We start from the raw sequence: 57671 nt of genomic DNA, 5'->3' as shown, positions 1-57671 counted from the left end.
TACGCCGTTGAAGATTACGATGCCGAATAAGATTACTGATGATAATAGTATATTTTACCAATCATCTTCGGCTATTAGCATTTCTTCAGATGAAATAAAAGTTTATATCCTGAAAAATAATCAGCAGGAACCAGTTGTAAATATACAGGGCATAAGTATTCAAGATATAGGTGATGGAATAAAAGGTAATATAAAAGTTATTAGTCCAATACCTGTGAATTTTTTACCTCGTGTCATAGAGTTTGTGGTCAGAAATAATAATGGGCTATCGGAGAAAGTGAGAATAATACAGTATCCACCATTGTTCTTATCTGCCCGTACTACTAAAGAATCTGTTTCTGGTAGTTTGAATAATAAGTCTATGTACATAGTAAATGTTTTAGTAGCTAATTTGAGTGATATATCTAGTACAATTATAAAAAATGGAAGTGAAACAGATAAAGCTGATTTTAACAAATTGAGTCAACAATACGTGAACTATCTAAAGCAGACAGTTGTGATAGGCTATCCTGCAATCTCAGGAGAAGGGAATACTGTGGATAGTGATGACAATAATCGTTTAATGTCTCCTCGATTTATGTTGGCATCTCATGCCGGTACTACTTCGAAAATGTCTTATACTGACGCTGTCGAACATTGTCGTGGTTATTCGGAGAGAGAGAAATCTGGTACTTCATATGTTACTCATAATGACTGGCGGCTTCCAACTCTTGCTGAGCTCTATATGATTGATTATTTGCAGAATGTACAAGGCTCTGGTTTCGATATGATTTTAACTGGAAGATTTTATTGGAGTTCCAGAAGATCAGAAGCAGTCCAAATGATGGATGCAACTACTAATAACCAATCGTCTACCTCAAAGGCTGCTACGGTACGTTGTGTTAGAGATGTCAAGGATGGTGAGATGTAAAGATTTTTATAGAATATAAAAACATAAGGAAAATGAAAAATTTAATATACATATTCTCAGTAATGTTTCTGGCATTATTCTCTTGTCAAGAGGATATATTGGAGCAATCAATAGAGAATAAAGATAGCGGTGATTTTGCTGTAGTCAATTTCTCATTGACTGTACCGGATTATTCTGTGAAAACAAAAACAGCGGCAGATGGCGTGAGTAGTTTATCTTTAATGACTTTTGATGAGGAGAACGTTTTCCTTGGAAAGGTAGATGTCTCTGCGGATTTGACAAGTGGAACTGCTAGGGTTCCAAAAGCGACTAAGTATATTCACTTTATTTGTAATTATAATTGGAGTGGATTTAACGAAGAAGCAAATAAAGGAAAAAACGAAGGAGAGGTTATAGCCCCTTTGGTAACAGGTGAGCTTGCTTTTTGGGGAAGGGCAGAAGTTTCTGATTTTAACCAAACGGTCAGTGTAAGTTTGTTGCGTAATTACGCAAAGGTAACGGTAGGTGTCGATGCAGGCGTGCAGGGCTTCACTATAGGAGGATATGGTGTGTATCACTATGCATCAAAAGGAACGGTGGCACCCTATAATGAGAACGGTGATAACACTTTTGACCGTAATGATAATGAGGTTTTGACTTTGCCGGTTTCTATGAAATATTCGGAAGGTTCAGACTTTGATACGAATGAAAAATATCTGTTCGAATCCCCTAACACAAGTGATAATACTACCTATGTGATCATTCAAAATGGCTCTAATGGCAGATATTACAAAATACATCTATTAAATTCAGAGAAGAAAGCTTATAAGATTGAACGAAATTTCAACTATAGTATTATAATCAAAGGATTTACAGGCGGAAGCAATAGTGGTGCCGAATCATTGGAGGATGCGAAGAAGAGCGCTCCTTCTAATGACTTGTATGCGGAGATATTGAAAGAATCCCCAATTATTTCAGACGCGAATGGAAATCGTTTGGTAGTGGATAAACTGATTCATCTATTTACATCATCTTCAAATTTAAGTGTACAAGCCAATTACTATCCCAATGGATTGTCTACGGCAAATAATACGGACATGAACGTTTCCATATTGGAAGATCAGGGAAATATCTTATCGAACTTGAATATAACGAACGGGTTAATAACTGCGAAGGTCGCTCATGTGGAAAAGGGAAGTCAAACGGCGAAGATTCGAGTGAGCAAAGGTGTTTTGTCCCGGGAGATAACTGTCATTGCTTCTGAGATGTATACATTTAATCCATATACGCCCCTAATCTATTATGCGGGCAAAGATCAGAAAATCGACTTGTCATTCACTATTCCTTCAGACTATCCGAGTTTCCCGGTAGAGTGTAAGATTCATGCTACGAAACTTTATCCCGTGGGTGATGATCAGAATATGTTGATCGTATATGAGGATAATACGTATTATTATATCTATGAAGCCGTGTCTTCTGGTCCTCAAACCGTGTCGTTTAAAACGAGTGTCGATAATAGTAATGGAATTGTAACTATAGAAAATGAGAATTTTCAGACAGCTAATATAAATGTAAAGAGCACGAAGGATTTCCCGATAAATGGATCTGCATCATATTATCGTAATAATTGGGGGTGGAACTGGGGCTCTGTAGGTAAGAATTCGCAGATTTCATACGCTATCGATGGAGGAAAATCTGGAAATATATCAATCATGGATGATGAGGGTAGTTATTCTATGGCAAGCTCTATTTTGGAGAAAGTTGACGATAATGCGACAATAACGTTCTCTTATAAAAATAGTAAAGATTATACGGTCTCGATGTCTGTAAGTGATTACAAGAAGAATCCGAATATCAATTTATTACCGGCAATGACTGGTTCTATAGAATATGGATATTATTGGGGGTGGAGCTGGGAGAGTGAGGGATATCCTCCTACTGTAAGTTGTTTGAATGGTAGCATGTCTTGTAGCAATGGAAAGTATACTTATACGTATTACGGTAATCCCAGCAAGGGTATGACAGTTAATATTACATATAATAAAAACGGAAATACCTATAGAGCTAATCCTTCCATAGAAGATTTAGCCGAAGGTTCTGATATTCGATTGGCAAGATAATGGGTTCCCATCCATCATGTGAATGACGGATGCGGGGAGCGTGCAGCACACAATGGATTGAATTTGTTTTACACGTAGGCTGCACCTCCTCCCCGGCCCTTTACCTCATATAGCATTCGTGCTTTATCGATGCCATTCATTCCGTAAGGAGATGGGCGGCATCGCTTTCTTCATTTTAACTTACTTGCCCCATGCAGTTAACTTGCTTTGGTCTGATATCAAAGGTTCTTGTGTAAAAAATTGCACAACCCTTTGTTTATTAAAAAAAAGGCTCTATCTTTGCAGCCCGAATAAGTATGCGAATAATAATAAATAATATAGAAAGATGAAAAGAACATTCCAACCTTCCAACAGAAAAAGAAAGAACAAGCATGGCTTCCGTTCAAGAATGGCTACCGCTAATGGCCGTAGAGTATTAGCTTCTCGTCGTGCTAAAGGCAGAGCTAAATTAACGGTATCTGACGAATACAACGGATAATTAGTCACGTTCTAAAGATTTATAAAGAAAGTAGAGGTTTTTTCCTAAAAAGCCTTTACTTTCTTTGTTTTTGTAGTATTGCTCTGGTGGATATTGGTCTATATGCCGTTTTTTTTCTACTTTTGAACCGCCTACAAATACATACGTGAAATGAGTAACTTTTTTGTAAAACTGATAAAGAATCCGTTTGTCATCAATCTCTTGTTGGTGATAGTCGTGTCGTGCGGCGTTGTTTATGGCGTGCTGGCGTGGCTGGATTCTTATACCCGCCATAATCAAGCGGTGGTCGTTCCGGACGTGAAAGGAATGAAGCTAGAGGACGCCGCCGAGTTTTTCGGGAATAATAAGCTACGCTATAACGTGATCGATTCCGTATTCTCGAAAGATGTGGCTCCGGGCTCCATCGTGGAGTTGGTTCCCGGTGTCGGATCGAAGGTGAAAGAGGGGCGGATCGTCTTTGTTACGATTAACGCGTTGACCTCCCAGATGGCCGTGATACCGGAGGTGGAAGACTTATCTTTCCGTCAGGCGTATGCCTTGCTGCGGGCCCGTGGCTTCTCGTCGGTCGAGATAGAGTATGTGCCGGGCGATTATAAAGATTTGGCGATGGGGGTGGAGTTAAACGGGCGTACCTTGCTCAAAGGGGAACATGTACCGTTGACCGCTCATCTGGTATTGAAAGTAAGCAGTGGCGATCCGAATATGCTTCCCGACTCATTGGCTTTGGATAGTATTCCGGTAGAACCATTGGATAGTGATATAGAAAACTGGTTTTAAGGGAATGGACGAGTTTTTGGACGATATGGATGATGAACAGGTAGACGACCTGTTGATGCCGGAAGAAGACGAAACATCGTCGAGCCAGATGTATGAGCATTTCCGTTTCGTAGCGGACAAGGGGCAATCCCTGCTCCGGGTGGATAAGTTCTTGGTAGACCGTATGATGGGCGCTACCCGTAACCGCATCCAATTGGCGGCTGAGGCGGGTTGTATCTTGGTGAACGATAAGCCGGTGAAAAGTAATTACCGGGTGAAACCTTTGGATGTGGTTTCTGTCGTGATGGATCGCCCACGCCGGGAACTGGAGATTATCCCCGAAGATATCCCTTTGAATATAGTATATGAGGACGATGATTTGCTGGTGGTGAATAAGCCGGCAGGCTTGGTCGTACATCCCGGTCACGGTAATTATACCGGTACGTTGGTGAATGCCTTGGCTTATTATTTGAAGGATGATCCCTATTATGATCCTTCCGATCCTCGTTTAGGCTTGGTACACCGTATCGATAAGGATACGTCGGGCTTATTGGTGGTGGCTAAACGCCCGGAGGCCAAGAGTAACCTAAGCCTGCAGTTCTTCAACAAGACAACCAAACGTAAATACCGTGCCTTGGTATGGGGCATCGTTCAAGAGGATGAGGGGCGTATCGAGGGAAATATCGGCCGTGACCCTCGTGACCGTATGCAAATGACCGTCTTCCCGGAAGGCGATCAGGGCAAGACCGCCGTCACCCATTATACCGTATTGGAACGCTTGGGCTACGTGAGCTTGGTGGAGTGCCGTCTGGAGACGGGGCGCACGCACCAGATCCGTGTACATATGAAATATATCGGTCATACGCTTTTCAACGATGAGCGGTATGGCGGACATGAGATCCTGAAAGGAACAACTTTTACTAAATATAAACAGTTCGTGCAAAACTGTTTCGCTATTTGTCCACGTCAGGCCTTGCATGCTAAGACGTTGGGGTTCGTTCATCCTACTACGGGAGAGGAGATGTTTTTCGATTCCGAGATTCCTTCCGATATGCAGCAGCTGATCGACAGATGGCGTGTATACGCGAACACTAAAGAATTATAAAAATGAAAAAGAACATCGCTATCGTAGCAGGGGGAGATTCCTCCGAGATCGTTATTTCATTAAAAAGTGCGGACGGAATCTACTCTTTTATTGATAAAGACAAATATAATTTATATATTGCCATCGTTAAGAGGGATGAGTGGGCGGTTATACTTCCTAGCGGGGAACATACACCAATTGATAAGAATGATTTTAGCTTCAAGGAGAATGGCGTGGCGAGGCATTTTGACTTCGCTTATATAACGATACACGGTACTCCGGGCGAGGACGGACGTCTGCAAGGATATTTCGATATGATCGGTATGCCTTACTCGTCTTGCGGGATGCTGGTGAGCGCTTTGACATTCAATAAATACGTATGCAATCATTACTTGAAAGACTTTGGTGTAAAAATTGCCGCATCCATTCATTTATTCAAGGGAGAGACTATTACGGACGAAGAAGTCGTGACTCGTTTGGGTTTGCCTATTTTCGTGAAACCAAACGATGGGGGTAGTAGTTTTGGCGTGACGAAGGTGAAAGAGGTCTCCGCTATCCAGCCCGCTATCGCTAAGGCGTTTGGGGAAGGACGTGAGGTGATTCTTGAGAGCTTTATCGATGGAACGGAAGTGACATGCGGTTGCTATAAGGTGGAGGGTAAAGAGGTTGTCTTTCCTTTGACCGAAGTGGTTACGGATAACGAATTCTTCGATTTCGACGCAAAGTATAACGGGCAGGTGGACGAGATCACTCCGGCCCGTATCTCCGCCGAGTTGACGGAGTTGATACAGCGCAAGACATCAAGGATCTACGATATATTGGGCGCCAAAGGACTGATTCGTGTGGATTATATTATTCCGGCAGACGGGGAGCCTGTCTTACTGGAAATAAACACGACACCGGGAATGACGGCTACCAGCTTTATCCCACAGCAAGTACGTGCGGCGGGATTGGATATAAAGGATGTCATGACAGACATTATTGAAGACGAACTCAAAAACAGAAAAACAAAATGAATAGATATGGATACAGAAACAGTTTCCCCTAATTTCGACGACATCCGTCCGCTGAACAACAGTGAGGTGAAGGACGCGATTGAAAAATTGGTCGCCAATGAGGATTTCGAGCGGGCTTTACGTTACATAAAGCCGAATTTGAATTGGGAGGAATTCTCAGTTGCCATGCGTGCTTGCAAGACGAAGGAGGAGTTTAAATCTACTCTGGCCTATGACGCTGTAATGACGGTGGCGAAAAATACTACTTTCTCGCTTACTATCTCAGGGCGTAGCCGTCTGCCGAAAGATAAGGCGGCCTGTACGTTTATCTCGAACCATAGGGATATCGTATTGGATGCCTCCTTCTTGAATGTCATGTTATATGATGTGGGGTATGGTATGACGCAGGTCGCTATCGGCGACAATCTTTTAATCCGTCCGTGGATCGAGACATTGGTACGCTTGAACAATAGCTTTATTGTGAAGCGTGGTGTTTCTGTTCGTCAGATGTTGGAGGTCAGCAAGACGCTTTCCGCCTATATCCATCATGCGATCAAGAATGTGAACGAGTCTGTATGGATCGCCCAGCGTGAGGGACGTGCCAAGGACTCGGACGATCGTACGCAGGGTAGCGTATTGAAGATGTTGAGTATCGGCGGCGATAAGGATAATCTGTTGTTGAATTTGATGGACTTGAATATCGTACCGGTCGCTATCTCCTACGAGTTTGATCCTTGCGATTTCTTGAAGGCGAAAGAATTCCAGATGAAGCGGGATGATCCGGATTACGTGAAATGTCAGCGGGATGATTTGTTGAGTATGGAAACGGGTATCCTGAATAATAAGGGTCGTGTCCACTTCACGATCACTTCCCCGATCAATGATTCCTTGGCTAAACTGGACAAGGATATGGAGAAGAATGAGCTGGTAAGCGCTATTGCGTCCGTTATTGACCGGGAGATCTATAAGAACTATCGTTTCTATCCGTGCAATTACGTGGCGTATGACTTACTGAACGGCACTCGTCGTTTCCAAGAACATTATGGTCCGAAGGATAAGAAGCAATTCGAGGAATACTTGCAAGGACAATTGGATAAGATCGTCCTTCCGAACAAGGATGAGGCGTTCTTACGTAAGAAGATCTTAGAGATGTACTCCAATCCGCTGAAAAATTATCTGACAACTTTATAAGCGGCCTTTATCGGCTATGCGTAGCGGTTCGTACTTGATCCGCCCTTGATCCCCTCTTTCCGGCGAGCATGCCACCTTCGGGTGGCAGCCGCCGGAAAGGAGGGATTATCTTTTTTGCAGGAATTCGTCCAAGGATTCCTCTTTCTGCAATCCAAGTTTCTTGCGGATACGGCTGCGTCCGGAGTTGACGCTGGGACGGGAGATGCCCAAGGCCAACGAGATCTCGTCCGTGCTCTGCTTCAGGTAGATCAGCATGCAGAGCAGTTCGTCGGATTTGGTCAGTTCCGGGAAGTCCTTACGCAAGCCGGGCAGGAAGCGAGGGTACAGGGCAGCGAAGGATTGGCGGAACCGCAACTCGTCCTCGCCGCTCAGCAAGGAGGGGTTGAGCTTCTGGCGTACGCTGTCGATCACCTCGTTATGGGCGGCTTGCTCCAGCTCGGCGCTCAGTCGCTCATTGCGGCGGTTCAGTTCTTGTTGGGTAGCGAGGAGATTATCCAGTCGTTGACGCTGGATCTCCCGCTCACGTTGGTGAAGCCGGCGACGTTGGAGTGCGTAGACAATGATCCCGGTCAGCAGGCAAATGGCTAGGATCAGGATGACGCGCGTATAAACGAGCGAACGTTCCTTCAAGGCCACTTCGGCGGATAAGGCCCGATTCTCCTGCTCCTTCCGTCCGGTCTCGTAGCGTACGTTGGCACCAATGGCGTACCGCTGCTTCTCCGCCAGTTGCAACGAGTCGTGTATCTCCTTGTATTGCGGGTAGATCTCGGCCATCTTGTCTCCCTTCTTCTGTTCGGCGTAAAGGTTGAGCAAATGCCGTCCGGTCCAATCCATCATATCGTTCGCCTCATATTTCTTGTAGAGAGCGTAGGCCTCTTCCATCAGGGGGAAGCCTTTTTCCGGCTTTCCGTTGCGTACGAGGCAGGCCCCCAGCATGAATTTGAAAAGATCTTGATACCCCGCGGAGATCGCGTCTTCCTCTTCTATTAATTCCTTGTACCCTTCGAGGGCGGCAGGGATAGAGTCGGGCACATATTCGTAGTAATAATTGTAAAGTATGTTTTTGGCGGCGAGGACATAGGCGTTCTCTTTCAGCTCCTCCCCTCTCTTTAAGGCCTGCCGTGCGTAATATAAGGTAGAGTCGTGCTGTTCCAGCTCCCAGAATATCCCGGCTTTCATCCGGTAGAGGTCGCTGATGGTAAAACTATCCAACTGGAGGGAGTAGTCGATGGAGCGTGAGATGGCCTCCATAGCCTTGTCGTACAATCCGAGGTCGCTATAGGTGGAGGAGAGGTCGGCGAAGGTGTAGACGAAACCCCGGTTGAGCTTCTCGGGGTGGGCTACGCACCAGTCCATGGCTTCCTGTATGACTTCCACCTCTTTTTCCCGCATTCCCTTGCGGCGGTAATAATGGCCGAGGGTAGAGAGCAGGTCGGCCGGATCGTCGGCGGCATCGGGGTGGAGGCGATAGACGGCGACTGCCCTTTCTTGCACACGGATCGCATCCGAAGGGTCGCGGCGGAATTTATAGAGCGTGTTGGCTACCGCTTGGGCGATACGGATCTCTAGCCACGGGTCGTCGGAGGGGGGAAGGGCGGCGAGGCTGTCGGCGAGGTGCAAGGCCTCCTCCCGGTTGTCGCGGTCGTTGAGCTGCCGGAGTATCTCCTTGGTATCGGGCGGAAGCTGCCGGGAGAGGAAGCCGTCCGCGGGAGGCGTGTCGTGCCGGCAAGCGAGGGTGGCTAGCGAGAGGAGGGTGGCTAGCAGGAAATGCGTGATGTCTCTCATCTGCGTAGGATTTTATGGTTTATCGCGAATATACGCCGTTTTTCATGGAAAATAGCGTGTCCCGGGGTATAAATCGATTGAATCATCTATTGGTTTTTTATCCGTCCGAAGGCCCGGCGGCGTACCTTTGACTTGTCCGTACCACCGGTGCCCCGAGCGGCGTGTCAATTAAATTGATGATCGCATTTCGTGCGGATAAGGCCGTTGTTGAGGACTTGTTGAGCGGATTGCTCAAAAAAGAATTCGTCGTATAAGGATAGGAATGGTTTCCTTTGAGAAACAAAAACGAAGTAGTAATGGAAGGGTCATACTTACGGATTTTGATGATGTGCGGGATGCTGGCGCTCCTCCTCTGCGGGGGCTGCTGGGTGTTCGCATGGAAGCATCTGCGCCGGCGGATCGACGAGCGGTTCGACGTACTGTCGGAACACTTGGAGCGTCACGCCGCCGAGTGCCCGATACGGAAGGAGCACCTGCTGGCCTCGTGCCTTCCCGCCGATCCGGAGCGAAAAGGGAACGGATCGTTCCACCGATCGTTCCGGGCATCGTATCCGGGTTTCCTGCCGACGCTTAGGGAGCGGGTGCCGGGGATCACGCCGGCGGAGGAAACGCTTTGCATGCTGATCAAGATGAACCTGAGCAACCGGGAGATCGCCGACAAGATGTCTATCTCCATCGGAAGCTTGCACACCACCCGCTACCGGCTGAAACAGAAGATGCCGCCGGAGGCCGCCAAGGGCATGGACGAATGGGTACGGGCGATCGAATAGGGTCATGGGGAGGCGAACTCCCTACATTATAATATAGAGTATACACCTTTATCTAAGAAGAATCAGTATGAGAAGAGAATCTTTATTTTTCGGTATTTTGACGCTGGTGGTGTCGGCCTTCCTCACGGGATGTTCCGACGACGACACGGAAGTGTACGTCCCCCAGCGTGTGGCGGAGTTCAACCTCTCCGACGAGTCGGACGGCAACCGGCTGTTCATCATCCATCCGTGGGAGGGCGAGATCGCCATCCCGGTGCACGATGATCGTATCCGCGACTTCGAGTTCAGCGGCAAGTATTTCGATTGGGAGATGAGGCAGGGGGCCGAGAGCCGCTTCCTCGTGCTCAACCTCAAGAAGGAGGTGGAGCGTAAGCCTTTCCTCGAGAAGATTGCCCTGCGGGGGATCGCCAGCAAGTCGGGGGAGGCGGCGACGGACACGCTCTTCCTCGTGTCGCAACCCAAGCTGGAAAGCTCAGCGTCGGATAACGCCCCGAGCTATATGCACAACGTGGGCAAGACGGTGAACACGGCGGGCGATATCTTCGCCGCCCCTAGCGAGCCTTTCCTAGATTTCGACCTGATGTACGGCACGGAGGCTTTCGTGAAGACCCCCCACGCCGAGTCGTGGGGACGGGAACGCTCCGGCGTGGACTACGAGGAGATGGTGGACAACATGTGGCAGGAGCTCGGCATCTCGGTGAGCAGCCTCGGCTTCACGAACCAAGGCGCTCCTACGCCTACGAGGTCGAAACTCTTCTCCGGCTCCTTCGACCAGCGGTTCCAGCATAACCAGACCTCGTCCAACCGCTTCGAGTATCACGTGGACGTGCATGTCAAGCCGATGGTGGAGCTGCATATGGCCACCGCCATCTATACCTCCGCCAGCAATCCCGACGTCTTCCTGCCGTTCCTCACCACGACCGCCTCGCGCTTGCTGAACGAAACCAATAGCGACCTCTACAAGCGATACGGCAACACGCAGAAGGGCATCTACGATCTATACGACACCTACGGCACCCACGTGCTGGTGGGCGGTGTCTTCGGCGGGAGCTATACCTATATCTACAGCCGGAAGGAGAACCTCTATTACGACGAGACGGTGTTCGCCGCCGAGGCGGAGCTTTCCGCCAAGTCGTCGTCGCCGGCGGGAGAGAACGAGAACTGGCTCCAGACCTACTACCGCGTGATGGGTACCCACGGCGGCAAGATCGGCGCCGGGGGCGGCTATACGAAGTCGGAGCTGAACGAGCATATGTCCGAGGAGAGCATCATGATCATCACCGGCGGCAACGCCTCCGTGGACTTCGAGAGCTGGGACAAGTCCATCGCCGACGAGAACAGCAACCTCCACCTCGTAAGCTACGGCCCGAGGGGCGATACCACCCGTTGCTTCCTGGTCCCCCTGTATTACCTGACGAAGAACTACGCGCGGCAAGATGCGCTGAAGAAATATCTGGACTCCTACGTGGAGGCGCGTTCGAAGCTGGCCAAGAAACCGCAGCTGATCCTGGCCGACTTCATGATGCGTACCGGGAAGGACAATCACGGGGATCCCGCCGGACAACGTGTCTTCACCGGGCCGGACGGCAAGGAACGCATCTACAGTCCGTTGGTGCTGAATACCAAGGGACCGAACGACTCGCGGATCGGCAAGATGCTCGATACCTCGGCCCACGAGTACCTCGACGTGGGGGATAACGCCGACCAGCTCTGGTGGGTAGCCCTCGACTTCAAGGACGAGTGCCGCCCCATCTACCACATGCGCTTCATGAAGGAGGACGACGCCCGCAAGCACGGCTTCGAACCGCGGGGGCAGGATGCCGAATCGGGAATGATGTGGGACGCGATCGATAACCATTACGTTTGCTTGAAGTTCTCGCCCGACGACAGCCATAAGGAACCGGTCACCGGCGTGGGCATCGCCCGCAAGGGGAAGAGCGATGACCTATACTACGTGATCGCCACCTCGCCCGGTACCGACATGACGCTTCCTTACTCCATCGACGAGCAATTCCCGGCCTATTGGGGAAGCAAGGAGTATAAATTGAAGAGCGAGAACCCGCCGTACCGCTTCGGGGTGGACCAAGAGAACGACCTCAACGAGGGCGACAGCTGGTTCGGCCGGAACAAGGCGACCAACCATAAGCAATGGATCTTCCCGGTCTACACCACCAAGGCATTGGACTGGCCGATCCGGTTTACGAAAGCGACGGACTAGCGAAATGCCTCGGAAACGATCCCTACGACCGTAGCCATCCCTCCCGAGGCCTCCGGAGCGATGCCGACAGCCGTAGCGGTCCCTCCCGAGACCTCCGGAGCGATCCCTACGATCGTAGCGGCCCTTTCCGGGGCCTCGGGAGAGATTTCGACACCCGTAGGCATTGTTTGATAGAAAAATATATGATTATCAAAGGGATTATCCTGCATTTGTAGGAAACCTTACGTCTGTGGACAAGAGGAAAGTATTAACGAAAAAACAACAAACAGTATGAGTTTAGCGAAACAAATCGGATCGGTATCGAAGACCGCATTGACCAACGCCGGCCACATGAACATGAACAACGAGATCTACGCCCGTATCTTGGATACGACCGTGGCCGCCCTCCATCTGGAGGCCCTCGCCCCGGGTTACAAGGAATGCATCGACCGGGAGGCGGAGTGCGTGAACCGCGTCACCAAGAGCGCCTCCACCGCCCAGCTGGAGGCGAAAGACAAGGAGCGTGACAAGACCCTCCAGTTCATCTACTCCATGAACGGCTCCTATAAGGTATGCCCCGACGAGACCCTGCGTACCCCCGCCCTGCTGGTAGACAGCGTGCTGCGGGCCTACGACAAGATCTACGCCAAGGCCTACGCCGAGGAGACCGCCCTGATCGACGGCCTGCTGCTCGACCTCGCCAAGGCTGACGTATCGGAAGCCCTCAAGACCCTCCACCTCGACACCTACGTGGCCCAGTTGAAAACCTTGAACGATGCCTACAAGGCTCTCGACATCACCCGCACCGACGAGTACTCCGCCCGTGTGAAGACCGATACCACCAAGGCCCGCAAGGCGACCGACGAGACCCTCGACCTCATCATCCAGCGTGTCAACGCCTACGCCGTACTTGAGCCTACCGAGGCCATCAACGCCTTCATCGACACCGTGAACCAGATCTTCCGCAAGTATAAGAACCTCATCGCCGCCAAGGGAGGCCCCACCAGCCCCTCCAAGTCCGACGACAAGCCTTATCCCACACCCGACCCTGCGCCCGACCCCGAGAACCCCGGCGGCGATAGCGAGAGCCCGGACGAGATCTGAGCCTAGCAAATTGTCAAACACTTAAAATCGAATCCATATGAACGAATTTTATCTTTCTAGAAAGATATCCGCGCGGCTCTCCCTCCGGGCCGCCGTGCGGATGTTCTGTATCCTGACGCTGGCCCTATGGGGGCCGGCAATGGCAGGAGCGCAAGCGCAGCCACAGCCGCTTGACGTGGCTAGTACTAGTATTACTGATAAACTAACCCTCACCTATAAACCGAAAACCGCCGGCTCGACCGATTACGCTTGGTTTTACAAGATCGGGACTAATGGCACCGACACCGAGTTCTCCGGTACGCTGACGGGCACGAACGCAAACTGGCAGCAGGGCGCGATCAATATCAAAAGCGAGAAAGCGATAGCCGACGCGAATAATCTTGACAGCTACCCGATCCTAAAATTGGATGGGCTAAACCTGACCTCCACTACTGCCGACGGCTCATTATTTTATCTGGAGGGCAGTAAACCGTTCTGTATCCAAGCGACAGGCAACTCTGCCAGTAACCTGAAAGCGAAAAAGGATGTGATTAATAACTACCAAGGATGCATCCTGCTTCTGGATGGTGGCACCGCCGGATTGAATATCGCCGCGGAAGGAACTGGATCATATGGAATATATCTGTACTCTACTAGTTCTGCTATAAATACCACCATCAAAGGCAAGATAACTGTCACGGCGGAAGCTGTTGCTGTGTTTCTAGACAATTGGGGTGCTTTCTCGGCTACCGAAGACGCGAAAGTAACGGTTTCTTCGGAAGATAAAGATGGAGACGCAATTTATGGAAGCTCTAGAGTGAAATCCCCCTTCCTCCAATGGCAGTTCGCCACCGCCCCAACGAGTGGCCAGACGCTCGAGGTGAAAGACGCCAGCGGCCAATCGTTCGATCCCGTTATCCAATTCACCACCGACGGTAAAAAGAAGGGTTTCGCCATCAACGTCACAAAGAACACCGGCTACACCCTTTGGCTGGGCAACGAACAACTGATGGATTCGAAAGGAACAACCGTCTTTACGGCAACGGAAGATAAATTAGTCTCCTTCTCAGGCATGACGACTCTCCCCGCCGACTGGCCCGAGTACGCCAAATTAGCCAATGTCGGCCCGACTGGCACCGATGTCGCCGTCTCCGGCACTACCTACACCGTCAAGACCGCCTGCGGCCTCGCGTGGATCGCTTGGGTGACGAATAACGGGAAGACAATCGCCGATGCCGATAAAACCTATACCGATTCCTATCCCGCCTCCGAGGGCTTCAAGGACTGTACGGTTACGCTTGCGGACGATATCTCGCTGGCGAAACCTGCCCAAGGCGTGGCGAGCGGCTTCGAGGCTAATTGGATACCGATAGGGACTTATAAAGGCTTCGATGCACGTTACTACTTTCAAGGCACCTTCGATGGTGGCGGCCATACGATTACCGGAATGACGATCTCCTCGGCCTCGTTTTACTATATCGGCCTTTTCGGTTATCTGTATGGAGCGACCGTGCGGAATCTGACGATGGCAGGATCTGACAATATTAATTTGACAACTATTGCTAATGCTCAAGACACCGCTTACTATCTTGGCTGCGTGGCAGGTTATGTAAAGAATGGAAAAATCATCAATTGCCATAATCAATGCAAGGTTAGTTTTTCTGTGACCGGCAATTCTGGGTCTCTCGGTGGAATTGCCGGTTACTCTGAAGGTTCGGTGATTAGCGCTTGTTCAAACAGGGGAGCTGTCACTATGACCGGAAAGATGGGTCGTGGTGGTGGAATCGTAGCGACTAATAATGGCTCTTCTATCGTTTCCTGCTTCAATACGGAGGATATCCGTGTTACTGCTACCGGTTCTGGTTCTAGCGATGCCGCGTATGCGGGCGGTATCGGAGCCTATAGTAGCGGTAATTGTAGCATATCGCACTGCTATTCGACAGGGTGGATAATCGCTAAATCTTCCGCTGCTAATGCTTATTCCGGCGGCATTGCCGGACTATCTGAGAAAACGACGATTGAATCTTGTTTTGCCACAGGCGCTGTTTCTGCAGGATCAAACAGCGACAGCCGGATAGCTGCCGCAGGTGGTATTGTGGGGCAAGCTTTTGCTGGAAACATTAATATAACGATAAAGAATTGCCTCGCCTTAACTACCGCCGGCGTGAAAGCCTTAGGAAATACGTCGGATAAACAGGCCGGTCGGATTCTCGGATCTGATTCACCTACTAATAAAGTTACCCTTCTCGACAACTACGCCAGCACCATGATCCAACTGACGATAGGAGATAATACGCCAGCCGTCCCTACCGATAACATAGGTAGCGATAAGGCAAACGGTGCCGACACTTACCTCGATGATGTCGCCGCCGAGATCGCCGCTTGGGCAGGCCCCGAAAATACACAAGCCTTCACCGCCATCGGTACCGCCGAGAACGGCCTGCTCCCGCAACTGAAAGCTATTGCCGGCTATGGCGCTGACGGTCTGCCTACAGCTTACGCGAGTACTATTATCCCCGGCCAGTCCGGCTTGTCGTCTGCCTCCTATCTGAGGTCCTTGTTGTCACTGCCCTTGTCTTCTAGCGATACGATGACCTTCATGCTCTTCTACTCCAACAACAAATGGAGTTATAAAAAGGGAGCCGGAACGGAGACCCGTTTCAACGGCAAAATATCGTCACCCCCAGGCCCTTCCGCCAACAAGCTCATCGTCGCCACCGCTACCGGCAACCCGACGCTGACGTTGAATTACGTAACGATACGCCCGACCGACGGTGCTGCCTTGACCGTCAACGAAGGTTGCGATCTGACAATTGCGCAGACCGGTTCGATCCTCGGCTCGTCCGGTGCCTCTACCTTGATCAATAAAGGCACCTTGAGGCTGTCGGGCAGCAGCTTCCGCATTGAAAACAGCAGCTCGTCCGATATGCATTACTGCCTCGATAACTCTGGCACCTTCAGCGTGCTTGATCCGGTAAATGGCTATACCACTTTCCATTGTGCCCACACCGCTATCCATAACACCGGTACCCTTACCAATGCTTGGATGGAATGTCTGTTCACGGATGAGGCGGGAGATGCTGGCGCTACGATAAGGTTTCTGCCTCGCTCATCCCAGCCCATCGAAGTAAAACGCTACAACAAGACCTTAGCCACTACCGTTACGGCGGGCGAGGAGTATAAGCTCTGGGAGATGAAAGCTAGTACGTTTATCCCGCAGAAAGGCCTCGATAGCGAAGGCACGGCAATCGATCGCTTCCCTGCTCCCGAGGCGGATGGTAGGGTAACGACCTTTACGGAGGTGAGTGATTGGAAAGAGGTCGAGATCTCCGGCAATCAGAATCTCTCCGAGGCCGGCCTGTCACAGAGTGTCATCGTTAAATCCGATGGCGTGCTTACCGTCGATAGCGAGAATGCGTCCGTCTTTGAGTTGACATTGGAGGAGGGTGCGCAGGTCGTGACAACGAATGCGCTGAAGGTGTCCAAGACTTTCAAAACCAACCGTTCGCTGAATAACAAATGGACGACCTTCGGTAGCCCTATCGAATTGACAGCCTCTGCGGAATATGGTAGTGGGCTAATCCTTTATGCCGCCACCGGCTACACCGCTAAGGAGGCCGTTGCCCAAGGTTGGGAAGAGGTCTCTGTCCTTTACGGGAAAAGGGTCGATCTCACCGCCGGTAGCCCCTATCTGTTGGCCGCCGACGCAGCCTTGACTCGGGTAACCTTTAGCCAAACAGCCTCCGACGCGCCGATCGAGATACCGGCTACGGCTACGGTCGCTTCCGGCGATGCCCTCGAGAACGGCGTGTTCCTCTTCCGGACGAACCCGAATCTCGCCAACCTTACGCTCCGTGGTATCTACGTGCTCAATGCCGAGGGTACCCGCTTCGACCTTCAGGAGGCGGATTATGTGCTGAAGCCTTTCGAGGCATACATCACCGCCAATGCCGTCACCCGCTCGCTGGTTCGTAGCGTGGGTGTGTGCGATGGCTCCGTGGTGACCGCCAACGAGATCGCTACCGCTACCGCCGCTGTCCGTATCTGGGCCGCCGACGGTGCGCTGCATGTCTATTCCGGGGAGGCCGCCGCGCTTACCGTGGTACGCTCCGACGGACGTACCGTCTACGCCGCCTCTATCGTCCCCGGCGATACCCGCTTGGCTTTGCCTTCCGGTATTTACATGGTTCGAATCAATAACATCACTTATAAAATAGCGCTTTGATATGAAACAATATACTAGTTTATGGCTCGTATGCCTGCTGGCGGTCTTCTCGATGACCGCCCGGGCGCAGGAAGGGATCGAGACGAAGGCCCGTCCCGACTACCCCGCTCTTCCTTTCATGTTGACTTTCGAGGCTCCCGCGGAAGGATCTGCCTCCTTATCGATCTCGGCGGACGGTGAGACCCTCACATCCCCTACGACCTTGCATTCCGGCACCGAGGTGACGATTACCGTCACCCCCGCCGACGGCTACCGAATGGCTTCCGGTTACCCGAAGGTTTACCGCACGGGTACGCCCTCCGAAACGGTACCGGCTACGTTTAAGCCCGATGCCAGTAGCGGTATCGCCTACCTCTACACCTTCACCATGCCGGACTTCCCGGTCACGGTAGAGGTGGAGTACGAGAAGATCCAGTCCACCGTCACCTTCGCCAACCCGGCGAACGGTACGCTTACCTTGAGTACCGCCGATGCTCCGGGTAGTTCGATTGTTTCCGGCGGCGAGGTCGCCTCCGGTACGAAGGTGACGATTGCCGCCACCCCCAACAAAGGCTACCAAATGGTGTTCGGCTCCTTGAAGGTATCCGGGAAGGTCGGGGATAAAACCAATACTGTTCCGTTGCAGAAAGAGAAAGATGGTACGACCTACTTCTTGATGCCGGCCTATACGGTGGAGGCTGAGGTGAAATTTGAGCCTATCCTCGTGGCTCTGTCCTCGGAAGCCCGTTTGAGTTCCCTATCGTATAAGGAAGGAAGTGGGGAGGTTACCCCGCTTCCCGGTTTTCTTGCCTCTACGATGAAATATGAGGTGCTGCTCCCAAATTCCACCCAGAAATCGGCTACCCTCACCTTATCCGGCCAGCTGGTCGATGCGAAGGCTGAGCTGCTCGTGAATGGATCGCCTGTTTCCGTAGAACCGACAGGATCGTTCACGGCTACCGTATCGCTCGAGAGTGGATCGGCCAAGGCTACCTTGGTCGTTACCGCCGAGGATGGACAGACCAAGCGTACGTATGAGGTAAACTTCACGGTACTTCCCGAGTCGGAATATTACGTCAAGATCCTGCAGCCGGAAGGCGGTACGATCTCCGTTTCTTATACAAAAGAGGGTAAGGAAGTGAGCGTGAAATCCGGTGATGCCGTACCCGTTGGTACTGAGTTGAGCTTGGCACATACGGCCTTGCCAAAGTACGAATTCGTGAGTTACAAAGTGAATGATGACCCGCTAGCATCTGGGAATATTACCGTCTCCGGTACCGACGACTTGACGATAACCGCTACCTTTAAGCTGCAATCTCCCGTAATCCCGGAAGAGATCGGTACGCCAGCCGTTCCCAAGGAAAAGGAAGGGCAGGAGGGAACGAATGTTCCAACGGATGATAACCCGATCGTGATCATCCCCGATGCCGTATCCCTGCCATCGGATACGGAACTCTCCAGCCTCCGCTTGGTGAAGGAAGATATAGAAGACCCAGCGAAAAAGGCTGAGATTGAAGAGAAAGCGGAAGCTGCCGCCCAAGATGCGGGTATCGCTCCTGATGCCCCGAAGATCGTGATGGAAGTGACCTTGGTTAAGGTGACGACCACGATTTCCGCTACCGACGCATCCACCACTACCGCCGTAACTCCCGTGCAGCCCTCCGATATCGTGACGGTACGTATCCCGTATCCGGAAGGCGTAAATAAAACCCAACATGATATCGTGATTATCCACCTCCGCTCGGACGGCGTGGTAGACGTGTATTCCGAGGGTAATAACAATTTGACATTAGAGGATGATTATATGGAGATCTCCGTTGCCAGCTTCAGCCCGTTCGTGGTAAGCTATACGCCCAAATCTGGGCCGGTGGATCCCGATTATCCTGACACACCCGACACCCCGGATACCCCGGATGTCCCGACATCGAATGCCTCGGTAGAGGGAGGCATAGCGGTTTGGACCTCTGCCAACGCCCTCCATATCCGTGCGGATCGTCCGGCTGAGGCATGGGTTGTCGGCCTGTCGGGTGCTAGTCGTGCCCGGTTCGCGGTCGTTCCCGGCGAGACAAGACACGCTCTTCCCGCGGGAGTCTATCTTGTCCGGATAGCCGACCAGACCTATAAGGTACGGATACGGAACTAAGCGTTGTTTGTTTGACGTGAGAGGGATGCCCTTGTTTCTCCTTGGGGAGAGCGGGGCATCCCTTCTTTTTTGTGGATATGTTTCTTAACATACATATCCGTAATCAATTGGTTAGCCGCAAATGTTTATCTTTGAGCTATCCCGATGTAAACGCTTACAATATGACAGTCATTTAAACTCAATTATAGTATGAAACCGGAAGATTACATTACCAGAGAGGAGAAGTATGGTGCCCACAACTATCATCCCCTGCCGGTCGTTCTCAGAAGAGGCGAAGGCGTGTTCGTGTGGGACGTGGAAGGAAAACGTTATTTTGATTTCTTGTCTGGCTATTCTGCCTTGAGCCAAGGACATTGCCATCCTAAGATCGTGAAGGCCCTGATGGAGCAGGCGGAGAAGCTTACGCTCGTATCCCGTGCCTTTCATGCGGATATACTGGGTGAGTACATGGAATTTACCTGTAAGTTCTTCGGATATGATAAGCTCTTGCCGATGAATACGGGGGCCGAAGCGGTAGAGACGGCCTTGAAGCTTTGCCGCCGTTGGGGATACCGTCGGAAAGGGGTCGCCCCGGAGCGTGCGAAGATCGTGGTTTGTAGCGAGAATTTCCACGGACGTACGATCACGATTATCTCCATGAGCACCGATCCTAGTTCCTACGCCGATTTCGGCCCTTATACGCCCGGATTTATAAAGATACCCTATAATAATGTGGATGCGTTGGCCGAGGCCCTGAAAGATCCTGATGTAGTAGGCTTCTTGGTGGAACCGATCCAAGGTGAGGCTGGGGTAGTGGTGCCCGACGATGGTTATCTGCGGGCTTGCTATGATCTTTGTCATCAAAAGAATGTGTTGTTTATCGCGGACGAGATACAGACGGGTATCGGCCGTACCGGTAAGTTATTGGCTTGCGATTACGAGGGGATTCGTCCGGATATCTTGATCTTGGGAAAGGCGTTGTCCGGTGGGGTCAGTCCGGTCTCGGCGGTATTGGCGGACGATGAGATCATGCTTACGATCGCTCCGGGAGAGCACGGTTCTACGTATGGTGGAAATCCGTTGGCGGCGAAAGTCGCTATCGCAGCCTTGGAGGTGGTACGTGACGAGCATTTGTCGGAGAATGCGTTTAAGATGGGTGAATTGTTCCGTAGCGAGATCGAGAAGATCGATAATCCGATGATTAAGAAAGTACGGGGTAAGGGCTTGCTGAACGCTGTCGTGACGGAACCTAAAGATGGGAAGACGGCATGGGACATCTGTTTGGCGTTGAAGGAAAACGGTTTGATAGCCAAGCCTACCCACGATCATATCATCCGCTTCACGCCTCCTTTGGTGATTACGGAGGAGCAAATGATGGAAGCGATTGGCATTATACGAGATACGTTCGCTAAATTCTAGTGTATGAAGATAAATGTAATAGGTGTTCCCTTGAATCTGGGATGTGACCGGGCTGGCGTAGAGCGTGCCCCGAACCACCTTCGGGAACGGGGATTGATGGGGGTGATCCGGAAGAACGGGCATAAAGCCTTTGACTTGGGTAATTTGTATGTACCCCCTGTTAGCGAGGCGGATAAGTTCGTACGGGGTAACAGCATGAAATATCTGGATGCGATCGTGGAGGTGAATACAAATCTGGCGGAGTTGGTTTATGATACATTGCGTGGAGGAGCGTTCCCCTTGGTGATTGGCGGGGATCATTCGCTGGGTTTAGGTAGCGCCTCGGGCGTGGGTAAATGTTATGATGATTTCGGCATTATCTGGCTGGACGCTCATGGGGATATCAATACCAGCGAGACTTCTCCCAGTGGTAATATCCACGGGATGCCTTTGAGTGCGTTGATGGGGATGGGAAGCGAGGAACTGGTGAATATCTACGCTCCCGGGAATAAGGTGAATCCGCAGAACGTATTCTTGGTCGGGACCCGCAGTCTGGATGAGGGCGAGTGGGATTTGATCGAGCGGGAGAAGCTGAGTGTCTATACGATGGAGACGATCCATCTGAAAGGCATCGGCTTCGTAGCTGAGGATATCAAGCGGAAATTGAAGGAACGGAAGATCCGCAACGTGCATTTCAGCATAGACGTGGATAGCATAGACCCCCGTTTCGCTCCGGGCACGGGAACCCGTGTGTGTGAGGGACTGATGCCGGATGAGTTTAATAACTTCGTGGATCATATGTTGTCTACGAATCTGGTTAAGTCGATGGATTTGGTAGAGCTGAATCCGGAACTGGACGTGAACGAGCAGACCACAAACCTTTGTCTGCAGATCATTGATTATATTACCGCCCGTCTATAAGGAATCTAAATTCCATGGTTTATGATAAGAGTGTGAAAAGGAAGTCCCCTTGTTCCGGTTAAGACCGGATACGAGGGGACTTGAAAATACGATATGTCTATTGGTTTATTTCATTCTTCGGATATTGGCGTAATTGAAGCTATCGCTCAAGAAATCGTCCTCGCTGAATTTATAGCCTTGCGGTCCCCAGTTGCCCATAGCGAGCATGGCGATCATCTTCATCGGGTTGAAACCGCTCATATCGCCGCCGGCGGCCGCTAGAGGAACGGACTCCATCAGCTTGCGCATGGAATGTGGATAATTCTCGTTGATCACCATGTTGCGGTATAAGGCAAGGATTCCATCTCCTTGCTCCTTACGGTTCCAAGTCAGTATATATGTACCGTCGTTGGCTTCCGCCTTGGCTTGGAGATCGGGCAGTTTGGCGGAGTTGGCGTCCGCTATGATAAAGGTTACGAAACCTTCCTTGTCCACTTTAGGCATTTCCTCGTCATAAATAGAGGCATACGAGTAGGTCTCGGCTGACCCAAGGCATATGGACCAGTATCGTACATCGGCGGTGGCGTATTCGCTTACGCTTTTAGGAGCCGTAGGAGGGATGAAACGGAAAGTAGCTACCTCCCCTTCGTTCAGTTTGATGCGGGCGAATAGGTATTCTGCCGGGCTGTTCGGGTACATTAGGCTCAGCGGGGCACGCATGAACGGGAGTTGCGGCAGGTCGGCGGAGAAATCCATCGGCGGCAAGTTCAACGATTCGTGGATGTTGCAGACCTCACGCTTCAGGAAATCTACTTCCTCACCTGTAGTCACGTCGAAAGCTTGGATAGCAGGCATGTCCACGCCGCCATACTCATCGCCGCTATATTGTTTCGCCAAGTAAAGACGCATGAAAATGGAGACCATATTGACATCCTCCGGGAACTCACATACGTTCTTCATCGAGGCACGTGCGCTGGCGGGGGTGTTAGCGGGAATGATGTAAATCGTATAGCCATTTGCTCCGTAGTCATCTGTTTCCTTTACATAAGGGTTGATGGAGCTGTCGTCGGGTTGGATATTTACGTCTTCAATGCTGGATACGTCTATTTGGGTCTCGTCGTTATAAACCGTGAAGTTGAAGAAGCGTGACTTCGGGAACTTTCCAGTCAAACGAAGGCCGATGTTTGGATTATCTTTGTAAGAATAGGTGTATTCCCAATAATCGGCATAGATATCAGGAAAGGCCAGTAGGGTTTGATTGTCGCCTCGAAGCGTCTTGCCCCATTGTTCCTTGGGTTCCGGGTTGTTGATTTGAGGGGTATTCTCATCATCGTCGTCGCAAGCGGTGAACATACCCACAGTAAGGGCTACCAACATTAAGTAAAAAATCTTCTTCATGATTCTGTTCGTTAATTAATCTGTTTGTTATTAAAATGAGAGCGCAAAAGTATCTCATTTCCAATTAGGGTTGACCTATTGAAAATGAAATACCTTGGATAAGACCACAGAATCCTAGGAATGGAACAGCTAGAAGGGGTATCCGATAGCGAAATGGTAACCCATGCCGTCCTTGAATTTTGGGATATTGTAATAGCCTTTCTTTCCGGTATCGTAAGGGAGGTGCAGACCGATACCCACGTCGAAACGGATGACGATAAAGGTGAGGTCGTAACGCAGGCCGAAGCCGGTTCCTAAGGCTAGATCCTTGAGGAAGCTACCCCATTTCAGTTGTCCGCCGGGACGATCCGGATCGTTTCGGATCAACCAGATGTTGCCGCTGTCGAGGAAGGTAGCCCCGTGGAGGTCGCCAAGGATCGGGAAGCGGTATTCGAGGTTGGCCTCGAATTTAAGATCACCCGTACGGTCGATGTAAGCGTATTTATTGTTGTCGCTGTTCTGGTAGTAGCGTCCGGGACCGATGCTGCGGATCGTAAAAGCACGGATGCTATTCGCTCCGCCGATGTAGAATTGCTCGTTATAAGGGGAGGTACGGGCGTTGCCGTAGCTATAAATAGCGCCGGCCATTAATCGGCCTACGAGATATTGCTTATGCCCGAGGGCGTAATTATAACGTATCTCGGCGGTTCCCTTGATGAATTGGGCGAAGGGGTTGCCGAGTAATTCCTTATCCTCTTTATTGAATTTCTTCCCGGCTAACGCATAAATCCCATCCAAGACAAGGCCCGCTTGGGTAACGGATGCCTGCCACCAAAGATGGTTCCGGCGACTGGTAATCGGGGAATCATCATAGGTATAGGTATAGTTCATGGCCGGGATGAATTGATTTTGCAAACTCTTTTTTAGGGCCTTATTCACGTTGGTAATGCTGTCGAACTCGTGCGTGGTATGCTGGAGCAAGTTGAACGTCAGCTTGAAAGGGGTGATGGAATGATGAGACGTGGCGGTAGGCTGGAACTCATACGAGGCGTCACCACCGAATGCCAGCAACTTGAAGAAACGGGCCCGGTTCATCTGGTCCGCATAGAGGCGGAAGGTGGTGCTGGCCGGGAAATTCATGTCCCGTTTGCTGAATGTAGGGAACAATACCCGTGGGAAAGTCAGCGTGGTAGTCAAGCCTAACTCATAACTGTTGATCTTGGAGTTGCTACCATCCAGCTTGTTGCCGGTCTGCCATTCGTAAGAGCCGCGGAGTTTCACGCCGAAGGTCTCGCCCCCTCCGAAGACATTCCGTTTGGTCACGCTGAAAATGGCGCCCGGACCCACTTGGTCGTTGCTCTTGGCGGTAACGTTCAACTCGAGCTCGCCGTCCAATGGAAGATCGTAGACCGTATTGATCCGCAGATCCAGCGTATCTTGACGGCGCATGGTATCACGGGGGGAATATTGCAACTCGGCATAACGGAAGATACCCAAGCGGGAGAGGGCCGTTTGCGTCCGTTCCTGCGCCCGCTGGTTATAAAGTTCCCCCGGCTTGAAATATAAACGGTTGTAAATGACCGAGGGGCGAACCCTTAGCTTACCCTCATAATGGATCGTAAGGTCCTTATAGCGGATCGAGTCCGTGGGAGTCTCATTCTGATAGCCGTTTAGCCAGACGGATATATCCCCGAGTTTCCAAGGACGGAGGGCCGAGGGGGGCAGGCTTTCCTTCGGGGCCACCCGTAAGGCCACTTTCCCGGGGTTCAACAAGGTATCCGCTTGATAGGTGATGAAATCGGGACGGAAATAGTAATATCCGTTGTTACGGAGCAAGGACGAGATGCGTTCCCGCTCGGCTTGCAATTGGACGACATTGAAATTCTCTCCTTTGTGGAGGATACGATCGCCGATCGTGGCATCGATCAATGAGTCGGCACGGTGACGGATATGGACGTATTGGATGCTGTCCAGCGTATACGGATCGTTCATGGTGACACTGTATTCCAGCTTCGCCTTCCGGGGATTCTTGGGATCGGGTATGACCTCGAAAGAAGTCTCTCCGTTGAAATAACCGTACTCGTTCAATAGGTTCCGGGCTACCTTGACGCGGACATCCGGGTTCACGGTGGTGATCAGCACCGGTTTCGACGCCAGTTTGTTGAAGATCCACTTGCCGACCTTCCCTTTCTTGTTCACGAAAGCGTTGTAGACCCACAGGCCGAAAGGAAAAGGCACCCGGATCGAGGAGCTTCCCAGCAAGGCGTTGTTGGGGGGATAGGCTAGGGCGGCCTCGACCTCTTCCAAGGCGGCTTCGCCGGGTTTGGTCTTATCCTCGTTCTTCACCTCTATTTTCTTGATACCGGTATATAGGACCGCTCCCTCGGGAAGGTTCTTCGTGGTGGAGCAAGAGGAGAGAAGAAGTACGGATAGGAGGATGCTCCCGGTGGCGACGTGCCATCCCCCGCTCGGGTTAGACGCTCTCCCTCGCCCGAGGGAGACATCCTCCCCTGCCCGAGGGAGACACTCTCCCCTGCCCGAGGGAGACATCCTCCCCCGCCCGAGGGAGTCGTCCCGCCTAAAATATGTTAAAATGTTTTTCATTCCTTTTCATCATTTATGGGTTTCACTTTCGTTTTCTTGAAGTTGAATAACTCCCTGAGGTGCATCATTTTCTTGCGGAGCACGATACCGGCCCCGGTCTCCGTGATCTCGCCTTCCAGCAGGCTTTCGTAGTTCTTGTCGTGGAAGAGCTTGACGTATCGGGAACCGCTGCTGTCCAGCCGGTATTCTACGGATACGTTGTCGATGAACGGCTGCGCCTGCCCGTTGTTAATGTTCTCGCCGGTAGAGATACGGCCGCCTAGAACCACACGGATACGGTCATTATAGAATCGCTTGGCGAAGCGGAAGGAGTAGTCGGTACGAGTACCGCCTCCGGCGTCGCCATTATCGTCGTATGTCTCCATGCCGAAACTGATATCCACGGACTTCAAGGCGCTTCCGGCGATGTTGTTGATCTCGCTTTGCAAGAAGCTGGTCAAGGCGTCTCCCATATTCATGTTCACCTTGCCGCTGCCGCCACCGCCGCCGAGGTACATACCGGTCACGAGCATGCTGACAGCCAGCTTCGCCCGTTCCTCCGGACCTTTCGAGGTTAGTTCCTCTTGCATCGCCATGTCTTCCGGGGCGGTGAGGGTAAATTGCAACCCAAGGTTCTCCAGTTGTTGGGTCAGTTCGATGCCTACGTCGAAATTCACCAAGCGGGGCGATGATTGCCCGGTTAGGGTGACGGACGTACGGACTCGCTCGGTAGCCGTAAGGTTCAAGGTCGGGTCCATGGGGTTGCCCGTCCATTGCACGTAGCTACCCTCCTGTACGTTGAACTCCTTCAGCGGGATCACCGGGATGGAGTACTTGATGGTTCCGCCCGTCAGCGTGTAGCGTCCGTTCAAGAACATATCGCCTTGCGGGGTATACTGGAAGGAAAGGTCGCCGCCACCCTCCAAATTGATATGGTTGGACTGGTCGGGACTTAAATCCACGTTCGCTTGTACGGCGGGATCGATGTGGATCGTCATCAACATGTCCATGCCTCCCATCGGCAACGGGGGCTTACGAGGCATGCGCCGACGTAAGGTATCCGTGAAAGAGGTGAAGGTTACCATATCCGACATACGGTCTTGCACGGTCAGCGGGGAGTCTTTCAGCACGTAGGTGATATTCGTGCCGCCCAATAATTGCAAGTCCCCTCGCATGGTCAAGGCATCCAACGGCCCGCGTACGGTAGAATTCAGGTTGACGAACAGCTTTCCGTAGACAAGGCTTTCCTCGTTTTTCTTAACGTTCAGCAGTTGCAAGTTATTCGCCGTTAGTTTAAGATTGGCGGTCATGCGGGATAAATCGTTGAAATCCACTTCTCCGTTGATGATAAACGGATTCTTGTTGTATGCGTAAATACCATATTGGTTGAACAAGATTCGGTTGTTCTTTATCTCTATCTTCTTATCGTCGAAACGGAAGGTAGAACCTGCGGCGCCTACATAAACGGAGGCGGTATCGAGAATCAGATATCCCTCGGCCATGGGTTTATCGCTTTGTCCGCTGATAGCGAGCGTACCATCGAGGTCTCCGCCCATTTTCGCCATATCATCCGGGATGAACGGGTTGGCGATATCCAAGGGGAAGTGCATGAACTCGATATTACCGCTGATATGGTCTGTCTCGCCCATCTGGTATAAGGCGGTAATGGCACTCACCTCTTTCCGGTCCCGGAAAAGGTGCATATCCACTTGATGGTTCCCCTGCTCTAAAGGTAGATAGACAGCGTTGAACATGAGTTCGCCGACCCGCTCGTTCTCATAATACAGATCATCAATGTTCATATCCGCTACGACCATGAAGGCCGAGTCGGAAGGAGCGTACTGGAAATCGGCGTTCAATATACCTTTCATCGGCGGGATATAACTGAATGCGTTGGAGATAACCCCAAGGTCGATCTGGTTCAACTCGGCGTGGACTTCCTCCATCTCGTCACTTTCCGCTTGGGAGTGTATCCAGAGGGCGGCGTTATTATCTCCGCTGAGTCGTAGGTTCGCCTCGATATCCTTCATGCTGCGTACCACGACGTAATTATCCGGATTCAGCTTGAAAGGGCGGAACGCTATGATCGGGTCATCGGGGAAGAGATGGAACTTGACCCCGTTCTGTATCTTATCGGCCCGGATTCCGAGCAACAAGCCGGTCTCGCCTTTCCCGTCTTTGAAATAAAGGCGGGCGTCGCCGAAGCCATAACGTATTTGCCCGTCCAGCCCGGCGCTGAAAGGTTGTTGCTGCCTGTATTTATTCTTGATCACTTGGGCGCTATAGAGTAATCCGAGCGAATCTTGGTGCATCTCCGCCCGGATGGTATCGATCTGCATCGTATCCCGTGCCAGATCATAAATGGAGGCATCCATGCGTATACCCGTTTCCGGTGAGGTATAGGCGTTCATGGCGATGCTCTTGAAATCTACGTAATAGGTTTGGAGATAGTTGTAGATCGGATTGTCCTGTCCTGCCCGTACCTCGAGGTACATATCGGGGAGGAGCGGGCGAAGGATCTCCAGATTGACTGTCGAGTCCCGTTCCAATTGGAGGGTGATATCGTTCGATACCTTAGTCAACTTATCCGTGATGTGGTGTATACAATCATTACCCGTGAGGATGATCCCTAAATCCCCGGCGTGGAAAGACACACGGGTGGTATCGATATCCGTCCGGGCATGCAAGGTCAGCGTTTTCGGCTTGAAACTTTGTTTCGGGGTGACGACCTCCCAGTTTCCTAACGTAACGTCGATCGTGTTATCTTCATCCAGATTACTTTCTGCCTCGGCGAAGAGCTGAAAAGAGGTGGCGAAGGGATTTGCCATCAGGTGCATGCCGTATAGATCCGCGTTCTCCACGTCCGCTATCAGCATCGCCTTCACCTCGTGCTTGTGGAGGGTCGCGTTTAAGGAGACATCCATTTTCGCCAACGGGTATTTGCTAAGCAGATCCACTTTCAGTAAGTTCTTTTCCAGAGAGCCATCGATGGATATGTCTGATACCGATGAGGCGCCGTAGCGTATATCCGATATCTTACCGTCCAGTTTGGCCCATGTACGTTCAGAGAAAGGGTCTGTGCCCCGGCCTTCTGCTTTAACAGAGGCGGTCAGCCAAAATAGAGAGTCTTTGGGCATGAAATGGGTAGGTTCCAGACTGTCTATCCGTAAATTAGCCTCATAAGCCAGTTGCACCGGATTATAGCGGGCGGTCAGACCTACTTTGCCTTTATCTTGGGTAAGAACAAGCTCGGTGCGGTATTCTTGATTTGCGACTGTAGCTTCCCCCTTCAACTGCATTCCTGCCGGAATGGCAAATTGATCCCGTTGGGAGGCGGGAAGCATCGCCAGCAAAAAGTCCAGATTACCGGATCGAGCCTTTAACTGAATCTCACCGGTTCGCCGGATGCTATCCGTCACGGACTCCATGCTACCCGTGACGTTCATCTGAAACGCTCCCGGCAGCATGATATCGCCTTGTGTGATACGTATACTGGAGAGGTTGCCTTCTACGCCAGCCGTAATAGCGAGAGGCTTGTCCGGATAGGCTTTCTTGAAATCCTCCGGAAGAGAACCTGCCGCTATCAATAAATCCTCTTTCCCCAACGAGGCGTTTAACAGGGCTTTCATGCTACCTTGTGGGTGGTCCTCGAGGGAGCTCCAAGGGATAGTCGCTGTCAATCTCACTTCGGAATTTGGTGTCTGGAGAAGTAGGTCCGGTACGTCTATCTGTTCATGGTCACTCCGGACATTTCCTGCTAATGCCGAAACCTTAAGGCCGGAACGTTCTTCCACGAAGAATTCCTTGATGTGGGCGTTTATTTCTTTTCCTTGATATAAGATGGAATCGATAGAGGTGTTTAGGTTCGTTAAACTAATATGGGAGAAATCGAGTCCTTGCTCGGGTGCCGCGTAATTCCCGTCATAAGAGAATGTAGAATTCGTTATGTCAAAGTTTCTCGCCTTATATTGTTCCGCTCCAAGATCTACGAGGCCGTTATTTAGCCCGGCTTTATTTACGAAAGCCGTAAGGCGTAAGGAATCCGAGGGCATTTGTAGGGCGAAGGCTACCCGGTCCAAACTAATTTTATCCAGCTTGAGTACCCAATTCAGAGGTGTGGAAGTCGTGTCTTCTTTCGAGGTTGAATCATTTAATAGAAGGGTAATGGCGGTATCGGATAAATCTACGGTATTAAATGTAGCTTTCTCCTCGGACAGGTCTATACGATCGGCGTGCAGGTAAAGCTTTCCCAAGAATCCTTTGATTTCCATACCTTCAATCATAGTCCCGGTGTTAACCTTTACGTTCCGGAGGTCGATCGCCTCTACCAATACTTGCTTCCGCAAAAGAGGAAGGGCACGAACCCGTACCGTCAAGCTCTGTAAACTCAACAAGGTATCGGCGGGAGGATTTACGACCTCGACACCCTTAACCGTAAGGTCTAACGGGAAAGATAGCCTAATCTGCTCGATCCCGATCTGCATACCAGTCGCTTTTCCCGCGTATTCGGTCGCTTTCCGTACCGCGAAGTTTTGGAAAGGAGGTATATATAGTAATATAGAGAGTAACAATACCAATGCGATCGGTATTAGGCATATCACTCCTATCCGTTTAATCCATACTCTCATGTTGATACGTTTCTCTTTTTCTTATTTGTTTATTTGCCTGTTTTTATGACGATCGCTCCGTTTGCGCCTCTTACCCCGTATTCACCGGCGTCTTTCAATACTTTTAATTCCGAGACATCTTCGACGGGAATCGTGTTTAGAACAGATAGGTCCATCGGTATACCGTCTACCACTACTAGCGGGTCACTAGGACTGTTTAGGGAAACGCTCGCACGGATACGTACGGAACCATCGGCGAATGTTATGCCACTCATCCTTCGTAGCAAGCAATAGAGATCCCGGCATCCGGTTTTCTGTATCTCTTCTTTATTCATAACGCTTGAGCTTACTATTTTGTTTCGTTCCCTTTCCATAATTTCTTTCAGGGCCTCATCCGGTTCAAAACTACGCTTTGCGTTGAATGTGCTATTCTCTAAAGTAATGGTTATATAATTGTATCCGTTGACCGGGACTTTGACTACATTTCTTGTTTTCTTAATAGTGACGAACAAGGTATCATTCAGGTTAGCCCCCGGGATGGTGAATACGCCATGTTTGTTCGTTTTCACGGTGATCGGATTCTGACTGCCTAGCGTGACCGGATAGCGTTTGATTATTTTATCGCTGATGTCACGCAATACACCGACTAAAGTATCATTCTGTGCCAAAAGTATTTGACTGCTGAATGATAAGATGATGATTGAAAGATAATGTATTGTTTTCATAGCTCAATCTTTTTAGCTGAACATAACACAAAGATAATATAATATTTCTTAAAGGCAGAGTTTTAGGGCAAATTCGTAATAGGTATTATTTTTACGTTTCTATGTGGTCTCATTTGTCGCTAAAATGAGATTACTATAAATGGAAATCATTACATTTGCCAAAATAAAATGAACGGTATGGAATTAGATTTAGCCTATTTGTGTAAGGAGGTTCGAGAAATAGCTCGTGCTTCTGCGACATTCTTAAAAGAAGAACGCCGAAAGTTTGACCGGAACTTAGTGGAGGAAAAAAGTGCTCATAACTATGTATCTTATGTGGATAAAGAATCGGAACGACAGATCATAGAGGCTTTGTCTACTTTGCTACCCGAGGCTGGTTTTATTGCGGAGGAAGGTTCTGGAAGTTTGACCGATGAGGAATATTGTTGGGTAATTGATCCATTGGACGGTACTTCAAACTATATTCATGATATTGCGCCTTATTGCGTGAGTATCGCTTTAAGAAATCGGAAGGAGTTATTGTTAGGAGTAGTCTATGAGGTGTGTAGGGACGAGTGTTTCTATGCCGTGAAAGGCGGTAAGGCTTACTTGGATGGGAATGAGATACATGTATCGGATGTCTCAGTACTGGATAACGCTTTCATTGCGTTGGGTTTCCCTTATAACTCTGATGATTATCGTCCGGTAGCCGCTCATTTGGTTGATAGGTTGTATGGTTTTGCGGGAGGTACCCGTTTGATGGGATCTGCCGCCGCTGAACTGTGTTATGTGGCAGCAGGACGTTTTGATGCCCGTATAGAGGCCTTTTTAGGCCCTTGGGACGTAGCTGTTGGTGCCTTGATTTTATTGCAGGCCGGAGGAAAAATATCGGATTTCAATGGAGGAGAGAACTGGGCTTCGGGTGAACAGGTAGTTGCCAGCAATGGCAAGGTTCATTCTCTTGTGTTGTCTTTGTTGCCCTAATACTAGAGTAATCCTGCGTATTCTAGTGCTTCTGTGTGTATTTAAAAGGTAAAAGAGTTTAAACTTACTTCTTATTTGCGGGGTGTTTGATCCGTTTTGATTTTCAAAACAGATGGAGGAATGCAAATACCCGTAAATCCTCGTGTGTGTCTAATTCAGTAAAAATCAAGACTTTTAGGATTAGAGATTTTACTTACATTTGTGGAAAATAAAAATGTTACAGAGTATGAAAAACAATCTATACGTCTTTTTTCTGTTCTTTATTACTGGACTAATGTCATGTAGCCATCACTCAGGTCTATATGAACATGCGGAAAAGATAATGTCCCAACATCCCGATAGCGTTTTAACATTGCTATCAACAATACAAGATGTAAATGATCTTTCAGAAAAGGATCGTGCTATGTACTACCTACTTTTGACAGAAGCTCAAAATAAAACTTATGTCAAACCTACTTCAGATTCGTTGATCGCTATTTCTACTCAATATTTTGATAAAACCGAAGATTGGGGAAGAAAAGCGAAGGCTTGGTATTATAGAGGGAGAATAAACCAAGACCTAGGTGATGCTCTTCATGCGCAGGATTATTATTTGAAAGCGTTACGAGAGGAAGATAAGATAGATGATTATGCTCTATTAGGGCGCTTGTGCAATAGTATTAGTATGCTATATACTGATCAACAGGTTTACGAGAAATCTTTAGTTTTTCAAAAAAAGGCTTTAAAATATTTTGAAACTCTACGTGATACAGTAGGGCAGTCTTTTGTTTTGAGAGGATTAGGAAGAGTCTTTTCTGTAATACATAAAAAGGATAGTGCAGTTTTTTATTACGAAAAAGCACTAAGCTTTGGGAACGAAGTTACAAAACGTTCTATATATAATGAGTTAGGTGGAGTCTATTTAGATTTAGGTTTATATTCGAAAGCTTTTGATAATATCCAAATGGCCTTGAGCTATCCTGCGAGTCAAGAACAATTATATCCAATTTATTTAACGCTAGGAGAATTGTATTTGAAAACGTCTCATTTAGATTCAGCGGATTGTTATTTGAAAAAAGGTTTAGTTAGTACAAGGCTGTCTACTAGAGCTGGTGCTTATTATCATTTATCTCAATTGTCTAAAGGTTGTAAGCGATGGGAAGAGTATGTGCTAAGACAATCCAAATATGAAGAATTACGTGATTCTTTAATGCTAATAAGACAAACAGAATCATTTAGAAGAGAGCAAGACTTATTCAATTATCATCAAACAGAGTCAAAACTTTTTCAAACTACGATAGCATTTAATAGAGCTAAAATTAATTTCCTAATAGTAAGCATAGTAGCAATAATACTTGCTATTGTTTTTGGATTGTTTGCCATTTTTGTTTATACTAAGTTTAAGAGGAAGAAAATGAGTATATTAGAACAACGTGAGAAGTTAGCAGAATTGTTGAGAAAACAACATGAAGATAAAATTCTTATAGAAAAGAATGAAGGACTCATCGCCGATTTAGAAAAGAGATTGCATGTATCTTCTATTGCTTATGATGAGAAAGAGAAAGAACTCATTACTTTGAGGAAGCAACGGCTAGAAATTGAAAATCAGAATTTATTGTTTGCTAAAACAGAAAATAAACTTTTAGTGGAGCGTTTTGTGGTTTCTGATATTTATTATCGTTTCCATATAAAAGAAGAGTGGAGACCTAGAGATTGTGATTGGGCTGAATTATTTGATGCTCTAGATAAGACCTATAATAATTTTACTCATAGATTGATGGGGCTTGTTTCAAAATTAACCCCTATAGAGCTGAAAGTTAGTTGTTTAGTGAAGTCAAATGTTCCTCCTGCTACTATTGCAATGTTAATAGTAACGACACCTACTAATGTGTCAATGATACGTAAGCGGCTTTATGAAAAAATATATACAACGGATAAAGGTTCTTCTGAGAAATTTGATAAATTTATTCGAGATTTTTAAGGATGTGCATAATTTGTGCAATAAAGTAATGCAGATTTGTGAAAAATGAATCATATGTTTGCTTCACAATTTATAAACATCAGATTATGAAAATTAAGAGACTTACTTTAATTGCATTATTATTTGCATTGTGTTTGATTCATCCTTTATTCGGTGACACTATCCCTACAGAAGGTCGTTGGGATGATGAGTATTATCGTTCCGTTGATACAAATCGTCCTCCAGTAGTATCAATCGAAGGAGACATCCTTTCCTTGAGCTTTGAAGATGCTTTATCAAACTTGACCGTATGTGTTATGAATGATAAAGGAGTGAAAGTCTATGAAGATGTTGTTTCTTCAGAGGCAGGTGGAACTTATTCTTTCTCTTTAGCGGGAGAAGCAAATGGCCAGTATCAGGTTGTGTTGTTACATCGGTTGGGACACTTGACCGGTAGCTTTACCTTGGAATAAAAAATTAAGAGGTTTTGTAAGAAGAAAGAGCTGTTAAGCTTCTCGGTAAAATGGGAAGCACAGCTCTTTTTTATTTGGACAACTGTACCAAATACGAATCTTTACTTGAAAACGTATCTATGTACATGTTTTACCGCTAAACGTATCATTAATCAGCCGGGAGTCATTCTGTTTATTGTATATTTCTTGAAAATAGACTCCATTGTAGGCTGCTTTACTATCCATAGAAATTGCGATTAGTATTAATAGAAATTCAAAATACTATGGATACTAATCGGAGCTTGGATAGATACGATTTTATTGTATGTTGATTATTAGGTGTATAGGTAATAGTTTGGAAATATTAGACTTATTGTGCTTTTTAAGAGATCAAATTTGGTGTGGTTGGGCTATTTTTATTTCCAAATGGTGTTATTTCATGACTATATTATAACTTGAAAAATTCATAGTTATGAAATTCACAACTCATAACTATGTTTTGAAAAAAACATAACTATGAAATTTTATAGGATTTAGCTGTTAAAATCAATATGGATTTCCCCCTTGTCTAAGAAATGACAGGACAATACTATTATATATGCCGTTTATTCTGTATTTTTGCCAGAAAAATTAGCAGACATGGCTGAAAGCAAAGTTGAACACCTATTGGATAGCATTCATTTTCCGGAAGACCTGAGACATTTGTCACAGGATAAGTTGGAGCAGGTATGTGCCGATTTGCGTCAATATATTATCGATGTTTTGTCTGAGAATCCCGGTCACCTAGGTGCAAGCCTTGGTACGGTAGAGCTGACAGTCGCTCTTCATTATGTATTCAATACCCCCTATGACCGTATTGTCTGGGATGTCGGGCATCAAGCTTACGGACATAAAATACTTACAGGAAGGAAAGATATTTTCCATACGCTCCGTAAGTTTAAAGGAATTAGCGGCTTCCCTAATCCTGCGGAAAGCGAGTATGACGCTTTTATCGCCGGACACGCCTCAAATTCAATCTCTGCGGCGATGGGTATGTCGGTAGCCTCGGCCTTGAAGAAGGAGCTGGATCGCCATGTGATCGCCGTGATCGGGGATGGCGCTATGACCGGAGGACTCGCCTTCGAGGGGTTGAATAATGCGTCTGCCAACCCTAATAATTTGTTGATTATCCTGAATGATAACGATATGGCGATAGATCATAGCGTAGGTGGTCTTAGCCAGTATTTAGTGGATATAACGACGAGTCAAGCCTATAATAAAATGAGATACGATGTGTATCGAGGCTTAAAGAAGATCAAGCTCATCAATAACGATCGCCGGGAAAACATCTTACGTTTTAACAATAGCCTTAAAGCATTGCTTACCCAGCAACATAATTTATTTGAAGGCTTCAGCATCCGTTACTTCGGTCCGGTGGATGGGCATGATGTAAATTATCTGGTGAAGGTATTGAATGATATAAAAGATATGCAAGGCCCTAAGCTGTTGCACATCAAAACGAAAAAAGGAAAAGGCTTTAAACCTGCGGAAGAGTCCGCTACGGAATGGCATGCTCCCGGAAAATTCAATAAGGAAACCGGCCAGCGTATAATCGTCCGTAAATTAGATGAACCTCAATTATATCAAGACGTATTCGGTCATACATTGGTAGAGCTTGCGGAGAAAGATGAGCGTATTGTAGGCGTAACTCCGGCTATGCCTTCCGGTTGCTCGATGACTTATATGATGAAAGCCTTCCCGGATCGTGCGTTTGATGTGGGAATTGCGGAAGGACATTCCGTAACTTTCTCTGCCGGATTAGCTAAGGAGGGAATGATACCTTTCTGCAACGTGTATTCTTCGTTTATGCAGCGTGCGTATGATATGGTTATCCATGATGTAGCTTTGCAAAAACTACATATGGTGATCTGTCTGGATCGTGCGGGATTAGTGGGAGAGGATGGAGCTACACATCATGGCGTGTTTGATTTAGCATATCTTCGTCCGATACCGAATTTGGTAATCGCTTCCCCATTGAATGAGTTGGATTTACGGAATTTGATGTATACAGGCTATGCCGCTTTTGATGGCCCGTTTGTAATCCGTTACCCTAGAGGTAAGGGGGAGATGAAAGATTGGCGTAACGAGATGCAAGTATTGCCTATAGGAAAAGGGAAAAAGTTGCGTGACGGGGATGATATCGCCGTACTTTCTATCGGACCGATCGGAAACGAGGTGATCAAAGCCATCGAGATGGTGAAAGAAGAGGGGGTATCGATAGCCCACTACGATATGATCTACTTGAAACCGTTGGATGAGGAGCTGTTGCATGAGATCGGGCAGAAATATAACCGTATTATTACGGTAGAGAATGGAGTGATAAAAGGAGGTTTTGGTAGCGCTGTCCTTGAGTTTATGGCAGACAATGGCTATACGCCTCATGTAAAGCGTATCGGAGTGCCGGATGCGTTTATCGAGCATGGTTCTATACCGGAACTGTATCAATTATGTGGTATGGATGCCGAGAGCATTGCGAAACAGTTGAAAAAGGAGAATTGATTATTGTCAATTAATAAAATATGAAAATTGTCATAGCCGGTGCGGGAGAAGTAGGTACACATTTAGCGAAAATGTTATCTCAAGAGAATCAGGACATCATTTTGATGGATCCGAATGAGGAACGGCTGAATTTCTCAAAATCTAGCATGGAGATTCTCCCTATGGTCGGGAATCCGACCTCGCTTAGAGATTTGGAGGAGGCGGGGATCAAGAAAGCGGACTTGTTCGTAAGTGTTACTCCCGAGGAGACTACCAATGTGACGGCTTGTATGTTGGCTCATAATCTAGGAGCGCATCGTACGTTGGCCCGAATCAATAATTACGAATATTTATTGCCTAAAAATAAAGAGCTGTTCGAGAAACTGGGAATCAACTCGATGATTTACCCTGAGATGTTGGCGGCTAAGGAGATCGTGACAGCTGTACGCCGTCCGTGGACACGCCAATATTGGGAGCTGTTTGGTGGAGCTTTAATTCTGATAGGTGTTAAAGTTCGGGATAATTCCCGTTTGGTGAATCGGGTATTGGCCGAATTGCTAAATGAGCAGAAGCTATATCATATCGTCGCTATTAAGCGAAAGAACGAGACGATAATCCCCCGTGGTACGGACCGGATAGAGTCTGGTGACATCGTGTTCTTTACGACGACCCGATCTCATATAGAGGATGTGCGCTTACTGGCCGGAAAGAAAGATCCGGAAGTAAAGAAGGTTATTATTATGGGAGGAAGCCGTATCGCTATCCGTGCTTGCCAATATTTACCGAATAACATCCGGGTAAAAGTAATTGAGGCTAATAAAGAGAAAAGTCATCGAATCGCTGAGGTCGTGCCAAGTAATGTCTTGATTATAAACGGAGACGGCCGTGATACTGATTTGTTGATGCAAGAAGGCATCAAGGATGCGCAGACTTTTATAGCTTTGACGGAAAACTCCAGCACGAATATATTGGCATGTCTGGCCGCTAAGCGTTTAGGTGTGTTTAAGACAATCGCTAAGATTGAGAATATTGATTATATCCAATTGGCGGAAAGTATGGACATCGGTTCGGTTATCAACAAAAAGCTGATAGCGGCCAGCCATATCTATCAATTTCTTCTGGATGCGGATGTCTCTAACGTGAAATGTTTGACCTTTGCGAATGCGGATGTGGCGGAGTTGGTGGCTCGACCGGATTCAAAGATTACCAAGAAACAAGTCAAGGATCTCCGTCTGCCGAAAGATATGACTCTCGGTGGGTTGATTCGTGACGGTGAACCTATGATGATCAAGGGTGATACTCAGATACAGGCATACGATCATGTTGTCGTATTCTGCTTGGATACGGCTATGCGTAAGCTGGAGGACTACTTTAACTAGTTGATAGTTATGTTGAACGTACGTTTTATAGTGAAGATGCTAGGGGTGATGTTCATCCTTGAGACTTTTTTTATGCTGGCTGCTACTGTCGTAGCCTTCCTTTATCGGGGGAGTGATGTCTATCCGCTTCTTATTTCAAGCGGAATCTTATTCGGGACCGGTTTTTTGTTCTACTCTATGGGCTTTAAGGCGAATGAACACTCGGCCGGCCGGCGGGAAGGAATGTTGATCGTGACATTGACTTGGATTTTATTCTCTTTATTTGGAATGTTACCATTCTATATTGGAGGATATATAGATAATGTGACCGATGCCTTTTTCGAGACCATGTCCGGATTTACGACTACAGGCTCTACTATTTTAACGAATATAGAGGCGTTGCCTAAAGGTATCTTATTCTGGCGGAGTCTTACACAGTGGCAGGGAGGTATCGGTATGGTCGTATTCACCGTGGCTTTGATGCCTATTTTCGGAGGTGGTGCCTCGCAGATGTTTGATGCCGAAACGCCCGGTATAACCCATGAACGTTTTCGTCCTCGTATTACGCAAGTCGCTAAACGCCTGTGGGGGGTGTATGTTTTTCTGACACTTTTTTTAGTCGGCCTTTTATGGGCTGGTCCGATGAATTTGTATGATGCGGTAAATCATGCGTTCACGGCTATATCTACTGGTGGATATTCAACCAAAAACGCAAGTATCGCTTATTGGAATTCCTCTTATATAGAGTATGTAATAACTATTTTCATGTTTATCGGAGCTACCAATATGACATTGGTTTATTTCTGTTTTAATGGAAATGTGAAGAAATTGATTAAAGATGAGGAGTTCCGCTGGTTTTTCTTTTTTGTTTTAAGCGCTATTATCGTTGTCATGGTGTGGATCTTGTACCTTGGATTCGCCTCGGATGTAGAGAATGCGTTCCGTAAGGCGGCTTTCCAAGTGGTGACCTTGGTTTCTACCTGTGGATTCGCTACGGATGACTATATTCCTTGGGGACCGTTTTTCTGGTTTATCGCATTGATCTTGATGTTTATTTGTGGATGCGCCGGATCTACTTGCGGTGGCTTGAAGATGGGACGCTTCGTTATTTTAACGAAGAATCTCTCCAATGAATTTAAGAAACAGACACATCCCCATGCGGTGATTCCAGTACGAATGAACGGGCATGTCGTATCTGGTGATATCGTACACCGTGTGTTAGCTTTTGTGTTCGCTTATATTACGTTAATCGTGGTGAGTTGTTTGGCTTTATCTTTGGATGGGATGGGATTTTCGGAGGCGATTGGTGCCGCTGTTTCTGCTATAAGTAACGTAGGGCCCGGCTTGGGAACGCTTGGTCCGGTAAGTAATTTTGCGGATGTCCCCACGGTGTCGAAATGGTTTCTGTCTTTTTTGATGTTAACAGGGCGTCTGGAGATATTTACGGTATTAACGATATTAGTCCCCGGTTTTTGGAAACAGTAAAATTATTGAAAATGAAAAGTATACAGGTCATTGCTAGTCTGCTGTGTGGTATTCTGTATTGTGGGATTTCTTTAAATGCCCAGAATGTATTGAAAGCAACGGGTTGGATGCCAGAGCACACATTTACTTCCGGAATAGAAGGTCCGGCTGTAGATAGCGAAGGAAATTTATATGCCGTAAATTATAAGAAAGAAGAGACGATCGGTATTGTACGCCCAGATGGTAGCCATGGCTGTTTTCTCGTTTTGCCGGAAGGATCTACCGGGAATAGTATCCGCTTCGGGAAAGACGGAAATATGTACGTGGCGGATTATACAGGGCATAATATCTTAAAAGTGGATATGAAATCTAAGAAGATCAGCGTATTCGCTCATGAGCCAAAGATGAATCAACCAAACGATATTGTATTTGCCCCCAATGGAAATATGTATGCGAGTGACCCGGATTGGCCGAATCAAAAAGGCCAACTTTGGTTGATTACCCCGGATGCGAAAGTCTCCTTATTGGAGACGAATATGGGAACGACTAATGGCATCGCTGTGAGTGAGGATGGTAAACGCTTGTACGTTAATGAATCTGCCCAATTAAAAGTCTGGGTATATGATATATGCCTGGATGGTACTTTAAGGAATAAACGTCTATTTCATACTTTTGAGGGGTACGGTATGGATGGTATGAAGTGTGACGAGAAAGGAAATCTTTATATTTGCCGTTATGATAAGGGTACTATAGCTTTGTTAAATCCGCAAGGAGATTTAGTTGAAGAGATTCAATTGACAGGAAAACAGCCGTCTAACTTAACATTTGGAGGACCTGATCATCGTCAATGTTATGTGACATTGCAGGATCGGGGTTGTTTTGAAACCTTTAAGGTTCCTTATCCGGGAAAAGAATGGTAACCCGATATACGTTTTTGATTAATTTTGCGTTATAATAGGTACGGAATATTAAAAAGATATATAGATGATAGAATATATAAAGGGTGAAATCGTGGAACTTACACCTACACGTATGATTTTGGAGTGTGGTGGTATAGGCTACGAGCTGAATATATCCTTGAATACATATAGTGCGTTTGGGAACAAGACTACCGGAAAAATATATATATATGAGGTAATCCGGGAAGATGCTCATTTACTATTTGGCTTTGCCGAGAAAATCGAAAGGGAGTTGTTCCTTTTGCTTACTTCCGTTTCTGGAGTGGGACCGAATACCGCACGCATGATCCTTTCTTCTCTACCGCCATCCGAATTGGTTCAAGTGATCGGTTCGAAGAATGAGGCCGCATTGACTGCCGTGAAAGGGATTGGTTTGAAGACGGCCCAGCGTATCTTGGTAGATTTGAAAAATAAGGTGAAACCTATGGAGAGTATGGCCGGAAACTTGCCGGAGGCATCAATCTCTAATGGAGCGGTAACCGAGGAGGCCGTAGCCGCATTGGTTATGTTGGGTTTCCAGAAAGCGGCTTCGCAAAAAGCGGTATCCGCTATTTTGAAAGGCTCGCCCACTTTAGCTGTGGAACAAGTAATTAAAACTGCGCTTAGAATGCTTTGATAATTGACAATTGAGGATTAACGATTAACAATTGACAATTAAATGAGAAAATGAGAAAACGAATACTGAAATATTCCATATGGATCGTTGTATTATTGTTTGGTGTCGGCTTGTATTCGCTGAATGCTGATTACCTTGCGTATACATCATCTTTGCCGGAATTGGAGTTGCTGGAAGCTCCGGAGGATACGATTCCTCCCCGTTATCCGGTAGCTAAAACTACACCGGAGGAATATCAAGATATCGTGAAACAATCACCTGCCGATTTGCGTGATCCGGAGAATGTCAAGACTACGATTGAGTATGATTTAAAGACGAATACGTATATTGTCCGTACGAAATTAGGCGATATGGAGATTGGTACGCCGATGAGTTTAACCCCAGCGGAATACCAAGATTATTCTATGCAACAATCACTTCGTTCCTATTTCCGCCAAAAGAACGAGGAAGAATTCCAAAAAGCTACGAATAAACAGTTCAACTTAACCGATATGCAGTTTAATATCGGTGCGGCGGAACGTATTTTCGGCCCCGGTGGAGTACGTGTAAGAACACAAGGTTCGGCCGAGATCACGATGGGATTGAAGACGAATAAGAATAATGATCCTTCTCTTCCGGAGCGTTCCCGTAAACGTACTTTCTTCAATTTTGACGAGAGTGTGCAGTTGAATGTACAAGCCTCGGTGGGTAGCAAGGTGAATTTCGGAATGAATTACAATACCGAGACCTCTTTTGATTTCGATTCCAAAAAATTGAAGTTGGCGTATACAGGCGAGGAGGATGAGATTATCAAGTCGTTAGAAGCCGGTAACGTGAGCATGAATACCAGCAATTCCTTGATTAATGGAGGTGCGGCTTTATTTGGTATGAAAGCGGATTTACAATTTGGTAAGTTGCGAGTGAACGCCTTGTTTGCCCAGCAGGAATCTGAATCCAAGACGGTTAGCTCAAAAGGGGGCGTGCAGACGAAGCCCTTTGAGATCAAGGTGGATGAATACGACGAGAACCGTCACTTCTTCTTGGGCCATTATTTCTATGATAACTACGATAAGTTTATGGAGTCTTTGCCTACCGTCACCTCCGGTATCGAGATCTCTAAGATAGAAGTGTGGGTGACCAATAAACGAGGTAATTATGACCAGTCCCGCAATATCGTAGCTTTCACCGATTTGGGAGAAAATGAATCTCGTAATATCGGTAATACTGCGTTGGTGATGCCTTCCGGAACGGACAGACGTCCGAATAATTCCGCAAACAATTTATATACGACTTTAACCACTCAATTTACGGATGCCCGAAAGATAAGTATGGTTAATGATGCGTTGAAAGGCTCCATGGAGGGAGGACGGGATTTTGAAAAAATCGAGAGTGCCCGTTTGCTAGAGTCATCTGAGTATACATTAAACAAGAAATTGGGTTATATTTCTTTGAGGACTCAGTTACAGGCTGATGAGGTATTGGGTGTCGCTTTTAGTTTTATCTATAATGGCAAGACCTATCAAGTCGGTGAGTTCTCTACGGATAATAAAGAGAATACGAGTGACTGTATTTATGTGAAGTTGCTAAAGGGTATCACGATGTCGCCGGATATGATGTTCTGGGACTTGATGATGAAGAACGTATACTCATTGGGTGCTTATTCGGTGCAGAAAGAGAAGTTTAAGTTGAACGTTACCTACCAGAGCGATTCTACCGGTACGTATGTAAACTATCTTCCGGAAGGTAATTGTGCGAATCAAATCTTGATTCGGGTATTAGGGCTGGATCGCTTGGATACCTATGACAATCCGAATCCGGATGGTTTCTTCGATTTTATTGACGGTTATACGATACAGGCGGAGACCGGTAAGATTATATTCCCTTGTGTACAACCTTTCGGCTCGAAATTACGGGAAAAGGTAGGTAATGCCTATGCCAGTAAATATGTATTCCAAGAGTTGTATGACTCGACATTAACTGTTGCTCGCCAGATCGCCGAGAAAAATAAATTTCTTTTAAGTGGTGAGTATAAAGCCTCGTCGGGTTCGGAGATCGACTTGGGAGCTACTAACGTGGCCCGTGGATCCGTACGTGTCACGGCAGGAGGAGCTACACTGACCGAGAATGTGGATTATACGGTAGATTACAGTTTAGGACGTGTGACGATCTTGAATGAGAGCATCATATCGAGTGGGACACCCGTTAGCGTATCTCTGGAGAACCAGTCTACTTTTAATATGCAGCGAAAGACGATGATCGGGTTAGACTTGAATTACCAGTTCAATAAGGACTTCATGGTCGGTGCCACGGTTATGCATATGTCGGAAATGCCTCTTACGGTAAAAACCACTTTGGGAGATGAGTCTATAAAGAATACTTTATGGGGCTTGAATACCTCTTATAAAGCCGAGAGCCAGTGGTTGACAAATGTATTTGATAAGTTACCCTTGTTGACATTGACCAAACCTAGCCAAATCTCATTCAATGCGGAATTCGCTCATTTAATAGCGGGACATTATGAGAATCAATATACGGGTGGTTACTCTTATTTGGATGACTTCGAGTCTACACAAAGTGGTATGGATCTTTTGAACCCGTATGCTTGGAACTTGGCGAGTACCCCCTATGAAGATTCGAATCCTAAATTTCCGGAAGCGGAGAAGGTGAACGATATCGCTTATGGTAAAAACAGAGCTTTGTTGGCTTGGTATACGGTAGACGGAATCTTCACACGGAAGAGTTCCTCTTCCCGCCCTCGACATCTTACGAATGATGATTTATCGAATCATTACACCCGTGGAGTCAGTTATAAAGAGATCTTCCCGAATAAAGAGTTGGGAACCAATGATAATACGACTTTGCCTGTATTAAACCTCGCTTTTTACCCGAATGAGCGTGGTCCGTATAACCTGGATGCGGAAAATGTAAACTCGGACGGTACGTTGGGTAATCCGGAAAAACGTTGGGGTGGTGTAATGCGCAAGATCGAGCCTAGCGATTTGGAATCTGCCAATTATGAATATATCGAATTCTGGCTTTTAGACCCGTATCTTGAGGACGAGACAGCCGAGGGTGGTGACCTATACTTTAACTTGGGTGAGATTTCCGAGGATATCTTGAAAGATGAGCGGAAATTCTTTGAGAATGGTATGCCCGTGGACGGTGATATGTCGAAAGTTGATACGACTGTTTGGGGTAAGGTGCCTCGCACGCAAAGTACGGGATATGCGTTTGATGCCCAAAATCGTGAGCTGCAAGATGTCGGTTTGAACGGTCTTTCTACGGAGGAAGAGCAAATTTTCCCTACGTATGCGGATTATTTGAATAAATTGAGGGCGAAACTATCCGGTGAGACAATCTCTAAGATGATGGATGATCCGTTTTCTCCTTTTAACGATCCTGCCGGGGATAATTATCACTATTTCCGTGGGGATGATTACGATGCTAAGGAGTTGGATATCTTATCTCGCTATAAACGATATAACGGTACAGAGGGAAACTCACAAGAATCCGATCAAAGATATGCTACAGCCGGAAAGAGTACACCGGATGTGGAAGATATCAATGGCGATAATACGTTGAATGAGACAGAGAAATATTTTGAGTACAAGATCTCTCTCCGTCCAAAAGATTTGCAGGTCGGTGTAAACAACATCGTCGATGAGCGTACTCCGGAAGTAACCTTAATGAATGGTGATAAGGAGAAAGTAAAATGGTATCTATTTAAGATTCCTATTAAAGATTATGAGAAGAGGGTTGGAGCGATCCGGGATTTCAAGACAGTCCGTTTCATGCGTATGTATATGACAGGATTCCGTAAGTCTACGGTTCTGCGTTTCGGTACCTTGGAATTGGTTCGTGGTGATTGGCGTACTTATACGCAGGATTTGTCAAATCCTCTTATTCCGCCAAAGTCTGATGGACAGATCGTCGTATCTTCTGTAAATATAGAGGAGAACGGGCAGCGTCAGCCGGTCAACTATGTGTTGCCTCCGGGTATCAGCCGTATGTTCGATTCCAGCCAGCCTCAGTTGCTTCAACAGAACGAGCAGGCATTGTCTATGAAAATAACGGATTTATCTCCTGCGGATGCACGTGCGGTTTATAAATCTACCGCTTATGACCTTCGCCGGTATAAACGATTACAAATGTTCGCTCATGCGGAAGCGCCGATTGATGAGAGCAAGACTTTGTCGAATGGTGATTTCTCTGTATTTATTCGTTTAGGTTCTGACTATAAGAATAATTATTATGAGTATGAGGTGCCTTTGGATCTGACTCCCCATAGTACTATTCTTTATAATACGAACAATAGTGCGGATCAAGAAAAAGTATGGCCTTTAAATAATACCTTGAATTTTAAACTGGAGACTCTAACCGACTTGAAGTTGGAGCGAAATAAATTGAAACGTCAAGGACAGGGAAATATAAGCTACCAAAAGGTTTATTCGAAAAATGATCCGGATAATACGCGTAATAAAATCAGTATCATCGGTAACCCTAGCTTAGCGGAGGTGAAAGTGATCATGATCGGCGTACGTAATAATACGGGTGATATCAAGAGCGGTGAGGTTTGGGTAAACGAACTTCGTATGACCGATTTCGACGAGAAAGGCGGTTGGGCCGCTAATGCGAATCTGAACGTCGCTTTATCCGATTTGGGTACGGTCAATGTAAGTGGACGAATGGAAACCGCTGGTTTCGGTGCGTTGGATCAGTCGCTGGCCGAACGTCGGATGGATGATTATTCGCAATATAGTGTGGCGACCTCGATTGAGTTGGGTAAGTTGTTCCCTGAGAAAGCAAAGGTTAGCATACCTTTTTACTATGCTTATTCGAAAGAGACTACAACTCCTGAGTATGATCCGTTGAATGAGGATATTAAGCTTTCGGACGCTTTGGATGCGGTAGAGACCCAAGCCGAGAAAGACTCCATCAAGAGTTATTCTTTGAATCAGACCACTATTAAGAGCGTCTCTTTCAATAACGTAAAGGTAGATATCCGTAGCAAGAACCCGATGCCGTATGATCCGGCGAACTTCTCGTTAGGTTACTCTTATAGCCAGAACAGTAAGAAGAACCCGGAGACCGAATATGAGACAACCAAGGATTACCGGGGTAATTTCGCTTATAATTATACGCCTTACGTGAAACCGTTCCGACCCTTCGAGAAGCTGAAGAAGAATAATGGATATACGAAATATATCAAGCAATTCGGACTGAATTACGTTCCGTCGAATATTAGTTTCCAGACGGCGATGATGCGGAATTACTATGAGATTAAGCTAAGGGATTTGACAAGTTCTACGGATGGAGGTAACCAGTTGCTCTCATTCAGTCACAATTTCTTGTGGGACCGTGCCTTCAGTTTGCGTTGGGACTTTACGAATAATCTGAGCATGACGTTTACTTCCGGTACGAATGCCCGTATCGAGGAACCGAATGTTCAAGTGAATAAGAAATTGAATCCGGATGATTATCAGGTATGGAAGGATTCCGTGAAGCAAAGTATCCGTGATTTGGGTACTCCTTTGAAATATGACCAAACGTTTAATGTCACTTGGAATATGCCATTGCAATTCATACCGGCATTAGACTGGGTAAATAGTTCATTGACTTATAATGCCACGTACAACTGGGATCGTGGAGCCAATGTCGCTAGTATTGAGTTGGAACAGGGTAATATAATAAAGAACCAACGTCAATTTGACTGGCAGGGTAGTTTCAATTTGCAGTCATTGTACAATAAGAATAAATATCTGAAGAAGATCAACCAGAAATTTATGGCCTCTTCCCGGGTAAGCGCTCGTCAACCGGAGAAAAAGAAGAAAGAGGTGAAACTAGAGAAAGAGATTCAATTGAGCCCGGATAGTGGAACGATCGTGCAGCATGGAATGTTTACGAAGAAGGTTCGTATCACGGCACGTGGAGCGGATGGGAAGGTCTATTCAATTAAATATAAGCCGATCAATTATGCCCAAGTCATGATCTTGAATAAAGATACGGCTCATTTGAAGCTGACAATTGTGCCTGGTCCTCAGCCTTTGGAGGGAACTTTAACAAAAGTAGCTGAATATAGTAGCCGTTTCTTGATGATGGTACGTCGGGTAAACATACAATATTCGTTGGTAGACGGTATGATGTTGAGTGGTTACGCTCCGGAGGTTGGTGATATGTTCGGGCAACGGCGTACAGGAACTTTGGCTCCGGGACTCGGTTTTGCCTTTGGAGCGGTAAGAAGGAGCTTTATCGACGAGGCGGACGAGCGGGGCTGGCTGGTAAAGAATGAGAATATGACGACTCCCGCCATGATCAATAGCGCGAAGAATCTTACGATTCGTGCGAATCTAGAACCTATAGCCGGCTTGAAGATTGATTTGAACGCAAACCGGGTAGATACCCGTAGTACCGATATCTATTATATGCAAGACGGTATGCCCGAGCAGATGGGAGGTAGCTTTACGATGACGACGATTGCCTTGGGTAGCGCTTTCGGCGGTAGCGGAAACGCTAATAACGGTTATTCCTCGAAAGCGTTCGATAAATTTATCGCTCACCGTAGCGTGATCGCCCAGCGCTTGGCGGATACATATTCCGGTACGGTTTATCCGAGTTCCGGTTTTATGGCGGGGCATGCTTTAGCCGGAAAACCTTATGATCCAGCCGTAGGGGGAGGTGTAAGTCTGAATTCCATGGAGGTATTGGTGCCTGCTTTCTTGGCGGCTTATACAGGCAAGGACCCAAATAAGGTAGGTCTGTCAGCTTTCCCGTCCATTAAGAGTCTGCTACCGAACTGGCGTGTTACGTATGATGGCTTGATCCGTATACCGGTTATCCGCAAATACTTTAAGAGCATGATGTTGAGTCATCAATATCGTTGTTCCTATAGCGTAGGTGCGTTTTCCTCCTTCTTGGATTGGGTAGATGCCGGGCAGGATGGTTTGGGATATATCCGTGATATCCAAACCGGTAATCCTACGCCATCGTCTCCTTATGATATAGCGGCTGTGAGTATCACGGAAGGATTCAGCCCGTTGTTTGGTGTAGACGCTACTTTATTGAATAATATAACCGGTAAGTTTGAGTTGCGCAAGACTCGTAACTTAAGCCTGAATATTTCCTCTTACCAATTGGTGGAAGCGCTTTCCAACGAATTCGTGATAGGAGTAGGATATAAGTTGACTGAGTTTAACAAGGTGTTGAAAATGAAAAAGACACGGGACTTCAGTAATGATCTTACGATCCGCTTAGATTTCTCTTACCGTAAAATGCAATCGTTGATCCGTAAGATAGAGGATCAGTTTACGCAGGCTACCAGCGGGAATATCGCCAAGACCATCCAGTTCTCTGCGGATTACGGGTTAAGTCGTGCCTTGACATTGAGAGCGTTCTATGATTTACAGATCAATGAGCCGATCGTGTCCACATCTTCTTACCCGACATCGAACTCGAACTATGGTATTAGTTTACGGTTCTCCTTAGCGCAATAAAAAGAGTATAGTCTATTTACAGGACTTCTTGGTCTGTTTTTAAATACCTGTCTAGCGGTATGGAATAAACCTTTATATTTGTGCGAAATATAATTTGGATATGAAGAATACTTACAAATTGATATTATTTCTTCTCTTGATAACCCAAGCCTCTTTCGGCCAAGACGTGAAAGGGTATATTAAGGATGCGGAGAGCAAGGAAGCTTTAGCCGGGGTAAACGTTTTTTATAAGGACAAAGGGGGTACGAGAGGAACTGTGTCTGATATAAACGGTTATTATGAGCTGAAAGTGACGGATGGCGACGCTGTATTGACTTTTAGCTATCTGGGATATGAAACGTTGAGCGTTCCCGTGAAAGTAGATCCGGGAGAGTTCTTGACACGTGACGTATCCTTACGAACAAGCTCAAACATGATGGACGAGGTCGTCGTGAGCGTCGGGCGTTATGAGCAAAAGCTAAGCGATATTACCGTCTCTATGGAATTATTGAAAGCGAAAGATATCACTCGTCAGTCTCCGAAAGATTTAACGGATGTACTGAAGAATATCTCCGGAGTGGACGTAACGGACCGGCAACCTTCCGTACGCGGTGGTACGGGATGGACCTATGGCGTGGGTAGCCGTTGCTTGATTCTGGTGGACGGAATGTCGGTGCTAACTCCGGGTTCCGGCGAGATAAACTGGAATATGATCCCGATGGAGAACGTCGATCAAGTAGAGGTACTGAAAGGGGCCTCTTCCGTATTATATGGCTCTTCTGCGTTGAATGGTCTGATCCATGTGAAAACGAAACGCCCCGGATTAGATCCGGTAACACAGGTGAACGTACAAGGAGGATTGTATGGGAAGCCACGCCAAGACGGGACGCCTTTATATGGAGGGTTGGATCTCTCTCATTCCCGTAGGATCAAGAATTTTGATTTGACAGTGGGGGCTAATACATTCTTGGACGACGGGTATCGGCAGGATAATTACAACCGCCGTGTCCGGGTCGGTGGGAATCTTACGTATCACGATCCCCGGGTACAAGGGTTGAACTATGGTGTGAACGTGAATTACTTGTATAACGATTATACAGGTTTCTTTATCTGGCGTTCTCCGGAGGAACCCTATATTCAATCTCCGCTGGCGAATATGGGACGCCGTGAGAATACATTTTATATAGATCCCTTCTTGAATTATACGAATTCGGAAAAAGGGACGACTCATCGTTTCAAGGGGCGTTTCTTCCATCGGGGAAGCCGTATCATCACGCATACCACGGATAAGTCTCTTTTTGACATAACGAATAATATGGGTTTTGATATCTCATCTGTTCCGGAGATTATCAATATGGCGCAAAACTGGCAAACCGAGTTATTGCCGACCTTCTTACCGTATTTGCCGGAGGTGATGAACGGGAAGGTGAGCGGATTGATGGGTGAATTGGGCAAGCTGGGAAATCATTTTTTCCCGACAGCTACCTCGGCGGATTATATGGACTTGATTTCTTGGGTGATGGGACGTACTCCGCTACCCGATAAGAATAACGTAGGGGCTTGGTTGGTAGATGCCATGAAGCCGGTGGAGAAAAAGGCGCCGGAGGCTACGGATCATACTTATTCCTATAATCTGGATTACCAATTCAGCAAGAAGTTCGATCATTCACAACTCACGGTTGGAGGTACTTATGAGCGTATTCATGCGGATTCGAAAGTGACCGGGCAGCATAGTAGCGATAATGTGGCTACCTTCCTGCAATATGATCATAAATTTATCGATCGTTTGAACGTCTCGGTCGGTGTTCGTCTGGAGTATTACCGGGTCGATGATTTCTACAGGGAAGCGGAGACGAAGATTTTCGGGGCGAAGGTTCCGATAAAACCTGTTTTCCGTGGAGGCTTGAATTATGAGTTGGGTGAGTATAGTTTTATCCGGGCATCTTTCGGACAGGGATACCGTTATCCATCCGTTACGGAGAAGTTTATCCTGAAGGATATCGGAGGTGTGGGAGCTTTCCCGAACGCTGAATTGAAAGCGGAGCAAGGTTATAATGCCGAACTTGGTTTCAAGCAAGGTTATAAGTTCGGCAATTTGAAAGGCTTTATCGATGTGGCCGGCTTTTATACCCGTTACAAGGATATGATCGAGTTCCGTTTCGGCCTGTTTAATAATAAGACCTTCGATTATATCGATGGGCTTTCCAAGTTGTTCAATGCGTTCTCTAGCGGCGACGGCTTAGGAATCGGCGCTCAGTTCACGAACGTAGGCCGGGCGGAGATTTATGGGGTAGACTTGTCTACCTCGGGTGTGTATGAGTTTAACCGTGATACTCGTCTGGCATATACTTTGGGGTATGTTTATACGAATCCGATCGATATGGACGTGGATTCACGGAACGCGGAGGAGGAAGCGAATGATGACTTAATGGCGATGCGTTCGAAATCGAATGACAGCAAGTATTTAAAATATCGCCAGAAACATTCCGTAAAGGGGGTATTCGATCTGGAATGGAAACGGTTTAATATCGGAACGAATATGTCATGGAAAAGCAAGACATTGGCGGTCGATTATTTTATGGTCGATGAGCGTATGAAAGCGGAGCCTAACCTGATGGATTATATGCGTTCGATGCTATTCGGAAACTTACATGATTATTGGGCAGAGAACAATAAAGGATATTTCGTCATGGATATGCGTGTCGGGATGAAAGTGACGAAGAATATCCATGTACAAGGACTGGTGAACAACCTCTTAAACAAGCGCTATAGCGCTCGCCCGATGGATGTCGGCGCACCCCGGACTTTCATCCTGCAAGTGGGAGCCAATTTCTGACAATTCACCCAGTTGTAGAGACGGAGCGTGCTCCGTCTCATCCCCTCACAACATATGATAACTTTTCAACTCATTTCGTAAACGAATCGCTTGATTGTCCGTCACCTTATCCATCAGTTTCCAGAACCTTTCGCTATGGTTCATCTCTATCGTATGGCAAAGCTCATGCAATAATACATAATTCACCAAATGCCAAGGAAGAAGCATTAATGATTGCGAGAGATTAATGCTCTTCTTCATTGTACAACTTCCCCAATGCGTTTTGCTATTATTGATTTTCACCCCGGTCAACATAAATCCATGTTGCCTTGCCAATAGCGTGATACGTTCCGGCAACAACCGTTTCGCCTCGTGGCGGAGCGCCTTCTCCAGCATGGATTTCAGTAAGGATTGCACCTCTTCCTCTTCGAAACGAGTCTCATTCGGACAAGCGATATGCAGTACCCCATCCTCCAATCTCATGTAGAAATTACTTCGCTCGGTGCGGAAGATATGCAAGCGGAATGTCGTAGCCTGTAACTCCGATCTTTCGTCGAGCAGGGGCCGGGCCGGATACTTCTGGAGCGCTTTTACCAGCCGGGCCTTGTTCTCCATGATAAAAGCGATCATACGTTTCTCGTCTCCCCCGGGTGGCATCGTGGCGGTTATCTTTCCTTTTGATATCTTGAGCGTGTATCGAGTGGCCCGGGGAGTGGTACGGAGCGTTATGACTCCCAAATCCTTGTCTTGTATATTCTTTTCCATTCCTGCCACAAAAGTAATACATTGAGAGAAACAATAATACGATGGAATTGATTATCTTCGCGATCGTAAAGGTTAAAAACATAATCAATATAATAAATTAGCAATCATGAGCAAAAAAGCACTTTTAATTATCTGTGATGGTTGGGGAATTGGTGACAAAGGTAAAGACGACGTGATCTTTAACACGCCGACTCCATATTGGGACGAGTTATTGAAAACTTATCCAGCCTCACAGTTGCAGGCTTCTGGCGAGAACGTTGGTTTGCCTGACGGACAAATGGGTAACTCTGAGGTGGGCCACTTGAACATCGGTGCTGGCCGTATCGTTTACCAAGATTTGGTGAAGATCAACATCGCTTGCCGCGAGAATACGATCATGGAGAACCCGGAGATCAAACGTGCTTATAGCTACGCGAAAGAGAATAATAAGCAGATCCACTTCATGGGCTTGGTTTCTGATGGTGGCGTGCATAGCTCTTTGGAGCATTTAATGAAACTGACGGATATCGCCAAGGAATACGGAATCAGCAAGGCTTATGTACATTGCTTCATGGATGGCCGTGATACGGACCCTAAGAGTGGTAAAGGCTTTATCGAGACGTTGGAGAATCATCTGAAGACTACCGGCGGTAAGATCGCTTCTATCATCGGACGTTATTACGCTATGGACCGTGACAAACGTTGGGAACGTGTGAAAGAGGCTTACGACTTATTGGTCGAAGGTAAGGGTAAGCAAGCCGAGTGCATGGTAAAAGCGATGGAAGAGTCGTACGCCGAGGGTGTAACGGACGAGTTCATCAAGCCGATCGTTCACGTTGAGAACGGAAAGCCGGTTGCTGTTATCGAGGAAGGCGATGTCGTGATCTTCTTCAACTATCGTAACGACCGTGCGAAAGAGCTTACGGTTGTATTGACTCAGCAAGATATGCCGGAGGCTGGTATGCATACGATCCCGGGCTTGCAATATTTCTGTATGACTCCGTACGACGCTAGCTTCAAGGGTGTTCATATCTTGTTCGACAAAGAGAACGTAAATAATACGCTGGGTGAGTTCTTGGCAAACGTAGGTAAGACTCAGTTGCATATCGCCGAGACAGAGAAATACGCTCACGTGACTTTCTTCTTCAACGGTGGCCGCGAGACTCCGTTCGATAGCGAGGAGCGTATCTTGGTCCCTTCTCCTAAAGTGGCTACTTACGACTTAAAACCGGAAATGAGCGCTTTCGAGGTGAAAGATAAATTGGTGGACGCTATCAATACGAAGAAATTCGATTTCATCGTAGTGAACTACGCCAACGGTGATATGGTAGGCCATACGGGTATCTACAAAGCGATCGAGAAAGCGGTCGTAACGATCGACGCTTGCTTGCACGATACGGTTGAGGCCGCTAAAGCCAACGACTATGAGGTAATCATCATTGCTGACCATGGTAATGCGGATCACGCCTTGAACGAGGATGGCACTCCGAATACGGCTCACTCCTTGAACCCTGTTCCATTCGTTTATGTGACAGCCAACAAGGACGCTAAAGTAGAGGATGGTATCTTGGCCGATGTGGCTCCTTCAATCCTTCACATCTTGGGCTTGAAACAGCCGAAGGAGATGACTGGTAAGTCATTGATTAAATAAGAGCTAGGCGCATCTTATGATCCAGATAGATGACACTTTAGTAAGTCTTGACGTTATCGAGCGTTATTTTTTATGTGATCTTTCCAAATGTAAGGGGGTATGCTGCGTGGAAGGAGATTCCGGCGCTCCATTAGAGGATTCGGAGTTGGCGAAGCTCCAGAAAGTATTGCCCATTATTTGGGATGATTTATCCCCGAAAGCTCAAGAGGTCATTCATAAGCAAGGCGTAGCTTATATCGATGAGGAAGGCGATACGGTTACCTCTATCGTGAACGGCAAAGATTGTGTCTTTACCTGTTACGACGCCGATGGTACTTGTAAATGCGCTATCGAGAAAGCATACCGGGAAGGTAAGACGGATTTCTATAAGCCTGTTTCTTGCCATCTTTACCCGATACGTGTCACTCAGCATCGGGATTTCAAGGCCGTGAACTATCATCGCTGGAGCGTTTGTAAGGCAGCGGAGATCTTAGGAAAGAAAGAGCAATTGCCGGTTTATAAGTTCCTCAAGGAGCCCTTGATCCGTAAGTTCGGCCAGGCTTGGTATAAGGCCTTGGAAGAGTGTGCGGAGGAATGGAAGAAGCAGCGTGAGGAGTAGCTTTTAGATCGTTTATAAATATAAAAAATCCCTTCAGTCTCTCCCTTTGATAACTATACGTTAAAAACGGATGGAGGCTGAAGGGATTTTGTTTTATAGTCGCTCTATTTCCTCAAGGGAAAGGCCGGTGCATTTTTGGATGATAAGAGGGGTTATTCCCTCGGCTTTCATATTACGTGCCGTAGATTCTTTCCCTTTTTGCAGTCCTTCTTGCAATCCTTTTTGCAATCCTTTTTGCAATCCTTTTTCCATGCCTTCTTCCATCCCTTTTTTCATGCCTTTCTCAACGGCGAAGTCCAAGGTGTTATAATAATCATTATACATCTTCCACTCCGCCTCGTACTGCGCCCGTTGTTTGGGGGTGAGGTTCGCCATGGATCCGATGCGTTCCAACCGCTCGAATATGGCCTTGCGTGCCTTGAAAGGCATTCTGTCTAATGTATCCATATGCTTTAGTACATAAATCCAACGTTCAAAATCAGTCTCGCATTCTTCCTCCTCTTTGTTGAATCGAGGAAGCTCAATATAGATCTGGCGGAACTTGGGGTTGAATACCTGTCCGTTCTCCCGATCCGCCAATATGATGTCCCTTCGGAATTTACCCTCCTTCCCGTTTTGGTCTGACCCGTTCTCTTCGTCGAGCGTGAAGTTCAAGAAGAATACTCCGTACACGGCCGCCAGCTCATAGTCCCATGTACCCTTTATACCCTGTTCCACCACCGAGTGCGAGAGGTAGTATAAGGCCCTGTCCTTGAAGTGGGGCTGTTCCCTGTTCTGCATCTCGATTATGATCCGTTCGCCCTTGTCGGTCTCGCAATGGATATCGAAGATGACCTTCCTTCCTTGCTCTGTCTCGGGCAATCGCTCATTGTTCATGATCCTCAGGTCCATGATAGTATGCTCCCCTTCGAGGAGGTCGTTCAGGAACTCGATTAAAATGTCCTTGTCCATTTCCCTGCCGAATATGTGCTTGAAGCCGAAATCGGTGAAGGGGTTGATAAATTTTCCCATAGTGTTTATAGGTTTTAGTGATTAATAGGATATAGATGGCTCTTTTCCATCTTTGGCGATAAAGATACGATTTTTATTATATGGGGCATTCATTTAGGCTTTAAAAAAACACGTACGTGTTTTCAGAGGGGTATGATGCGGTCGTTATAGGAGTGGTCTTGGAAGATCTGTCTGTCATGTGAATGGGTGTTTTGTTGGCTTTTTGCTTGATATATACCGTATATTGTGACGGTTGCTTTTCGTTAGGCTCTCCATCTAGCGGCTAAGGGATGGTAATATGTGCATATACTGCGGCTATCGCATTACGAACCGTGGATGATTATTTCATAATATGTACGTTAGGAATACAAATGGTAATTTTCTCTGTAATGTTTAGATCTTGTGGGAAGTAAACACTACAAGCAAAATTCCCCCGGGCTTTCTGCTCCGGAGGGAATGAAGCCCTTTTGCCTGTGAGGGTGGAGTGGGTTTGTTATTATTAACACTTTAATATGCAAATGTATATTGTTGAATATTCATTTGCATATTATCTTTGTGACGTTATCATGATGACGCTTGAAGGGCTAAAGGCTCGGATGGAAGAACTAATAGGCCAATTAGAATTCCATTCCCGTTTCTACGACATGATCTTGGCCGAAGACATGGCGAATGAAACGGAACTACTTGAAGCGATTGACGAGATGCTTGATGAGTACATTGATTTGAGCGAACAAATCAAGAAGCTTCAAGGTTGAACAGAGGAGGAAGCTCGACTTCGGGTTTCCTCTATCTGATCACTTTATAAAAATAGGAGATATAAATATGAATGCGGAAGAAAAATTAAATAGCTTGATAGCGGAGTATCGTTTATTAAAGACAGAAGAAGAAAAAAAAGGCTTTGATGAAAAAATGCGACATACTTTATCCGAGATATCTCCGGAAGAACGTAAGAAATTTCGTAACGCATTTCTTATCTCAGCCAGACAGACATTAGCCAAAGCAAAGGAACTGAAAGAAGAGGCTGAAATCAAACTCTTATTGAATGGCGTAGATAATTATCTATCTCTCTCTCAAATAGCCCAAGATTATTTTGGTAAAAGCCGTAGCTGGCTTTACCAACGTATCAATGGAGCTATCGTCAACGGCAAACCCGCACAGTTTACGCCAGAGGAACGGCAACAGTTGTCCAATGCCTTATTAGCTATTAGTGAACGCATAAAGGATACAGCCTTAAAGCTAAAGGTGGGTTAATGAGGCTTTCCGCGTCAAATGTAAGCCATAGCTTATTTGAAAATACGGGAAACATGTGCCTGTACAGGCCCTGATAACCAAGAAACGGGTACTTTCATTGGTTGTTGAGTGAATAACTAGCGGCTGTACCTAGCTGCTAACTAACGGCTTGGGAGGTGAATAACTAATCACTTGGAAAGCCTTTTTATACCGGAACCAACAAGGTCTTCTCAGTGGCTTTGGGATGCGGTTCAGTTATCTTGCGGGGCTTTTCTATGTCGATTATTCTGTTGTAGCCCTTGCGGATGGATGGTAAGCGAAGCGGCGATAATCATGACAGTTTGTACGAAACAAGGCTGTTTGTTTGACATACCTCTTCTTTGGTGAAGTCTAACTAGAGAGAAGAAATAGGTGAAAAGGGCCTTTTTGTCTCTTATTTATAGGTAAAAGGTCGCTTTTCCGGTGAGAAAGGTGGTGTTTGCCTACGCAAATATATGCGTTAGCCGACGCAACCGTATGTTTTAGCCGACATAACCGTATGTATTAGGTGATACATACGGTAGTAATCCCTATCGCATACGATAGAAATAGCCTTCACATACGGATGAATTACAGATTTTAGCCTTAAGAATATGAATTAGGATGAATAATTTTCGCCAGAAT

36 protein-coding genes (1 of these 36 only partly in view) are annotated in these 57671 nt (G+C 47.1%); 28 read left to right on the top strand and 8 right to left on the bottom strand.

The window, feature by feature from the left end:
- The 7 genes from DW033_RS12660 to DW033_RS12630 form a co-directional block, all read left to right on the top strand.
- Positions 1-910: the end of a fimbrial protein gene (locus DW033_RS12660; RefSeq protein WP_122382799.1), read on the top strand. Its footprint begins 1019 nt before the window's first position; only the last 910 of its 1929 coding nucleotides appear in the window; the start codon falls outside the window, past its left edge; it ends in the stop codon at positions 908-910.
- Between the two features lie 32 nt (positions 911-942).
- Positions 943-3009: a FimB/Mfa2 family fimbrial subunit gene (locus DW033_RS12655; RefSeq protein ID WP_147423678.1), complete on the top strand. Its 2067-nt coding sequence runs from the start codon at positions 943-945 to the stop codon at positions 3007-3009.
- 325 nt (positions 3010-3334) lie between these two features.
- On the top strand, positions 3335-3487 hold the full coding sequence (rpmH, locus tag DW033_RS12650) for a 50S ribosomal protein L34 (RefSeq protein WP_005633099.1): 153 nt from the start codon (positions 3335-3337) through the stop codon (positions 3485-3487).
- A gap of 150 nt (positions 3488-3637) precedes the next feature.
- Positions 3638-4264 (top strand): PASTA domain-containing protein, encoded by a 627-nt coding sequence (locus tag DW033_RS12645; protein ID WP_005861027.1) that lies wholly within the window; start codon positions 3638-3640, stop codon positions 4262-4264.
- A 4-nt stretch (positions 4265-4268) separates the two neighbouring features.
- Positions 4269-5348: an RluA family pseudouridine synthase gene (locus DW033_RS12640; RefSeq protein ID WP_122382797.1), complete on the top strand. Its 1080-nt coding sequence runs from the start codon at positions 4269-4271 to the stop codon at positions 5346-5348.
- A 2-nt stretch (positions 5349-5350) separates the two neighbouring features.
- A complete protein-coding gene (locus tag DW033_RS12635; protein ID WP_122382796.1) occupies positions 5351-6343 on the top strand; it encodes a D-alanine--D-alanine ligase in 993 nt (330 codons plus the stop codon).
- 6 nt (positions 6344-6349) lie between these two features.
- Positions 6350-7513, top strand: coding sequence for a 1-acyl-sn-glycerol-3-phosphate acyltransferase (locus tag DW033_RS12630; RefSeq protein WP_009018407.1), 1164 nt, complete (start codon positions 6350-6352; stop codon positions 7511-7513).
- A gap of 105 nt (positions 7514-7618) precedes the next feature.
- Here the strand turns inward: DW033_RS12630 and DW033_RS12625 are convergent, their stop codons facing one another.
- Positions 7619-9133: a hypothetical protein gene (locus DW033_RS12625; protein ID WP_233554200.1), complete on the bottom strand. Its 1515-nt coding sequence runs from the start codon at positions 9131-9133 to the stop codon at positions 7619-7621.
- A 461-nt stretch (positions 9134-9594) separates the two neighbouring features.
- Here DW033_RS12625 and DW033_RS12620 point away from each other — a divergent pair, with 461 nt between their 5' ends.
- The gene (locus DW033_RS12620; RefSeq protein ID WP_005866615.1) at positions 9595-10068 is read left to right on the top strand and encodes a helix-turn-helix transcriptional regulator; all 474 of its coding nucleotides are present in this window, start codon (positions 9595-9597) and stop codon (positions 10066-10068) included.
- A 67-nt stretch (positions 10069-10135) separates the two neighbouring features.
- Positions 10136-12286 carry an MAC/perforin domain-containing protein gene (locus tag DW033_RS12615; protein WP_122382794.1) on the top strand — a complete coding sequence of 717 codons (2151 nt, stop codon included), beginning with the start codon at positions 10136-10138 and terminating at the stop codon, positions 12284-12286.
- Here the strand turns inward: DW033_RS12615 and DW033_RS24380 are convergent.
- Entirely contained in the window at positions 12283-12450 is a 168-nt protein-coding gene (locus DW033_RS24380) for a hypothetical protein (protein WP_233554198.1), read from the bottom strand. The two genes, DW033_RS12615 and DW033_RS24380, sit on opposite strands and share 4 nt — an antisense overlap.
- Positions 12451-12556: 106 nt before the next feature.
- Between DW033_RS24380 and DW033_RS12610 the strand changes: the two genes are divergently transcribed.
- The 5 genes from DW033_RS12610 (at position 12557) to rocF (ending at position 21993) form a co-directional block, all read left to right on the top strand.
- Complete coding sequence (locus tag DW033_RS12610; protein ID WP_122368916.1) at positions 12557-13369, top strand: DUF6261 family protein; 813 nt, start codon at positions 12557-12559, stop codon at positions 13367-13369.
- A gap of 37 nt (positions 13370-13406) precedes the next feature.
- A complete protein-coding gene (locus DW033_RS12605; RefSeq protein ID WP_122382793.1) occupies positions 13407-17573 on the top strand; it encodes a hypothetical protein in 4167 nt (1388 codons plus the stop codon).
- A 1-nt stretch (position 17574) separates the two neighbouring features.
- Complete coding sequence (locus DW033_RS12600; RefSeq protein WP_048927894.1) at positions 17575-19695, top strand: cadherin-like beta sandwich domain-containing protein; 2121 nt, start codon at positions 17575-17577, stop codon at positions 19693-19695.
- Positions 19696-19884: 189 nt separating this feature from the next.
- Positions 19885-21093, top strand: a complete 1209-nt coding sequence (gene rocD / locus DW033_RS12595) for an ornithine--oxo-acid transaminase (protein WP_048927895.1) — start codon at positions 19885-19887, stop codon at positions 21091-21093.
- 3 nt (positions 21094-21096) lie between these two features.
- Positions 21097-21993 carry an arginase gene (gene rocF, locus DW033_RS12590; protein WP_005861034.1) on the top strand — a complete coding sequence of 299 codons (897 nt, stop codon included), beginning with the start codon at positions 21097-21099 and terminating at the stop codon, positions 21991-21993.
- 105 nt (positions 21994-22098) lie between these two features.
- Here the strand turns inward: rocF and DW033_RS12585 are convergent, their stop codons facing one another.
- From DW033_RS12585 to DW033_RS12570, 4 genes are all read right to left on the bottom strand, one after another.
- Complete coding sequence (locus DW033_RS12585; protein ID WP_048927896.1) at positions 22099-23370, bottom strand: hypothetical protein; 1272 nt, start codon at positions 23368-23370, stop codon at positions 22099-22101.
- Between the two features lie 129 nt (positions 23371-23499).
- The gene (locus DW033_RS12580) at positions 23500-25953 is read right to left on the bottom strand and encodes a BamA/TamA family outer membrane protein (protein WP_122382792.1); all 2454 of its coding nucleotides are present in this window, start codon (positions 25951-25953) and stop codon (positions 23500-23502) included.
- A complete protein-coding gene (locus DW033_RS12575; protein ID WP_122382791.1) occupies positions 25950-30560 on the bottom strand; it encodes a translocation/assembly module TamB domain-containing protein in 4611 nt (1536 codons plus the stop codon). Before DW033_RS12575 ends, DW033_RS12580 begins: the two co-directional genes overlap by 4 nt.
- A 29-nt stretch (positions 30561-30589) precedes the next feature.
- Complete coding sequence (locus DW033_RS12570; RefSeq protein ID WP_008780639.1) at positions 30590-31264, bottom strand: TonB-dependent receptor; 675 nt, start codon at positions 31262-31264, stop codon at positions 30590-30592.
- 177 nt (positions 31265-31441) lie between these two features.
- Here DW033_RS12570 and DW033_RS12565 point away from each other — a divergent pair, with 177 nt between their 5' ends.
- From DW033_RS12565 to DW033_RS12520, 10 genes are all read left to right on the top strand, one after another.
- Entirely contained in the window at positions 31442-32227 is a 786-nt protein-coding gene (locus DW033_RS12565) for an inositol monophosphatase family protein (protein WP_122382811.1), read from the top strand.
- A gap of 226 nt (positions 32228-32453) precedes the next feature.
- On the top strand, positions 32454-34187 hold the full coding sequence (locus DW033_RS12560; protein WP_122382810.1) for a tetratricopeptide repeat protein: 1734 nt from the start codon (positions 32454-32456) through the stop codon (positions 34185-34187).
- Positions 34188-34273: 86 nt separating this feature from the next.
- A complete protein-coding gene (locus DW033_RS12555; RefSeq protein ID WP_122382790.1) occupies positions 34274-34639 on the top strand; it encodes a DUF3244 domain-containing protein in 366 nt (121 codons plus the stop codon).
- 618 nt (positions 34640-35257) lie between these two features.
- Positions 35258-37156: a 1-deoxy-D-xylulose-5-phosphate synthase gene (gene dxs, locus DW033_RS12550; RefSeq protein ID WP_087343518.1), complete on the top strand. Its 1899-nt coding sequence runs from the start codon at positions 35258-35260 to the stop codon at positions 37154-37156.
- 20 nt (positions 37157-37176) lie between these two features.
- Complete coding sequence (gene trkA / locus DW033_RS12545; RefSeq protein WP_005861043.1) at positions 37177-38514, top strand: Trk system potassium transporter TrkA; 1338 nt, start codon at positions 37177-37179, stop codon at positions 38512-38514.
- A 9-nt stretch (positions 38515-38523) separates the two neighbouring features.
- Positions 38524-39978 carry a TrkH family potassium uptake protein gene (locus tag DW033_RS12540; RefSeq protein ID WP_005861045.1) on the top strand — a complete coding sequence of 485 codons (1455 nt, stop codon included), beginning with the start codon at positions 38524-38526 and terminating at the stop codon, positions 39976-39978.
- A gap of 11 nt (positions 39979-39989) precedes the next feature.
- Complete coding sequence (locus DW033_RS12535; protein WP_122382789.1) at positions 39990-40877, top strand: SMP-30/gluconolactonase/LRE family protein; 888 nt, start codon at positions 39990-39992, stop codon at positions 40875-40877.
- A 64-nt stretch (positions 40878-40941) separates the two neighbouring features.
- Positions 40942-41532 carry a Holliday junction branch migration protein RuvA gene (gene ruvA / locus DW033_RS12530; protein ID WP_008773941.1) on the top strand — a complete coding sequence of 197 codons (591 nt, stop codon included), beginning with the start codon at positions 40942-40944 and terminating at the stop codon, positions 41530-41532.
- Between the two features lie 50 nt (positions 41533-41582).
- Positions 41583-49001 carry a cell surface protein SprA gene (gene sprA / locus DW033_RS12525; protein ID WP_048927901.1) on the top strand — a complete coding sequence of 2473 codons (7419 nt, stop codon included), beginning with the start codon at positions 41583-41585 and terminating at the stop codon, positions 48999-49001.
- Between the two features lie 100 nt (positions 49002-49101).
- Entirely contained in the window at positions 49102-51816 is a 2715-nt protein-coding gene (locus DW033_RS12520) for a TonB-dependent receptor (protein ID WP_122382788.1), read from the top strand.
- A gap of 45 nt (positions 51817-51861) precedes the next feature.
- Here the strand turns inward: DW033_RS12520 and DW033_RS12515 are convergent, their stop codons facing one another.
- Positions 51862-52560, bottom strand: coding sequence for a M48 family metallopeptidase (locus DW033_RS12515; protein WP_005866661.1), 699 nt, complete (start codon positions 52558-52560; stop codon positions 51862-51864).
- Between the two features lie 106 nt (positions 52561-52666).
- On the opposite strand from DW033_RS12515, the gene gpmI reads away from it, so the two are divergent.
- Together gpmI and DW033_RS12505 are read left to right on the top strand one after the other, a co-directional pair.
- Entirely contained in the window at positions 52667-54190 is a 1524-nt protein-coding gene (gene gpmI, locus DW033_RS12510; RefSeq protein WP_122382787.1) for a 2,3-bisphosphoglycerate-independent phosphoglycerate mutase, read from the top strand.
- Between the two features lie 16 nt (positions 54191-54206).
- Entirely contained in the window at positions 54207-54788 is a 582-nt protein-coding gene (locus DW033_RS12505) for a DUF3109 family protein (protein WP_122382786.1), read from the top strand.
- Between the two features lie 93 nt (positions 54789-54881).
- Here the strand turns inward: DW033_RS12505 and DW033_RS12500 are convergent, their stop codons facing one another.
- Positions 54882-55799, bottom strand: a complete 918-nt coding sequence (locus DW033_RS12500) for an Rpn family recombination-promoting nuclease/putative transposase (protein WP_122382785.1) — start codon at positions 55797-55799, stop codon at positions 54882-54884.
- 545 nt (positions 55800-56344) lie between these two features.
- Between DW033_RS12500 and DW033_RS12495 the strand changes: the two genes are divergently transcribed.
- Positions 56345-56533, top strand: a complete 189-nt coding sequence (locus DW033_RS12495) for a diguanylate cyclase (RefSeq protein ID WP_129984389.1) — start codon at positions 56345-56347, stop codon at positions 56531-56533.
- Between the two features lie 67 nt (positions 56534-56600).
- On the top strand, positions 56601-57029 hold the full coding sequence (locus DW033_RS12490; protein ID WP_048927907.1) for a DUF5053 domain-containing protein: 429 nt from the start codon (positions 56601-56603) through the stop codon (positions 57027-57029).
- Positions 57030-57671 lie beyond the last annotated feature (642 nt).

Source organism: Parabacteroides sp. AF39-10AC, from assembly GCF_003635405.1.
In the GTDB taxonomy this organism is placed as follows: domain Bacteria; phylum Bacteroidota; class Bacteroidia; order Bacteroidales; family Tannerellaceae; genus Parabacteroides; species Parabacteroides distasonis.
This window is presented reverse-complemented; position numbering and strand designations above follow the sequence as displayed.

Coding starts and splice junctions, on each gene's coding strand:
- DW033_RS12540 (WP_005861045.1), top strand. CDS start 38,524: ATGTTGAACGTACGTTTTATAGTGAAGATGCTAGGGGTGATGTTCATC.
- DW033_RS12630 (WP_009018407.1), top strand. CDS start 6,350: ATGGATACAGAAACAGTTTCCCCTAATTTCGACGACATCCGTCCGCTG.
- DW033_RS12570 (WP_008780639.1), bottom strand. CDS start 31,264: ATGAAAACAATACATTATCTTTCAATCATCATCTTATCATTCAGCAGT.
- sprA (WP_048927901.1), top strand. CDS start 41,583: ATGAGAAAACGAATACTGAAATATTCCATATGGATCGTTGTATTATTG.
- DW033_RS12635 (WP_122382796.1), top strand. CDS start 5,351: ATGAAAAAGAACATCGCTATCGTAGCAGGGGGAGATTCCTCCGAGATC.
- DW033_RS24380 (WP_233554198.1), bottom strand. CDS start 12,450: ATGCCTACGGGTGTCGAAATCTCTCCCGAGGCCCCGGAAAGGGCCGCT.
- DW033_RS12600 (WP_048927894.1), top strand. CDS start 17,575: ATGAAACAATATACTAGTTTATGGCTCGTATGCCTGCTGGCGGTCTTC.
- DW033_RS12500 (WP_122382785.1), bottom strand. CDS start 55,799: ATGGGAAAATTTATCAACCCCTTCACCGATTTCGGCTTCAAGCACATA.
- DW033_RS12565 (WP_122382811.1), top strand. CDS start 31,442: ATGGAATTAGATTTAGCCTATTTGTGTAAGGAGGTTCGAGAAATAGCT.
- DW033_RS12555 (WP_122382790.1), top strand. CDS start 34,274: ATGAAAATTAAGAGACTTACTTTAATTGCATTATTATTTGCATTGTGT.
- DW033_RS12490 (WP_048927907.1), top strand. CDS start 56,601: ATGAATGCGGAAGAAAAATTAAATAGCTTGATAGCGGAGTATCGTTTA.
- DW033_RS12580 (WP_122382792.1), bottom strand. CDS start 25,953: ATGAAAAACATTTTAACATATTTTAGGCGGGACGACTCCCTCGGGCGG.
- DW033_RS12515 (WP_005866661.1), bottom strand. CDS start 52,560: ATGGAAAAGAATATACAAGACAAGGATTTGGGAGTCATAACGCTCCGT.
- DW033_RS12535 (WP_122382789.1), top strand. CDS start 39,990: ATGAAAAGTATACAGGTCATTGCTAGTCTGCTGTGTGGTATTCTGTAT.
- DW033_RS12560 (WP_122382810.1), top strand. CDS start 32,454: ATGAAAAACAATCTATACGTCTTTTTTCTGTTCTTTATTACTGGACTA.
- DW033_RS12615 (WP_122382794.1), top strand. CDS start 10,136: ATGAGAAGAGAATCTTTATTTTTCGGTATTTTGACGCTGGTGGTGTCG.
- DW033_RS12575 (WP_122382791.1), bottom strand. CDS start 30,560: ATGAGAGTATGGATTAAACGGATAGGAGTGATATGCCTAATACCGATC.
- DW033_RS12645 (WP_005861027.1), top strand. CDS start 3,638: ATGAGTAACTTTTTTGTAAAACTGATAAAGAATCCGTTTGTCATCAAT.
- DW033_RS12605 (WP_122382793.1), top strand. CDS start 13,407: ATGAACGAATTTTATCTTTCTAGAAAGATATCCGCGCGGCTCTCCCTC.
- DW033_RS12640 (WP_122382797.1), top strand. CDS start 4,269: ATGGACGAGTTTTTGGACGATATGGATGATGAACAGGTAGACGACCTG.
- rocF (WP_005861034.1), top strand. CDS start 21,097: ATGAAGATAAATGTAATAGGTGTTCCCTTGAATCTGGGATGTGACCGG.
- DW033_RS12505 (WP_122382786.1), top strand. CDS start 54,207: ATGATCCAGATAGATGACACTTTAGTAAGTCTTGACGTTATCGAGCGT.
- DW033_RS12520 (WP_122382788.1), top strand. CDS start 49,102: ATGAAGAATACTTACAAATTGATATTATTTCTTCTCTTGATAACCCAA.
- dxs (WP_087343518.1), top strand. CDS start 35,258: ATGGCTGAAAGCAAAGTTGAACACCTATTGGATAGCATTCATTTTCCG.
- DW033_RS12620 (WP_005866615.1), top strand. CDS start 9,595: ATGGAAGGGTCATACTTACGGATTTTGATGATGTGCGGGATGCTGGCG.
- trkA (WP_005861043.1), top strand. CDS start 37,177: ATGAAAATTGTCATAGCCGGTGCGGGAGAAGTAGGTACACATTTAGCG.
- DW033_RS12655 (WP_147423678.1), top strand. CDS start 943: ATGAAAAATTTAATATACATATTCTCAGTAATGTTTCTGGCATTATTC.
- rocD (WP_048927895.1), top strand. CDS start 19,885: ATGAAACCGGAAGATTACATTACCAGAGAGGAGAAGTATGGTGCCCAC.
- DW033_RS12495 (WP_129984389.1), top strand. CDS start 56,345: ATGATGACGCTTGAAGGGCTAAAGGCTCGGATGGAAGAACTAATAGGC.
- DW033_RS12585 (WP_048927896.1), bottom strand. CDS start 23,370: ATGAAGAAGATTTTTTACTTAATGTTGGTAGCCCTTACTGTGGGTATG.
- DW033_RS12610 (WP_122368916.1), top strand. CDS start 12,557: ATGAGTTTAGCGAAACAAATCGGATCGGTATCGAAGACCGCATTGACC.
- ruvA (WP_008773941.1), top strand. CDS start 40,942: ATGATAGAATATATAAAGGGTGAAATCGTGGAACTTACACCTACACGT.
- gpmI (WP_122382787.1), top strand. CDS start 52,667: ATGAGCAAAAAAGCACTTTTAATTATCTGTGATGGTTGGGGAATTGGT.
- rpmH (WP_005633099.1), top strand. CDS start 3,335: ATGAAAAGAACATTCCAACCTTCCAACAGAAAAAGAAAGAACAAGCAT.